Origin of the sequence: Kitasatospora albolonga (assembly GCF_039535905.1) — a bacterium.
In the GTDB taxonomy this organism is placed as follows: Bacteria; Actinomycetota; Actinomycetes; order Streptomycetales; family Streptomycetaceae; genus Kitasatospora; species Kitasatospora albolonga.
The window spans coordinates 1-57,671 of sequence record NZ_BAAAYB010000159.1; the positions used below are offsets into that span (position 1 = coordinate 1).

Consider the following 57,671-nt stretch of genomic DNA (forward strand, 5'->3'; position numbering starts at 1 on the left):
GTCTCGGGCCGGCTGGCGCGCCGGGCGAACCGGCCCGTGATCGTCATCCCCTGAGCGGGGACGCGGAGTCCGTGTGGACGGATGCCGATGGAGGGGGCGGCCCTGGCGGGCCGCCCCTTCCGGCCCGTGCCACGGGTCGGAGTTGATGCCCAACTCCCTTGCGATCAGCATCCGCTGGACCTCGGAGGTGCCCTCCCCGATCTCCAGGATCTTGCAGTCGCGCCACATGCGGGCGACCGGGTACTCGTTCATGAAGCCGTAGCCGCCGTGATCTGGTGGCCTCCCGGGCGTTGTCCACCGCCGCCTCGGACGAGTACAGCTTCGCGATGGCCGCCTCCTTCTTGAACGGCTCGGAGTGCAGCAGCCGGGAGGCGGCGTCGTCCCGCCAGCGCCAGGCGGGAGGTGTGCGCGCGCATCTCCATGTCGGCGAGCTTGACTGGATGACCTGGTTGGCGCCGATCGTCCGCCCGAAGGCGCGGCGGGTGCCGGCGTAAGCGATGGACTGGTCGACGCAGCCCTGGGCCAGGCCGGTGGCCAGGGCGGCGATGGCGATGCGCCCCTCGTCGAGGATGCGCAGGAACTGGGCGTAGCCGCGGCCGCGGGTGTCCGAGCAGGTTGGCCGCGGGGACCGGCAGTCGGTGAAGGACAGTTCACGGGTGTCGGATGCGTTTCCACCCGACCCTTGGAGTACTTGCGGGAGACGGTGAACCCAGGGGTACCGTGGGAACGATGATGGAGGAGATCTCGCGAGTTGACGAGGCGTCAGCCGAGTCTCACTCGAACGAGCGATCGGTTCCGTCAGTGCGGTCACGGTGACCAGGCCGGTCATCTCGGTGCCGGAGTTGGTGATGAAGCACTTGGTGCCGTTGATCACACACTCGTCCGTCTCCGCGTCGTAGCGGGGCCGTGTGTGCGGGTCGCCCCGGCGTCCGAGCCGCCCTCCGGCTCGGTCAGGCCGAAGGCGCCGAGCAGCTCACCCGACGTCAGCCGGGGCAGGCCACTCCCGCTTCTGCTCCTCGGTGCGAAGCGGTAGATCGGCATCGCGCCCCAGCGAGACCGCGGCTCCAGGGTGATCGCCACCGAGGAGTCGACCCGGCCATGCTCCTCCAGGGCCAGGCCGAGTGCGCGAAGTAGTCGCCGCCCATGCCGCCGTACTCATCCGGGAAGGGCAGGCCGAACAGCCCCATCTGGGCCATCTCGCGGACGATCTCGTACGGGAACTCGTTCTGCTCGTAGTAGTCCCCGATCTTCGGGGCCACCACGTCGTTGGCGAACTGCTCGACGGTGCGGCGCAGTTCCTCGTACTCGCGGTCCAAGCGGTGGTCGAGCATGGGTGATCCTCCTGGATCGGGGCCGCAGGGCCCGGGAGTTGGGGTCGGTCGGGGCCCGGGCGGCCCGGTGGCGCGCGCCGGGGAAGACGCCGGGCCGGTGCCGGGCCGCTGCCCGGGGTGGGGGAGCGGGAGGGGCCGGCCCCGGGGGAGGGGCCGGCCGTCGAGCGGGTCAGAGGGACCGCGGCTCAGGCGGAGGGGGGTGTCCGCGGAGCCCTCGTCCGTGGTGCCGGCCAGGGCCTGGACGGCCCGGGAGGGGCTCGGCCGGCCGAGCCGGCGCGCCATCCAGGCGCTGGTGGCGACCAGGGAGCGCAGGTCCACGCCGGTCTCGATGCCGAGGCCGTGCAGCATCCAGACCAGGTCCTCGGTCGCGAGGTTCCCGGTGGCGCTCTTGGCGTACGGGCAGCCGCCCAGGCCGCCGGCCGAGGCGTCGACCGTGGTGGACGCCGGAGCGCAGCGCGGCGAGGGTGTTGGCCAGGGCCTGGCCGTAGGTGTCGTGGAAGTGGACGGCCAGCCGGTCGGGGCCGACCCCGGCCCGGTCGAACGCCTCGAGCAGCGCGGTGACCTGGCCCGGGGTGGCCACGCCGATGGTGGTCGCCGAGGCTGAGCTCGGTGCAGCCGAGCTCCAGCAGCCGGACGCCGAACCCGACGACCTGCTCCTGCGGCACCGGGCCCTCCCAGGGGTCGCCGAAGCACATCGAGAGGTAGCCGCGGGTCGGCACCCCGGCCGCGGCGGCGCGCTCGACCACCGGCTTGAACATCTCCAGGGCCTCCGCCGCCGAACGGTTGAGGTTGCGCCGGGCGAAGGTCTCGGTGGCGCTGGCGAAGACCGCGACCTCGGTGGCGTGGTGGGCCAGCGCGCGGTCCAGGCCGCGCTCGTTCGGCACCAGCACGGGCAGCCGCAGGCCCGGGTGACGGTCGGTCAGCCCGGCCAGCCGGGGCATCAGTTCCTCGGCGTCGGCCAGCTGCGGAACCCACTTGGGGTGGACGAAGCTGGTGGCCTCGACCCGGCCGAGTCCGGCGGCCGCGAGCCGGGCGATGAACTCGGCCTTCACCGTCACCGGTACGAGTGAACTCTCGTTCTGGAGACCGTCGCGGGGCCCGACCTCGTGGATACTGACCCGACCGGGCAGGCCGGGGGCGGGGGCGACGGTGGGCAGGCCCAGGTCCAGCGCGTCGGGCTCGCGCCCACCCGTGGCGGGGGCGGCCGTCGAGGTGTCGGCGGTCGAGGTGTCGGCGGTGCGGCCGGGCTCCGTGGTCACGACGCCTCCCCGGTGGTTGAGGGCGTCCGCCGTGCCGGAGGGCTCGACCACGACCAGCAGTTCGTCCATCGCGACGGTGCTCCCGGCGGCGGCCCGCAGCTCGCTGACGGTGCCGTCGTGCGGAGCGGTGATCACGTGCTCCATCTTCATCGCCTCCAGGACGAGCAGGGGTTGGCCGCGGCGGACCTGCTCGCCCGGCGAGGTCTTCACCACGGTGACGGTGCCGGGCATGGGCGCGGTCAGACCGCCGTGGTGGGCGTCGCCGCCGCGGGCCTGGTCGGCCACCGGGTCGTACGGGTGCACGCCCCAGGCGTCGCCGTCCAGGCCGAGCCACTGGACCGTTCCGGCGGCGGTGCTGTCGGTGGTGTGTGCGAAGGTCGTCTGCAGACCGTCGACGGTGAGGTGGAGCCGCTCGGGTGCGAGGGCGGCGCGGACGGTCCGGATCGGGCCGCCGTCGAGAGTGGCGTCCCAGGCGGAGGGCGTGCCCGCGGCGGTGGCGGGGCCGGAGCCGCACGGTCACCGGGTCCTGGCCCGGCAGCCGGAGCCGGTGGGCGGTCCAGGCGGGGGTGCCGCCGAGCCGCCAGCCGGAGGCCTCGGCGAACGGGTCGGTCCAGCCCTCGTCGGAGACCGCCGGGGCGAGGCCCAACTGGCGTGCCAGCGCGGCCGCGTGGAAGAGGGGTTCGGCGGGGGAGCGGTCCGGCTGCGGGGCGGCCGGGGTGGTGACGCCGTCGGATCCGTCGGTGGTCTCGGAGGCGTCGGAGGCGTCCAAGCCTCCGAGAGGGCCTGAGCCGGCCGGAGCGGCCGAGAAGGAGGAGGCCAGCAGCTCCGGCGTCCGTTCCACCGTGCGCTCGACCAGCCCGGTGTCCAACCGTCCGGCCACCACGTCCGGGTGGGCCAGCAGCCGTCGCAGGAAGCCGGCGTTGGTGGTGACGCCGAGCACCCGGGTCTCGGCCAGGGCCGCCCGCAGACGGCGCAGGGCGGTCGCCCGGTCCGGCCCGTAGGCGATCACCTTGGCCAGCATCGGGTCGTACAGGCTGCCGACCTCGGTGCCCCGCTGGATGCCGGAGTCCACCCGGACGCCCTCGCCCTGCGGGTCCTCCAGCAGCAGGACCTGACCGCCCGTCGGCAGGAAGTCGCGCTCGGGGTCCTCGGCACAGATCCGGGCCTCGATCGCGTGGCCCAGGAAGGAGATGTCCAACTGATCGAACGTCAGCCGCTCACCGGAGGCGACCCGCACCTGCCACTCGACCAGGTCCAGCCGCGCCGGGGCCGGGGTGTCGGCCCCCACCGCGATCGCCAGCTCGGTGACGGGGTGCTCGACCTGGAGCCGGGTGTTCATCTCCATGAAGAAGAAGTCCATGACGCCCTCGGGCGCGGGCCCGTCGGGGTCCAGACCGGGGACGATGAACTCGACCGTGCCGGCCCCCGTGTAACCGCAGGCCTCGGCCGCGCGGACGGCCGCCAGGCCCATCGCCGCCCGGGTCTCCGGGTTCAGCAGGACGGAGGGAGCCTCCTCGATCAGCTTCTGGTGCCGGCGCTGCAGGCTGCACTCGCGCTCGCCCAGGTGCACCGTCCGGCCGTGGGTGTCGGCCAGGACCTGCACCTCGATGTGGCGCGGCCGGTCGACCCAGCGCTCCAGCAGCAGGGTGTCGTCGCCGAAGGCGGTCCGGGCGATCCGGCGGGCGGCTGCCAGCTCGGTGGCCAGGTCGGCCGGGTCGCGGACCAGCCGCATGCCCTTGCCGCCGCCGCCGGCCGAAGGCTTGAGCAGCACGGGGTAGCCGATCTCGGCTGCGGCGGCGGTGAGTTCGGCGTCGCTCGGGGCCCCGTCGCCGCGCCCGACGCTGCCGGGGACCACGGGCACCCCGGCGGCCCGGACGGCCTCCTTGGCGTTGATCTTGTCGCCCATCAGCTCCACCGCACCGGGCGGCGGGCCGATGAAGACGACACCGGCCTCGGAGCAGGCCCGGGCGAAGGCCGGGTTCTCCGCGAGGAAGCCGTAGCCGGGGTGGATCGCCTGGGCCCCGGTCCGGCGGGCGGCCGCCAGGATCAGGTCGCCCCGCAGGTAGGTCTCGGTGGCCGAGCTGTCGCTGTGCCCCTCCGGGCCGAGCCGGACGGCCAGGTCGGCCTCCCGGACGTGCGGCGCGTCGGCGTCCGCGTCGCTGAACACCGCCACCGAGCGCACGCCGAGGCGGCGGAGCGTGCGGATCACCCGGACCGCGATCTCGCCTCGGTTGGCGACCAGAACTGTGTCGAACATGGGAGGCGTTCCTCCGGGTCGTGAGCGGGGATCGTGAGCGGGGATCTGAGCGGGTCGGAAGAGCGGCGGTCCGGGGGCGCCGGACGGGGCCGGCGCCCCCGGACGGCGCGTCACATGCGGAAGACGCCGTACGGCCGGGCCGGGGCGAGCGGGGCGTTGGCGCAGGCGGTCAGGGCCAGGCCGAGCGCGGCCCGGGTGTCCATCGGGTCGATCACGCCGTCGTCCCAGAGCCGGGCGGTCGAGTAGTAGGCGTTGCCCTGCCGCTCGTACTGCTCGCGGACCGGCCGCTTGAACTCCTCCTCGGCGTCGCCGGGCCACTCCTCGCCCTGCGCCTCCAACTGGTCGCGGCGCACGGTGGCCAGCACCGAGGCGGCCTGCTCGCCGCCCATCACCGAGATCTTCGCGCCCGGCCACATCCACAGGAAGCGAGGGGAGTAGGCCCGCCCGCACATCGAGTAGTTCCCGGCGCCGTACGAGCCGCCGATCACCACGGTCAGCTTGGGCACCCGGGTGCAGGCCACGGCCGTGACCATCTTGGCGCCGTGCTTGGCGATGCCGCCGGCCTCGTACTGGCGCCCGACCATGAAGCCGGTGATGTTCTGCAGGAAGAGCAGCGGGATGCCGCGCTGGTCGCAGAGCTCGATGAAGTGCGCGCCCTTGAGGGCGGACTCGGCGAACAGCACGCCGTTGTTGGCGACGATGCCGACCGGGTGGCCGTGGATGTGGGCGAAGCCGGTGACCAGGGTGGTCCCGTACTCCGCCTTGAACTCGGCGAAGCGGCTGCCGTCCACCAGACGGGCGATCACCTCGCGGACGTCGTACGGCGTGCGCGGGTCCACCGGCACCGCGCCGTACAGCCCGGCCGGGTCGACGGCGGGGGGCTCGACCGGGGTGAGCGGCCAGGGCTTGGCGGCGCGCGGGCCGAGGCCCGAGACGATGGTCCGCACGACGGCCAGCGCGTGGGCGTCGTCCTCGGCCAGATGGTCCGTCACGCCCGAGGTGCGGGAGTGCAGTTCGCCGCCGCCCAGCTCCTCGGCGGTGACGACCTCGCCGGTCGCGGCCTTCACCAGGGGCGGGCCGCCGAGGAAGATGGTGCCCTGGTTCCGGACGATCACGGCCTGGTCGCTCATCGCCGGGACGTACGCGCCGCCGGCCGTGCAGGAGCCGAGCACCGCCGCGATCTGCGGGATGCCCGCGGCCGACAGCCGGGCCTGGTTGTAGAAGATCCGCCCGAAGTGGTCGCGGTCCGGGAAGACCTCGTCCTGCATCGGGAGGAAGGCGCCGCCGGAGTCCACCAGGTAGACGCAGGGGAGCTGGTTCTCCAGCGCCACCTCCTGCGCCCGCAGGTGCTTCTTCACCGTCATCGGGTAGTAGGTGCCGCCCTTGACGGTGGCGTCGTTGGCGACCACCACCACCTCGCGCCCGGCGACCCGGCCGATCCCGGCGATCACGCCGGCCGCCGGTGCGGCGCCGTCGTAGAGGCCGTCCGCCGCGAGCGGGGCGAGCTCCAGGAAGGGGGAGCCCGGGTCGAGCAGGGTGTCCACCCGCTCGCGCGGCAGCAGCTTGCCGCGCGCGGTGTGCCGGGCGCGGGCCTTGGCGCCACCGCCCTCGGCCGCCGCCGCGAGCTTCGTGCGCAGCTCGGCGACCAGCGCCTGGTGCGCGGCGGTGTTCGCCCGGTAGGCGGCCGAGCCCGGGTCGGCCGAGCTCTCCAGCCGTGGCGCGGGCGCGGCGGCCGGGTCGAACGCCGGCATCGGACTGCTGCCCCGGCCGGCCTGCGGTGCCCGCAGCCCCTGCGGTCCGTGCAGTCCGGCAGTCGAGAGGACCATCCCCAGAGCTCCCTTGCCCTCGGAGAGCGGACGGGCCGGGCCGACGGTGCGGGTGAGCCCGGGACCCGGAGCCGCCCCAAGTTAATGAGCGTTAACTCCTGGGCTCAGGTTAACCACGGATAACCCCACTGTCTACGATGGGTGTCATGTCGAAGGCCCCCGAAGCCCCCGTAGTCCCGCGCCGGGACCAGATCCGCCGCGAGGCGGCCCGGCTGTTCGCCGCCCGGGGCTTCCTCGGCGTCGGGGTGGACGAGATCGGCAAGGCGGTGGGCATCAGCGGCCCCGCGCTCTACCGCCACTTCTCCGGCAAGGACGCGATGCTCGCCGATCTCCTGATCGGCATCAGCGAGCGATTGCTGGAGGAGGGCCGCCGCCGGGCGGGTGAGGCCGCTACGCCGGACGGCGCCCTGGACGCCCTGATCGACGGCCACGTCGAGTTCGCCCTCGACGACCGCGACCTGATCACCCTGCACGACCGGGAGCTGCTGCACCTCAAGGAGGAGGACCGCCGCAAGGTCCGCCGCCTCCAGCGCTCCTACGTCGAGCTCTGGGTGGACACCGTCCGGCGCACCCATCCGGCGCTGGCCGAGCCGGCCGCCGAGCCGACCGCCCGCACCGTGGTGCACGCCGTCTTCGGCCTGCTCAACTCCACCCCGCACAGCGCCGACCGCACCGGCCTGTCCCGCACGGCCACGGCCGCGCTGCTGCACGGCCTGGCCCAGGGGGCCTTCACGGCCGCGGCCGAGCAGTCGGCCCACTGACCTAGGTCCAACGGCGGTCCGCACGGAGTACGTCAGACCGGTCCGCCGCGCCGGGCCGGGGGGCGATGCTGGTCGGGCCGGGCGTGTCGGGAAGCAGTCCGGGGTCCGGGCTGTTCGCATCGACGTGCCCGCCGGATAAGCACTGGGGGGCGAGCGATGAAATGGTTAGTATCCCTAAATATGCGTGAGACTCACGGATCTGCATCCGAAGACCAGGTGAACGACCCGGCGGCGCTCCGGTCGTCCGGCTGGCTGCGCCGCCTGTCGGGCTACAGCTGGCGCCACCGCCGCGGCGTGCTGCTCGCCTTCGGCGCCTCGCTGGTCGGCATGGCCGTCACCTCCACCGTCCCGCTGATCACCAAGGTGATCATCGACGACGTGATCACCGCGCACAGCCGCCCGCTCACCCCGTGGGCGGTCCTGCTGCTGGTGGCCGCCGCGGTGGTCTTCCTCTGCACCCAGGTCCGCCGGTACTTCGGCGGGCAGCTCGCCATCGACGTCCAGCACGACATGCGGGCCGACCTGTTCCGCTCGCTCACCCGGCTCGACGGGGACCGGCAGGACGAGCTCGACACCGGCCAGGTGGTCGGCCGGGCCACCTCCGACCTCCAGCTGGTCGTCGGCCTGCTCTTCATGCTGCCGATGATGACGGGGAACGTGCTGATGTTCGGCATGTCCCTGGGCGTCATGCTCTGGCTCTCCCCGCCGCTCACCCTGATCGCCCTGCTGATGGGGCCGGCCCTGTGGTGGACCGCCACCCTCAGCCGCAAGCGCCTCTTCCCCGCGACCTGGGCCGCGCAGCAGGAGGCGGCCGCCGTGGCCGGAGTGGTGGACGGCGCGGTCGGCGGCGTCCGGGTGGTCAAGGGCTTCGGACAGGAGGCCCAGGAGCGGGCCAAGTTGGAGGCCGCCTCCCGCAAGCTGTTCGCGGCCCGGCTCCGCTCGATCCGGCTGAGCAGCCGTTACAACCCGGCCATGCAGGCGGTCCCGGCCCTCGGCCAGGTCGCGGTGCTCGCGCTCGGCGGCTGGCTGGCCGTCAGGGGCGAGGTCAGCCTCGGCACCTTCGTCGCCTTCTCCACCTACCTGGCCCAGCTCACCGGCCCGGTCCGGATGCTCACCATGGTGATCACCGTCGGCCAGCAGGCCAGGGCCGGCGTCGAGCGGGTGCTCGAGCTGGTCGACCTGCGCCCGAAGGTCCAGGAGGCCCCGGACGCCCTCGACCTCACCGCGCTGCCCCGGACGGCGGGGACTCCCGCCATCGAGTTCGACCGCGTCGACTTCTCCTACGGCGGCCGGCCGGACGCGGACCAGGACCAGGGGCCGGACAGCGGGACCGGCCACGTGCTGCGCGGGCTGAGCTTCCGTCTGGCCGAGGGCGAGACGCTCGCCCTCGTCGGTGCCTCCGGCTCCGGCAAGTCCACCGTCGCGCAGTTGGTGCCGCGCTTCTACGACGCCGCGTCGGGCGCCGTCCGCCTCTACGGACACGACGTCCGCGAGCTGACGGTCGACTCCGTCCGTGCCACCGTCGGCATCGTCCCGGAGGACAGCTTCCTCTTCTCCGAGAGCGTCCGGGACAACATCGCCTACGGCCGCCCTGCCGCAACCGACGAGGAGATCGAGGCCGCCGCCCGGGCGGCGCAGGCGGACGGCTTCATCCGCGAGCTGCCCGAGGGCTACGCCACCAAGGTCGGCGAGCAGGGCCTGACCCTCTCCGGCGGCCAGCGCCAGCGGATCGCGCTCGCCCGGGCCATCCTCAGCGACCCGGCCGTGCTCCTCCTGGACGACGCCACCTCCGCGGTCGACCCGCAGGTCGAGGCCGAGATCCACCAGGCGCTGCACGGCGTCACGGCCGGCCGCACCACCCTCCTGATCGCGCACCGCCGCTCCACCCTCCAACTCGCCGACCGGATCGCCGTGATGGACGCCGGCGGCCTGGTCGACCTCGGCACGCACGAGGAACTCGAGGCCCGATGTCCCCTCTACCGGGCACTGATCAGCAACCCCGACGAGGTCCTGGACACCCCCCGACCGCCGGCGGCGGAGCCCACCCCGGCCATCCTCACGAAGGCCGTCGAGGCCGCCGGGGCCGATCCGAGGGAGAAGGCGGGGGCCAAGGCGGCCAAGGCGGAGAAGAAGCCCGGAGCCGACCCCGAGCTGCTCGCCAAGGTCGCCGCGCTGCCCCCCGCCACCGACACCCCCGCGATCCCGGTGGAGCAGGCCGAGGCCGGTGACCCGGACTTCAACCTGCGCCGGATGCTCGCCCCGTTCCGCCGCCCGCTCCTGCTGGCCCTGCTGCTGGTCGCGCTGGACGCGGCCGCCGGTCTCAGCCTGCCGGTCCTGATCCGGCACGGCATCGACGACGGCGTCAGCAAGGCCGCGATGTCCGGGGTGGCGGTCGCCTCGCTCGCCGCGCTGGCGATCGTGCTGCTCGACTGGCTGGTGCAGAGCACCGAGACCAAGGTCAGCGGCCGCACCGGCGAGCGGATGCTCTACAGCCTGCGGCTGAAGATCTTCACCCACCTCAACCGGCTCGGCCTGGACTACTACGAGCGCGAGCTGTCCGGCCGGATCATGACCAGGATGACCACCGACGTCGACTCGATCAGCTCCTTCCTGCAGACCGGCGTGGTCACCGCCGTGGTCAGCCTGCTGACCTTCTTCGGCATCTTCGCCGCGCTGCTGGTGATCGACGCCGGCCTGGCCCTGGTGGTGTTCGCCGTGCTGCCGCTGCTGGCGGTCGCGACCTGGATCTTCCGGCGCAAGTCCAGCACCCAGTACCAGCGCTCCCGCGAGCTGATCAGCACGGTCAACGCCGAGCTGCAGGAGAACGTCGCGGGCATGCGGATCGTCCAGGCGTTCCGCCGGCAGACCGTCAACACCGAGCGCTTCGAGGCCAGCGGTCTCGCCTACCGGGACTCGCGCAACCGCGCGCAGTTCTACATCTCGCTGTACTTCCCGTTCGTGCAGTTCCTCTCCGGCACCGCCGCCGCGCTGGTGCTGATCGTGGGTGCGGCCCGGGTCGAGTCGGGCACCCTGACCATCGGCGCGCTGGTCGCGTACCTGCTCTACATCGACCTCTTCTTCGCCCCGGTCAACCAGCTCTCGCAGATCTTCGACGGCTACCAGCAGGCCGCCGTCGGCCTCGGCCGGATCCGCGAGCTGCTGCGCACCCCGACCAGCACCCCGCCGGCCGAGCACCCGGTGCCGGTCGGCAAGCTGCGCGGCGAGATCACCTTCCAGGACGTCAGCTTCGCCTACAGCGGCGCCGCCGAGGGCCGGCCGGACGTGCTCAGCGGCATCGACCTGCACATCCCCGCCGGGCAGACCGTGGCGCTGGTGGGCGAGACCGGTGCGGGCAAGTCCACGCTGGTCAAGCTGGTGGCGCGGTTCTACGACGTGACCGGCGGCCGGGTGCTGGTGGACGGCACCGACGTGTCCGCGTACGACCTGGCCGAGTACCGGCACCGGCTCGGCGTGGTCCCGCAGGAGGCGTACCTGTTCGCCGGCACGGTGCGCGAGGCCATCGCGTACGGGCGGCCCGACGCCACCGCCGCCGAGGTGGAGGCGGCGGCCGAGGCGGTCGGCGCGCACCGGATGATCACCGCCCTCTCCGACGGCTACGACCACAAGGTCACCTCCCGGGGCCGCAACCTCTCGGCGGGCCAGCGCCAGCTGATAGCCCTGGCCCGCGCCGAACTGGTCGACCCGGACGTCCTGTTGCTGGACGAGGCCACCGCCGCGCTCGACCTGGCCACCGAGGCCGCGGTCAACCGCGCCGCCGACCGGCTGGCCGGCGGCCGCACCACCCTGGTCATCGCCCACCGCCTGACCACCGCCGAGCGGGCCGACCGCGTGGTCGTCCTGGACCGCGGCCGAGTGGTGGAGGACGGCACCCACGACTCCCTGCTGGCCCTCGACGGTGCCTACGCCCGGCTGTGGCGCGCCTTCGTCGCCGAGCACCACGGGCACGCGGAGCGCCTGGACGAGGAGCTGGACGAGCAGGAGAAGGAGCGGGTCTAGACAGGCTCTAGGGCGGGGAGCACGGGGCCGTTCGATCACGGAGGGATCTCGGGCGGGCCGCAACTGTGCAGCTCGGCGGTTGCGGGACGGTTCTGACGGGCCGTCATCCGGGTGCGGCCTGGTAGACAGGGCGGGCGACCGCGCGAGAGGCCGGGAGCACCACCCCGGTCCGCCCTGGTCGAGAGGCCACGCCCATGGTTCCGCGCGCCCGCGAGGCACGGTCCGCCGCCGCCCACCCCGCCTCCCGGGCGGCGACCACCGCGCTGGTGGTGCTGTTCTCGGCCGGGTACCTGCCCGCCTACCTGCTGCCGACCGTGGTCGGCCGGCTGGTCGGCTCCTTCGGACTGACCACCCCTCAGGCCGGGGCGGTGGGCAGCGCGCTGCTGCTCGCCTCCGCCTCGGCGGGACTGCTGCTGGCCGGTCGGGTGCGACGCCTCGGCCCGGTCCGGCTGGCCCGGGCCGGGACCGGCCTGCTGGCCGTCGGCGGCACCGCAGCCGCGCTCTCCGACCACCTGCCGCTGCTGATCGCCGGCTGCCTGCTCACCGGCCTCGGCGCGGGCACCGCGACGGCGGTGGCCTCCACGGGCATCGCCGCCACCGCCGACCCGCAGCGCGGTTCGGCGGTGGGGCTGCTGACCACCTCCGCCGTGGCCGCGGCGCTCTTCCTGGCGCTGCCCCGGCTCGGCGGCGGCCACGGGCTGCCGTTCGCGGCCGTCGCCGGGTGGGCACTGGTGGCCGCGCTGACCACGGGCGGTCTGACGGTCGGTCCGCTGACGGAGGGTCCGACCGCCTCGCGCAGGCCGGCCGGGGGCGCGCTGCCCCGGAAGGCGGTGGGCTGCGTACTGGCCGGCGGAATGCTGCTCTGGTCGATGGGGCAGAACGCCCTCTGGGGCGTGAGCGGTCAGATCGGCACCGCCCGGGTCGGTCTGGACGAGCGGACCCTCGGCCTGGTCTTCGCCGCCGCGCTCGGCGGCGGCCTGCTCGGGGTGACGGCGGCGAGCGCGGTGGGCTCCCGCTTCGGGCGGGCGCTGCCGATCGGAGCCGGCACCGCGGTGATCGCGCTCTGCATGGTGCTGGCGGGCGGCGCCGGATCGGTGCTGCCGTTCGCCGTCGGCGAGGTGCTCTGGAACACCTGCTACCCGCTGGTGCTCAGTCACCTGATCGCGCTGGCCGCCGGATTGGACCGGGCCGGCCGCTGGGCCGTGCTGGCCGGGGCGGGCTCCTCGCTCGGAGTGGCGGCCGGGCCGGTGGTCGGCGCCACCCTGGCCGCCGCCGCCGGGTACCCGGGCATGGGGCTGGCGCTCGGCGGCCTGCTCGCGGCGGTGGGCGTCCCGCTGGTGCTGGTCGCCCGGCGGAGCGCGGCGCCGACGGCCGCCCGGGTGTTCGTCCCGGCACAGCGGTCGGCAGACCGGCGGTCGGCACACCGGCCGTCGGCGGTCCGGGCGGAGACGGTCGCCGCCGGACACTGACCGGGTGCCCGGATTCCGTTGACGCAGACGGTAGTTCGTACCCCGGTGGCAGTGTCGCCGGTGCTAGCCTGGCCGGATGGCCAAGACCTCCTCGGGTGGGCGCCCGGACCTGGTCAGCACCCTGGTGCGGTCCGCCTTCCTGGTGAACGAGGTGTACGCCGAGTCTGCCCGCGGGCTCGGCCTGACCCCGCAGCAGGGGCAGTTGCTCTGCGTCCTCATGGCCCGGCCGCACGGGATGGGCGAACTGGGCGGGGTGCTCGGCCTGGCCCGGTCCAGCCTGACCGGGCTGGTGGACCGGACCTCGCAGCGCGGGCTGGTCCGCCGGGAGCCGGGCCCGGGCGACGCCCGGGCCGTCCGGGTCGCGCTCACGCCCGAGGGCACCGGACTCGCCGAGCTCTTCTACGCCGAGGCCCGCCGCCGGATCGACGCTCTGGCGGGCGGGATCGGCGAAGCCGGCCGGGAGGCGCTCGCGGAGCTCCTCGACCGCGTGGTGGAGCAGAACGGCGCGCCCGTGGTCTTCCTGGCCCGCGGCCACCGCCTGCCCGCGGACCGGACCCCCGCCATTCGGGCCCCTCAGCCCGGCTGAGCCACCGTCAGTACCTGGACACGCCTCGGCCCGCTCCCGCCCGGGGGCGTCCGCCGACGTTCCCGGTCGAAGCGTCCGCCGACATCACCGGTTCTGCCCGGCCCCGTCAGCCGCCGGTGCGGGACAGCAGTGCCGTCAGCAGCCGCCCCAGGTCCGCCCCGCGCGGCAGCTCGCTGACCTGCCCGTCACCCACCTCCACCACCCGCCAGGACCCGTCCGCCTCCGACTGGGCCAGGTCGGTGGTGACGAAGCGGCAGCCGAGCGAGCGCACCAGCGGCTGCACCCCACCGAGCTCGGGCCGGACCACCGCGTCCGGCCGGTCCGGATGCGGGCCGACCAGCACCGGATCGCCGTCCAGCCACCACACCCGGGCCTCCACCGCCCGGCCGTCCGCACCCCGCCGGTACTCCTCGAACCGCCGCAGCACCACGCCCCCGGCCAGGAACTCCCCCTGGAGCTCCTCGAACCGCCGCACCACCCGCAGCAGCCCGGCCGGGTCGGCCAGCTCCGGCACGTAGCAGGCCTCGTCCCACTCGTGCTTGCGCGACTTCACGTAGTCCTTCACCACGGCAGGCCCGCGCCCGCCCAACCGCCGCGCCGCCTCCGCCAGCGCGGCCTCGCCGACCGCGCCGCCACGGCCCGGCCCGCTCGGCAGCCAGACGCTCTCCGGCGTCGAGCCCTCGAAGACCGGGTACCAGCCCGGCAGTTCATGGGCGTCGGCGTACGAGGCGCCGCTGGTCATCAGCGGCCGCCCGCGTGCGGCGAGCGCCTCCGCGAGCTCGGCGTACCGGGCCGTCGGGACCATCCACCCCCGGTACCACAGCGGACCGCCGCCCGCCGGGACCGCTCGGACCGCCTCCCGGACGTCCCCCGCCAGCAGCGCGTCATGGTCCAACAGGACGGTGCCGCCGCCGAGTTCGGTGACCCGCCGGGCCTCCAGCAGGAAGTGCGGATCGGGGCGGCGGGGGGTCAGCGGATCGACGGGGAAGAGGATCATTCGCTCAGGTTAGGGCCGGAGGCGGGCGGCACAACGGAAATGCCCTGGTCGCCGTCGGAGCCGTCTGCCAGGGTGACCCGATGCGAACCCCACGACGAGCGGCACGGACCGCCGTACTGGAGCCGGGCGGCGCGGTCTTCCTGCTCCGCTCCGACAACAGCGAGGTCGGCGTGCACTGGACCATGCCGGGCGGCGGCATCGAGGCGGGTGAGTCCCCGGCCACCGGAGCCCGCCGCGAGCTCTGGGAGGAGACCGGCTGGACCGACCTGGCCCCGGGCCCGCTGCTCTGCACCTGGGAGCACGACTTCACCTGGCACGGCATCCCGGTCCGCCAGCACGAGCACGTCTACCTCAGCCGTGGCCCCCGGCGCGGGCTGGTCGGCGACGTCAGCGCGGTGCACGCGACCGACCGCATCCTCGACTCCCGCTGGTGGTCCCCGGAGGACCTGGCCGACCCGGCCGCCGACGCCCTCTGGCCCCCGCAACTGCCCGAGCTGCTGGCCGCGGTCCGCGAGGACTGGCTGGCCGGTCGGGGCACGGTGGTCCCGGTCGACCTCGGGTACGTGCCCAACGCGCGGTGAGGGCGGGCCGCGAGGAGAAAGTCCCTGTCCCGGGCAGGCGCCCGGCGGCTACCCTGGCGGACATGAAGCTTCAGCCGTGCCTCAACTGGTGGCCGTCCTAGGACGGCCACCCCGCACGCATGACCGCAGGGCCGTCCGCGAGGGCGGCCCTGCGGCGTGTCCGCGCACGGCGGCTCCCGGCGGACGGTCCGACCCACCGTCACCTCCCAGGAGCCACCCATGCAGACCACCACCTCCGCCACCCCGGCCGTCGGCCACACCACCCTCGACGAGGTCCTCCGCCACCCCGAGGGCCACCGCATCCTCACCGGCGACCGCCCCACCGGCCCGCTCCACCTCGGCCACTACTTCGGCACCCTCAAGAACCGCGTCGACCTCCAGGCCGCCGGCGTCGAACTCCTCCTGGTGGTCGCCGACTACCAGACCCTCACCGACCGGGACCGCGCCGACCGCCCCGCCGAGGCCGCCGAGGACCTGGTGCTCGACTACCTCGCCGCCGGTGTCGACCCGGCCCGGGCCACGGTCTTCACGCACAGCTCCGTCCCCGCCCTGAACCAGCTGATGCTCCCCTTCCTCAGCCTGGTCAGCGTCGCCGAGCTCAGCCGCAACCCCACCGTCAAGGACGAGATCGCGCACTCCAGCCAGGCCGCCGTCAGCGGGCTGATGTTCACCTATCCCGTGCACCAGGCCGCCGACATCCTCTTCTGCAAGGCCGACCTGGTCCCCGTCGGCCGCGACCAGCTCCCGCACCTGGAGGTCACCCGCACCATCGCCCGCCGCTTCAACGAGCGCTACGCCACCGAGCTCTTCCCCGTCCCCCGGCCACTGCTCTCCGACGCACCGCTGCTCCTCGGCACCGACGGCGGCAAGATGAGCAAGAGCCGCGGCAACGCCATCCCGCTCGGCGCCACCGAGGACCGCACCGCCAAGCTCATCCGCAGCGCCACCACCGACGCCTCACGGCACATCAGCTACGACCCCGAGGCCCGCCCCGGCGTCTCCGGCCTGCTCCGGCTCGCCGCCCTCTGCCAGGACCGCGACCCGGCCGCCGTGGCCGCCGAGATCGGTGACGGCGGAGCGGCCGCCCTCAAGAAGCACGTCACCGAGGCCGTCAACGAGTACCTCCGCCCCATCCGCGCCCGCCGCGCCGAACTCGCCGAGGACCGCACCCTGCTCCGCACCGTCCTCACCGAGGGCGCCGAACGGGCCAACGCCCTCGCCGACGCCACCCTGGCCGAGGTCCGCCACGCGATGGGCATGCGGTAGGACTGGAAGGGACCGCGCGGTGCCGGCCGGGCACCCGTCCGACCGGCACCGCGCCCATCCCGTCCTCCGTCCCTCCGAGGGGTACCTGACGATGTCTCAGACGACCACCGCCACCTCTGCCGTCGGCACGCTGCGCAGGGGGCGCCGCCTGGTGCCCGGCGACCGGGTCGCCCTGGTGGCCACCAGCGGACCCCTCGAGGCCGAACAGATCACGGCCGGCACCGCCGTCCTCCGGTCCTGGGGCCTGGAGGTCGTCCCCGGTGCCCACCACCGCGACAAGCACCTCGGCTACCTGGCGGGCACCGACGCCGACCGCGCGGCCGACTTCCAGCAGGCCTGGCTCGACCCCACCGTCGCCGCCGTCATCTGCGCCCGCGGCGGCTACGGCGTCCAGCGGATGGTCGACCTGCTCGACTGGGACGCGCTGCGCGCCGCGCCGCCCAAGGCCCTGGTCGGCTTCAGCGACATCACCGTCCTGCACGAGGCCGTCGCCCAGCGCCTCGGCGTCCCCACGCTCTACGGCCCGCTCGGCACCGGCGCCACCTTCATCGCCGACCCGCCCACCGCCGAACACCTGCGCCGCACCCTCTTCGAGCCCGAGACCACCCTGGTCGTCGGCTCCACCGGCACCCCCCTCTTCCCCGGCACCGCCCGCGGCACCACGGCCGGCGGCTGCGCCGCCCTGCTCGCCGCCGAACGCGGCACCCCCACCGCCCGCCCCTCCTTCGCCGGCACCCTCCTCCTGCTGGAGGACGTCGGCGAGCAGCCCTACCAGCTCGACCGCATCCTCACCCAGCTGATCCGCTCCGGTGCCCTGGAGGGCGTGGCCGGGATCGCCCTCGGCTCCTGGGAGGACTGCGGCCCGCTCGACCAGGTCAGGGAGACCATGCGCGACCGGCTCGCCCCGCTGGGCGTCCCGGTGATCTGGGAGTTCGGCTTCGGCCACTGCCCTTCCACCCTCACCGTCCCGCTCGGCCTGCCCGCCACCCTGGACGCCGGAGCCGGCACCCTCACCTTCGACGTGCCGGTCCTCACCGCGCACCCGGCTGCGTAGGGTGCGCCCCATGCCGCTGGACAGCAACGCCGCCTCGACCTCCGCCTCCTCCCCGGCGACCCCCGAGAACCTGGTCGCCCTCGCCACCCGCCTCCTCGACGGCCACACCGTCCACAAGGGCCGCTCCGTCCTCGGCCTCACCGGTCCGCCCGGCACCGGGAAGTCCACCCTGGCCCTGCACCTGATCACCGAGATCAACCGCACCCACGGCCCCGGTACCGCGGCCTACCTCCCCCTCGACGGCTTCCACCTCGCCAACGCCCAACTCGACCGCCTCGGCCTGCGCCACCGCAAGGGCTCCCCGCCCAGCTTCGACGCCCACGGCTACGTCGCCCTCCTCCGCCGTGTCCACACCGAACGCTTCACCGAGGTCTACGCCCCCGGCTTCGACCGCACCCTCGACGAGGCGGTCGCCGGCCGCCACGCCATCCACCCCCACACCCGCTTGGTCGTCACCGAGGGCAACTACCTCGCCAGCACCGAGCCCCCCTGGTCCGCCGTCCGCCCCCTCCTCCACGAGCTCTGGTACCTCGCGACGCCGGACTCCGTCCGGGACGCACGCCTGATGCACCGTCATGTCAGCGGCGGCCGCACCCCGGAGGCGGCTCGGGAGTGGATCGAGCGCAACGACGCCCCCAACGGCGCGTACGTGGAGGGGTCACTGGCCGCCTGCACGCGGGTCCTCGAAGTGGGATGTTTGCCTTCGGAGGGTGACGGGGGTAGTGTTCTCTAGTCGCTCGGCAGGGAGCACCGGACACGCGTTCTGTGTGGACGGTCCCGGGGCGGCCAATCCTTGGAACACCACTTCTGCTCGGAACTGGTCTGTGCTTTTTGCGGGCCGGGTCTATTTGTTGTGTGCGTTTATATGGATTGCGGCTGGATTCGCTTTTCGGAGCGGGGATCGGCTAGAGTTTGAAACGTCGGACGGGCCGTCAGGTCGCAGAAGACGGAAGCGAGTCGGACGAAAACGTCTGATAAGCTCGAAATACGAACGAAGCGCCCGGAGGGCCCGCTGGAAGGCGGACCGAAGGAAGCCACCGTTCCTTGAGAACTCAACAGCGTGCCAAAAGTCAACGCCAGATATGTTGACATCCCCGGCCTCACCGTTCGGTGGGGTTGGAGATTCCTTTATGAAGTAAACACTAGCGAGGACGCAGTGCGCGGGACCGCCCTATTCCGGTGGTTGCCGTGCCGCTCAACGCGGGTGCTTGCCGGATTACCGGTAGACATTCACGGAGAGTTTGATCCTGGCTCAGGACGAACGCTGGCGGCGTGCTTAACACATGCAAGTCGAACGGTGAAGCCCTTCGGGGTGGATCAGTGGCGAACGGGTGAGTAACACGTGGGAAATCTGCCCTGCACTCTGGGACAAGCCCGGGAAACTGGGTCTAATACCGGATATGACCTTCTTCCGCATGGTTGAAGGTGGAAAGCTCCGGCGGTGCAGGATGATCCCGCGGCCTATCAGCTTGTTGGTGGGGTAATGGCCTACCAAGGCGACGACGGGTAGCCGGCCTGAGAGGGCGACCGGCCACACTGGGACTGAGACACGGCCCAGACTCCTACGGGAGGCAGCAGTGGGGAATATTGCACAATGGGCGAAAGCCTGATGCAGCGACGCCGCGTGAGGGATGACGGCCTTCGGGTTGTAAACCTCTTTCAGCAGGGAAGAAGCGCAAGTGACGGTACCTGCAGAAGAAGCACCGGCTAACTACGTGCCAGCAGCCGCGGTAATACGTAGGGTGCGAGCGTTGTCCGGAATTATTGGGCGTAAAGAGCTCGTAGGCGGCTTGTCACGTCGGGTGTGAAAGCCCGGGGCTTAACCCCGGGTCTGCATTCGATACGGGCAGGCTTGAGTGTGGTAGGGGAGATCGGAATTCCTGGTGTAGCGGTGAAATGCGCAGATATCAGGAGGAACACCGGTGGCGAAGGCGGATCTCTGGGCCATTACTGACGCTGAGGAGCGAAAGCGTGGGGAGCGAACAGGATTAGATACCCTGGTAGTCCACGCCGTAAAACGTTGGGAACTAGGTGTTGGCGACATTCCACGTCGTCGGTGCCGCAGCTAACGCATTAAGTTCCCCGCCTGGGGAGTACGGCCGCAAGGCTAAAACTCAAAGGAATTGACGGGGGCCCGCACAAGCAGCGGAGCATGTGGCTTAATTCGACGCAACGCGAAGAACCTTACCAAGGCTTGACATATGCCGGAACGTCCAGAGATGGGCGCCCCCTTGTGGTCGGTATACAGGTGGTGCATGGTTGTCGTCAGCTCGTGTCGTGAGATGTTGGGTTAAGTCCCGCAACGAGCGCAACCCTTGTTCTGTGTTGCCAGCATGCCTTTCGGGGTGATGGGGACTCACAGGAGACTGCCGGGGTCAACTCGGAGGAAGGTGGGGACGACGTCAAATCATCATGCCCCTTATGTCTTGGGCTGCACACGTGCTACAATGGTCGGTACACAAAGGGCTGCGATGCCGCGAGGCGGAGCGAATCCCAAAAAGCCGGCCTCAGTTCGGATTGGGGTCTGCAACTCGACCCCATGAAGTTGGAGTTGCTAGTAATCGCAGATCAGCATGCTGCGGTGAATACGTTCCCGGGCCTTGTACACACCGCCCGTCACGTCACGAAAGTCGGTAACACCCGAAGCCGGTGGCCTAACCCTTGGGAGGGAGCCGTCGAAGGTGGGACCAGCGATTGGGACGAAGTCGTAACAAGGTAGCCGTACCGGAAGGTGCGGCTGGATCACCTCCTTTCTAAGGAGCACATAGCCGGATGTGAGCGAATGTCTCACACGGTTGCTCATGGGTGGAACGTTGACTATTCGGCACACAGGGTTGATGGACGCAAGTACTGCTTCGGCGTGGAACGTGTCTGTGAGATCTGGTGTGTCGGGCACGTTGTTGGGTCCTGAGGGAACGGAAGTTGCCTCGAGGATGCCAGCCTCATGCGAGGCGTTCGGAGACGAGCGTTGAGTTTGGGTGTCTGGTCGTTGTTTGAGAACTGCACAGTGGACGCGAGCATCTGTGGCCAAGTTTTTAAGGGCGCACGGTGGATGCCTTGGCACTAGGAACCGATGAAGGACGTGGGAGGCCACGATAGTCCCCCGGGGAGCCGTCAACCAGGCTTTGATCCGGGGGTTTCCGAATGGGGAAACCCGGCAGTCGTCATGGGCTGTCACCCGCACCTGAACACATAGGGTGTGTGGAGGGAACGAGGGGAAGTGAAACATCTCAGTACCCTCAGGAAGAGAAAACAACCGTGATTCCGGGAGTAGTGGCGAGCGAAACCGGATGAGGCTAAACCGCGTTGGTGTGAGACCCGGCAGGGGTTGCCATCGTGGGGTCGTGGGAAAGTTCTTCAGTCGCCTGCCGGCGGCTGGGCGAGTCAGAAACCGTATGGATAGTCGAAGGACATGCGAAAGGTCCGGCGTAGAGGGTAAGACCCCCGTAGACGAAGTCTGTGCGGCTCGCTTGAGCTTCTCCCAAGTAGCACGGGGCCCGAGAAATCCCGTGTGAATCTGGCGGGACCACCCGCTAAGCCTAAATATTCCCTAGTGACCGATAGCGGATAGTACCGTGAGGGAATGGTGAAAAGTACCGCGGGAGCGGAGTGAAATAGTACCTGAAACCGTGTGCCTACAAGCCGTGGGAGCGTCGGATGTGCAGCTTGCTGTGCATCTCGTGACTGCGTGCCTTTTGAAGAATGAGCCTGCGAGTTTGCGGTGTGTAGCGAGGTTAACCCGTGTGGGGTAGCCGTAGCGAAAGCGAGTCCGAATAGGGCGGTTGAGTTGCATGCCCAAGACCCGAAGCGGAGTGATCTAGCCATGGGCAGGTTGAAGCGGAGGTAAGACTTCGTGGAGGACCGAACCCACCAGGGTTGAAAACCTGGGGGATGACCTGTGGTTAGGGGTGAAAGGCCAATCAAACTCCGTGATAGCTGGTTCTCCCCGAAATGCATTTAGGTGCAGCGTCACGTGTTTCTTGCCGGAGGTAGAGCACTGGATAGGCGATGGGCCTCACCGGGTTACTGACCTTAGCCAAACTCCGAATGCCGGTAAGTGAGAGCGTGGCAGTGAGACTGTGGGGGATAAGCTCCATGGTCGAGAGGGAAACAGCCCAGAACACCGACTAAGGCCCCTAAGCGTGTGCTAAGTGGGAAAGGATGTGGAGTCGCAGAGACAACCAGGAGGTTGGCTTAGAAGCAGCCACCCTTGAAAGAGTGCGTAATAGCTCACTGGTCAAGTGATTCCGCGCCGACAATGTAGCGGGGCTCAAGTACACCGCCGAAGTCGTGTCATTGCAGCAATACCCCCAACGGGGGCTGTGATGGGTAGGGGAGCGTCGTGTGCCGGGTGAAGCAGCGGAGGAATCCAGTTGTGGACGGTTCACGAGTGAGAATGCAGGCATGAGTAGCGATACAAGAGTGGGAAACTCTTGCGCCGATTGACCAAGGGTTCCTGGGTCAAGCTGATCTGCCCAGGGTAAGTCGGGACCTAAGGCGAGGCCGACAGGCGTAGTCGATGGACAACGGGTTGATATTCCCGTACCCGCTTTGAAGCGCCAACGCTGAACCAGGTAATGCTAAGACCGTGAAGCCGCCCCGGAGCCTTCGGGCAAAGGGGAGTGGTGGAGCCGTCGGACCAAGTCTGTAGTAGGTGAGCGATGGGGTGACGCAGGAAGGTAGTCCAGCCCGGGCGGTGGTTGTCCCGGGGTAAGGGTGTAGGACGTGAGGTAGGCAAATCCGCCTCACACATAGTCTGAGACCTGATGCCGAGCCGATTGTGGTGAAGTGGATGATCCTATGCTGTCGAGAAAAGCCTCTAGCGAGTTTCATGGCGGCCCGTACCCCAAACCGACTCAGGTGGTCAGGTAGAGAATACCGAGGCGTTCGGGTGAACTATGGTTAAGGAACTCGGCAAAATGCCCCCGTAACTTCGGGAGAAGGGGGGCCGGAACTGGTGATGGGATTTACTCCTTGAGCTGGGGCCGGCCGCAGAGACCAGCGAGAAGCGACTGTTTACTAAAAACACAGGTCCGTGCGAAGCCGTAAGGCGATGTATACGGACTGACGCCTGCCCGGTGCTGGAACGTTAAGGGGACCGGTTAGTCTAGTTTCGGCTAGGCGAAGCTGAGAACTTAAGCGCCAGTAAACGGCGGTGGTAACTATAACCATCCTAAGGTAGCGAAATTCCTTGTCGGGTAAGTTCCGACCTGCACGAATGGCGTAACGACTTCTCGACTGTCTCAACCATAGGCCCGGTGAAATTGCATTACGAGTAAAGATGCTCGTTTCGCGCAGCAGGACGGAAAGACCCCGGGACCTTTACTATAGCTTGATATTGGTGTTCGGTTCGGCTTGTGTAGGATAGGTGGGAGACTTTGAAACCCAAACGCCAGTTTGGGTGGAGTCGTCGTTGAAATACCACTCTGGTCGTGCTGGATGTCTAACCTGGGTCCGTGATCCGGATCAGGGACAGTGTCTGGTGGGTAGTTTAACTGGGGCGGTTGCCTCCTAAAGAGTAACGGAGGCGCCCAAAGGTTCCCTCAGCCTGGTTGGCAATCAGGTGTTGAGTGTAAGTGCACAAGGGAGCTTGACTGTGAGACCGACGGGTCGAGCAGGGACGAAAGTCGGGACTAGTGATCCGGCGGTGGCTTGTGGAAGCGCCGTCGCTCAACGGATAAAAGGTACCCCGGGGATAACAGGCTGATCTTCCCCAAGAGTCCATATCGACGGGATGGTTTGGCACCTCGATGTCGGCTCGTCGCATCCTGGGGCTGGAGTAGGTCCCAAGGGTTGGGCTGTTCGCCCATTAAAGCGGTACGCGAGCTGGGTTTAGAACGTCGTGAGACAGTTCGGTCCCTATCCGCTGTGCGCGTAGGAGTGTTGAGAAGGGCTGTCCCTAGTACGAGAGGACCGGGACGGACGAACCTCTGGTGTGCCAGTTGTCCTGCCAAGGGCATGGCTGGTTGGCTACGTTCGGGAGGGATAACCGCTGAAAGCATCTAAGCGGGAAGCCTGCTTCGAGATGAGCACTCCCACCTCCTTGAGAGGGTAAGGCTCCCAGTAGACGACTGGGTTGATAGGCCGGATGTGGAAGCCCTGTAAGGGGTGGAGCTGACCGGTACTAATAGGCCGAGGGCTTGTCCTCAGTTGCTCGCGTCCACTGTGTTGTTCTGAAACAACGACCCCACGTCATGAGAAGACGACGTGGTGCGGTTGACAGTTTCATAGTGTTTCGGTGGTCATAGCGTGAGGGAAACGCCCGGTTACATTCCGAACCCGGAAGCTAAGCCTCACAGCGCCGATGGTACTGCAGGGGGGACCCTGTGGGAGAGTAGGACGCCGCCGAACAATCATTCAAGAGAAGCCCCCTGACGATTCGTCAGGGGGCTTCTCTGCGTTTCCGGGAGTACGGGCCGGCTGGTTGCCGACCCCCACCGGTGCACGGCACACTGACCGGTCATGGGTGGTGACCGGGAGCACGGGGCGGAGGACGACTTCAGGTCGTTCTACCAAGGTGCGTACGGTCAGTTGGTGGCCCATCTGTACGCGCTGGCGGGGGATCTGGGTGAGGCCCAGGACGCCGCGCAGGAGGCGTTCGTCCGGGCGTGGAGCCACTGGGGCCGGCTGAGTGCGTACGAGAACCCGGTGGCCTGGGTCCGGCTGACGGGGCAGCGGATCGCGATCAGTCGGTGGCGCAGGGCGCGGACGGCGCTGCGGAGTTGGGTCCGGCACGGTGAGGGGCCGCCGGTTCCGGGGCCGGGGCCGGAGTCGGTCGCGTTGGTGGAGGCGTTGCGGCGGCTGCCGGAGGCGCAGCGGTCGGCGTTGGTGCTGCATCACATGGGGGGCCGGGCGGTGGCGGAGATCGCGGCGGACGAGGGGGTGCCGGTCGGGACGGTGAAGGCCCGGCTGCACCGCGGGCGGCAGGCGCTGGCGGAGCTGTTGGGCGAGGAGGAGGGGGACGGCGGTTCGCCGTTGCCCCTTCAGCGTTCGGGGGGTCCGAAGCCGAAGCCGGGGGTACCGGTGGCCGGTCCGGTGGTGGGCCCGGTGGGGGCTCCCGAGGTTGGGCGGGGGGACGAGGCGGAGCCGGGCGGCCGGGAACTGACGGGCCGCCAGGAGCAGGAGGTGGTGCAGGAGGAGCGGCCGGGGCCGTCCGTCTCCGATTCGGTGGTGCCGGCTCAACGGGCCTACGAGGGGCGTACGTTGGACGGGAAGCTGAGCTGCCGTGGCTGAGAGGGCGGAGAGGAGGGCGGTCGCCGTGGAGGAGCAGGATCGTCCGGCCGTCTCGACGGTCAGGCTGGAGCGGATGTTCGACGGGCTGCGGTCCGAGGTGACCGCGCTGCGGATGCCGCCGTCGGAGGAGCTGCTCGGCCGGGCGGTGCGGCGTCGGAGGCGTCGGCGGGTCGGGATCGTGGCGGTGACGGGGGCGGTGACGGGGGCGGTGACCTCGGCGGGGGTGTGGGGGCTGGCCACCTTCTGCGGGACGGGTTCGATGGGTGGGCAGGTGGCGGGGTTGGCCGGGTTGCCGGTCGAGCGGACCATCTCGCCGACCTTGCTGCTGCCGGGGCCGGTGGAGTTGGCGGGTGGGGCCGATGCGGTGATGCCGGTGTCGGATGCGGGGGCCGAACTCCTGTTGAAACCGGCCGGGTTGCCGGTGGCGGAGGGTCGGTACGGGCCGTGGGGCCCGTTGTTGACGGGGGCTTCGACGTTCGGGCTGCCCGCGGTGCAGGGGTGCGTGCCGCGGCTCGTCGAGCTGGTGGGCGCTGGGCGGCGGTGGCAGCTGGTGCGGACGGACGGGGAGCGGGGGCTGGCGGTGCAGTTCCTGCTGGAGTTCGACGCGGCGGCCGAGGCGGCGGGTGCGGAGCAGCGGCTGTTGGAGGCCGCCGACTGCACGGAGCCGGGGGGCGGCTGGGTGGAGGGGGAGCGGACCTTCCGGTCGGTGGCGCTGCGGACCTTCGAGGCGGGTGGCACGGGGGCGGAGCAGGTGGAGGAGGTCACGACGCGGCTGACCGGGCGTCAGTTGGCCGTACTGCTGGTGCAGTACACGACGGACGCGACGCCGACCGGGGTGTCGGGGGCGGTCCTGGACCCGGAGTTCCGGGCGGCCGCGGAGGAGTTCGCCGCGCTGCCGTCGCCCTCGCCGGTGCCGTCGGTGAGCGCGGGCCGGAGCGGTGGCGCCGGGAACTGAGTTCCCGGGAGCGGCCGGCCGGGTGCCTTCCTGGGCGTCGGCTGGGGATGCCGCGAAATTTCTCGGAATCCCGTGCAACCCGTGTCCTGCTTGCGGCGTGTCCAGTACGAGCCCGGACCGGAGGCGCGTGCGCCCCGGTGTCCGTGTTCGGGGTGCTGTGGGGAACAGGGGACTCCACAGCACCCCCTGCCCAGCGCGGGGGCGTGGGCGTCAAGAGACCGCTAAAACTACCGTTCGGCTCACCTGATCAGCGGATTTACGGGTAAATCACCGTAGGCTCGGGGGGTCGGACGGGTGTCCGGGGCTGGCCCCCGGCAGAGCGGGAACTGGTACGGATGGCGCGCGGCAGGCTGCGGATCTACCTCGGGGCGGCGCCCGGGGTCGGCAAGACGTACGCCATGCTCGCGGAGGCGCACCGCAGGGCCGAGCGCGGCACGGACGTGGTGGCGGCCTTCGTGGAGGACCACGGGCGGCGGCGGACGGCCGAGCTGACGGAGGGTCTGGAGCTGCTGCCGCGGCGGGAACTGACGTACCGGGGGGCGGTCTTCGGAGAGCTCGACCTGGACGCGGTGCTGCGCAGGCGTCCGGCGGTGGCGCTGGTGGACGAGCTGGCCCACACCAATGTGCCGGGCAGCCGCAACGCCAAGCGCTGGCAGGACGTCGAGGAGCTGCTGGAGGCCGGGATCGACGTGGTCTCCACCGTGAACATCCAGCACCTGGAGTCGCTGGGCGACGTGGTGGAGGGCATCACGGGGGTGCGGCAGCGGGAGACGGTGCCGGACGAGGTGGTGCGCCGGGCGGACCAGGTCGAGCTGGTGGACATGGATCCGGAGGCGCTGCGCCGCCGGCTGGCGCACGGGAACGTGTACGCGCCGGAGAAGGTCGACGCCTCGCTGGCCAACTGGTTCCGGCCGGGGAACCTGACCGCGCTGCGGGAGCTGGCGCTGCTCTGGACGGCCGACCGGGTGGACGAGTACCTCCAGCGCTACCGGGCCGAGCACGGGATCGAGGGGACCTGGCAGGCCCGGGAGCGGATCGTGGTCGGGCTGACCGGTGGTCCGGAGGGCGCCACCCTGATCCGCCGGGCGGCCAGGATCGCCGACCGGGCGTCCGGCGGTGAGCTGCTGGCCGTGCACATCGCCCGGTCCGACGGCCTGTCGGCGCCGGTGGGCGCCTCGCGGACGCTGATCGAGCAGCGCGCCCTGGTGGAGAGCCTGGGCGGCTCCTTCCACACGGTGCTGGGCGACGACCCGGCGCCGGCCCTGCTGGACTTCGCGCGCGGGGTGAACGCCACCCAGATCGTGCTGGGCTCCAGCCGCCGACCGGCCTGGCAGTACCTGTGGGGGCCCGGGGTGGGCGCCACCGTCACCCGGGACAGCGGCGACATCGACGTGCACACCGTCACCCACGAGCAGGCGGCCGTGGGCCGCGGCACGCTGCCGGTGCGGCGGGTCATGGACCTGGGCCGGACCAGGACGCTGCTGGGCTGGCTGATCGGGGTCGGCGGTCCTCCGCTGCTCACCCTGCTGCTGGTCCACGTGGACGGCCTGGGGCTCTCCACCGACATGCTGCTCTTCCTCTGCCTGACCGTCTGCGCGGCGCTGGTCGGCGGCCTCTACCCGGCCGTCGCCTCGGCGCTGGTGGCCTCCTCCTCGCTGAACTACTACTTCACGCCGCCGGTCCACACCTTCACCATCTCGGAACCGCGGAACATCCTGGCGGTGGCGATCTTCACCGCCGTCGGCATCGCGGTCGCCTCGGTGGTGGACCTGGCCGCCAGACGGACCCAGCAGGCCGCGCTCAGCCAGACCGAGGCGCAGTCACTGAGCGCGCTGGCCGGAACGGTCCTGCGCGGCACGCCGAACGGGAACGGGATGCTGGACGCCCTGCTGGACCAGGTCCGGGAGACCTTCCAGCAGGAGTCGGCCGCGCTGCTGGAGCGTCCTGACGACCACTCACCCTGGCGTCCGGCGGCGGCCCGCGGCACCGATCCGCCCGCGCGGCCCGAGGACGGCGACGTGGACGTGCCGGTCGGGGACCACCTGGCGCTGGTGCTGCGCGGCCGGGTGCTGCCCGCCGCCGACCGCCGGCTGCTCGGGGCGTACGCGGCCCAGGGGGCGGCCCTGCTGGAGCGCCGCCGGCTGCTCGGCGAGGCCGCCGCGGCCCGCCGGGAGGCCGAGGGCAACCGCATCCGCACGGCACTGCTGGCTGCCGTCTCGCACGACCTGCGCACCCCGCTGGCCGGGATCAAGGCCAACGTCTCCTCGCTGCGCACCGAGGACGTGGAGTGGAGCGCCGAGGACGAGGCGGAGCTGCTGGCCGGGATCGAGACCGGCGCCGACCGGCTGGACCACCTGATCAACAACCTGCTCGACATGAGCCGCCTGCAGACCGGCACCGTCGCCCCGCTGATCCGCGACACCGACCTGGACGAGGTGGTCCCGTACGCGCTCGGCGGCGTGCCGACCGGGGCGGTGCGGCTGGACGTGCCCGAGTCGCTGCCGATGGTGCGGGCCGACGGCGGGCTGCTGGAGCGGGCGCTGGCCAACCTGGTGGAGAACGCCGTGAAGTACAGCGGCGACGTGCTGGTGCGGGCCTCGGTGCTGGACCGGCCGGGGGCCGGACGGCGGGTCGAGGTGCGGATCGTGGACCGCGGGCCGGGGGTGCCGGTGGAGGCCCGGGAACGGATCTTCGCGCCGTTCCAGCGGTACGGCGACGCCCCGCGCGGGGCCGGCGTGGGGCTGGGGCTGGCGGTGGCCCGGGGCTTCGTGGAGGCGATGGACGGCACCGTCACCGCCGAGGACACCCCCGGGGGAGGACTGACCATGGTGGTCGCGCTGCCTGCGGCGGACCTGGACGACAACGACGAACGGAAGGTGGAGCCGGAATGACCCGGGTCCTCGTGGTGGACGACGAACCGCAGATCGTCCGCGCGCTGGTGATCAACCTCAAGGCCCGGAAGTACGAGGTGGACGCCGCCCATGACGGTGCGTCGGCCCTCGAGCTGGCCGCGGCCAAGCACCCGGACGTGGTGCTGCTCGACCTCGGGCTGCCGGACATGGAGGGCGTGGAGGTGATCCGCGGGCTGCGGGGCTGGACCAGGGTGCCGATCATCGTGCTCTCGGCCCGGCACGCCTCGGACGAGAAGGTGGAGGCGCTGGACGCGGGGGCGGACGACTACGTCACCAAGCCGTTCGGGATGGACGAGCTGCTGGCCCGGATGCGGGCCGCCGTGCGGCGGGCCGAGCCGGTGGCGGGGGAGGACGACGCGGTGGTGGTCACCGAGGGGTTCACGGTGGACCTGGCGGCGAAGAAGGTCAACCGGGACGGTGCGGACATCCGGCTGACGCCGACCGAGTGGCACCTGCTGGAGGTGCTGGTGCGCAACGCCGGGCGGCTGGTCAGCCAGACCCAGCTGCTGCAGGAGGTGTGGGGGCCGGCCTACCGGACCGAGACCAACTACCTCCGGGTGTACCTGGCCCAGCTGCGGCGGAAGTTGGAGACCGACCCGAGCCATCCGCGGCACTTCATCACCGAGCCGGGCATGGGCTACCGCTTCGAGCCCTGACGGGCGCCCGGAGCTCCCCGTCCTCCCTGCCGGAGGCGCCTCTCGCCCTGCCGTTCGGGGTCGTGAAACCGGTACCCTTCGGGCATGAGTGGTGACAACAGCAGCGAGCAGCCCCAGGGCCGTTTCCGCCGCATGCTCAGCCGCCTGACCTCCTCCGCCGAGGAGCTGGACGCGGCCGAGCTCCGGCAGGACACGGTGGAGGCCGGGTGCACCCCGATCGCGAGCGCGGGGGACCGCGAGGTGGTCACCGTGGCCGGGACCCTGCGCACCGTGACGCTCCGCCCGCGGGCCGGGGTGCCCGCGCTGGAGGCGGAGCTGTTCGACGGGACGGACGCCCTCGACGTGGTCTGGCTGGGCCGTCGTTCGATCATCGGGATAGAACCGGGCCGTCGCCTGATCGCGACCGGCCGGCTCAGCCACGCACGCGGGCGCCGCGTGCTCTTCAACCCCCGCTACGAACTGCGTCCGGCCGGACACGGGAGCGAGTGAGAGTGACCAACCTGCCCGGCGGCGAGCCCGCCACCCAGCTCGACCTGGCCAAGCCCGCCGATCCGGCGGCGGAGCCGGAGCGGGACGCCTCGAAGGAGGCGGCCGACACGGTGCTGCAGGCCTTCGGCGGCGTCCGCGGCATGGTCGACATGACCCTGCCCGGCCTGGTCTTCATCATCACCTTCAACGTCACCCACCAGGTGGCCCCGGCGGCCTGGGCCGCGCTCGGGCTGAGCCTGCTGTTCGTGGTGATCCGGCTGTTCCGCCGGGAGACGGTGCAGCACGCCTTCAGCGGCGTCTTCGGGGTCGCGCTCGGTGCGTGGATCTCGATGAAGACCGGCAAGGCGGAGAACTTCTACCTGCCCGGCCTGCTGTGGAACGTCGGCTACTGCGTGGCGCTGGCGATCTCGGCGCTGGTGCGCTGGCCGATGATCGGCGTGATGCTCGGCCCGATCACCGGCGAGATGTTCACCTGGCGGACCAAGAACCCGGGGCGGCTGGCCGCGTACACCAGGGCGACCTGGGCCTGGGTGGTGATCATGGGCATCAAGCCGCTGATCCTCTTCCCGCTGTACTTCACCGGGAACGTCAACCTGCTGGGCTGGCTGAAGGTCGCGCTCGGCATCCCGCCGCTGCTGCTGGCGATGTACGTGACCTGGCAGATCCTGCTCAAGGCGCCGCCGCCGATCAAGGCGGAGGTCGAGGAGGAGCAGGAGCAGAGCTGAGAAAAGGGCCCCCGAGGGGGCCCTTTTCCTTGTCCGGTACGGGAGTTACTGCTGGGCGGAGCCCGCCGAGAGGAGCTCCTCGAGCTCCTCCTCGCGCTCCTGGGCGGCCACGAACAGCAGCTCGTCGCCGCCGTCCAGGGTGTCGTCCTTGCCCGGCACCAGGACCCGGCCCTCGCGGATGATGGTGACCAGCGCGGTGTCGGCGGGCCAGGCGACGTCGCCGACCCGGGTGCCGACCAGCGCGGCGTCGCCGGCCAGGGTGAGCTCTACCAGGTTGGCGTTGCCCTGGCTGAAGCGCATCAGGCGGACCAGGTCGCCGACGCTGACGGCCTCCTCGACCAGCGCGGACATCAGGCGCGGGGTGGAGACGGCGACGTCCACGCCCCAGGACTCGTTGAAGAGCCACTCGTTCTTGGGGTTGTTGACCCGGGCGACCACCCGCGGCACGCCGTACTCGGTCTTGGCGAGCAGCGAGACCACCAGGTTGACCTTGTCGTCACCGGTGGCGGCGATCACCACGTGGCAGCGCTGGAGGGCGGCCTCGTCCAGCGAGGTGATCTCGCAGGCGTCGGCCAGCAGCCACTCGGCCATCGGGACGCGCTCGACCGAGATGGAGCCCGGGTTCTTGTCGATCAGGAGGACGTCGTGGCCGTTCTCCAGCAGCTCGCCCGCGATCGAGCGGCCGACCGCGCCGGCCCCGGCAATGGCGACTCGCATCAGTGCTCATCCTCCTGCGGACCCTGCGCGAACGCGGCCTCGACGGTGGTCAGGTCGGCGCGGCGCAGCATCACGTGCACCAGGTCGCCCTCCTGGACGACCAGTTGAGGGGTCGGCAGGACGCCCTCGCCCAGGCGGGTCAGGAAGGCGATCCGGGCGCCGGAGGCCTCCTCCAGCTCGGAGAGCCGGTGGCCGACCCAGGAGGGGGCGTAGGCGACCTCGGCGAGCTGGACGCTGCCGCTGGGGTCCTGCCAGAGCGGCTCGCCGCCGCTGGGGAGCAGGCGGCGCAGCATCTGGTCGGCGGTCCACCGGACGGTGGCGACGGTGGGGATGCCCAGGCGCTGGTAGACCTCGGCGCGGCGGGGGTCGTAGATCCGGGCCGCGACGTTCTCGACGCCGAAGTTCTCCCGGGCGACCCGGGCCGCGATGATGTTGGAGTTGTCACCGCTGGAGACGGCGGCGAAGGCGCCCGCCTCCTCGATGCCGGCCTCGCGCAGGGTGTCCTGGTCGAAGCCGACGCCGGTCACCCGGCGGCCGTTGAAGCCGGCGCCGAGCCGGCGGAAGGCGGTCGGGTCCTGGTCGACGACGGCCACCGAGTGACCCTGTTTCTCCAGGGCGCGGGCGAGTGCCGAGCCCACCCGGCCGCAGCCCATGATGACGATGTGCACGGGACGCCTACCTCACCTGGTCCGTGGGGAACATGACCTGCGCAGACACCGATCGTCATCCTTCCGCCCCCGTTCCGGGGGTCCTTCGGCCGAGTCGTTCGGCCCCGTGTGTGGCGGGTGAACCGGATGGTTCCCGCGTCCTCATCATGCGACACGCTAGCCGGTCCTCCGAACACAGTCCCGAGGAAGGGGGCCACCGGAGCGCACCTCCGCGGGGGGGAGCCCCTACGATTCCTCTGTGCCTATGCCTGCTGATCTACCGAAACGCATCCTGCTCGGTCGCGCCCTGCGCAGCGACAAGCTGGGCGAGACCCTGCTGCCCAAGCGCATCGCGCTGCCCGTGTTCGCCTCCGACGCGCTGTCCTCGGTGGCCTACGCCCCCGAGGAGATCCTGCTCACCCTGTCGGTGGCGGGCGTCTCGGCGATCCACTTCTCGTGGCAGATCGGCCTCGTGGTCGCGGTCGTGATGCTCGCGGTGGTGGCCTCGTACCGGCAGAACGTGCACGCCTACCCGAGCGGTGGCGGTGACTACGAGGTGGCGACCGTCAACCACGGGCCGAACTCCGGTCTGGTGGTGGCGAGCGCGCTGCTGGTCGACTACATCCTGACGGTGGCGGTGTCCACGACCTCGGGCGTGGCGAACGTGGTCTCGGCGGTGCCGGCGCTGCGGGGCCACGAGATGGCGATCTCGATCACGCTGGTCGTGGTGCTGATGGGGATGAACCTGCGCGGGGTGCGGGAGTCGGGGACGGCGTTCGCGATCCCGACCTACGCGTTCATGATCGGCATCATGGGCATGATCGGCTACGGCATGGTCCGGAGCGTGTTCTTCGGTACGGACATGCCGGCCGAGAGCGCCGGCTTCCAGCTCCAGGCGCTGCCCGGGGACGAGAACCTGGCCGGCTTCGCGCTGGTCTTCCTGCTGCTCAAGGCGTTCTCCTCGGGCTGTGCGGCGCTGACCGGCGTGGAGGCGATCTCCAACGGCGTGCCGGCCTTCCGCAAGCCGAAGAGCAGGAACGCGGCGACCACGCTGCTGATGATGGCGCTGTTCGCGGTCGTGATGTTCATGGGCATCATCTACCTGGCCCGGCTGACGGGGGCCCAGATGGCGGAGGACCCGAGCCAGTTGGTGGGCGCCCCGGCGGACTACCACCAGAAGACGGCGCTGGCGCAGATCAGCGAGGCGGTGTTCTCCAACTTCACGCCGGGCTTCTACTTCATCGCCGCCGTGACCGGCCTGATCCTGGTGCTGGCCGCCAACACGGCCTTCAACGGCTTCCCGGTGCTCGGCTCGATCCTGGCCCAGGACCGCTACCTGCCCCGGCAGCTGCACACCCGCGGCGACCGGCTGGCCTTCTCCAACGGCATCATCCTGCTGGCGGGCGCGGCGATCCTGTTCATCGTCGCCTTCGACGCGGATCCGACCCGGCTGATCCAGCTGTACATCGTCGGCGTCTTCGTCTCCTTCAACATGAGCCAGTCGGGCATGATCCGGCACTGGACCAGGCTGCTGCGGGTCGAGAAGGACCCGAAGAAGCGCTCGCACATGCAGCGCAGCCGGGCGATCAACGCCTTCGGCCTGGTGATGACGATGGCCGTGCTGATCGTGGTGCTGGCCACCAAGATCAGCCACGCCTGGATCGCGATCGCCGCGATGGTCGTGCTGTTCGTGATGATGAAGGCGATCCGCCGCCACTACGACCGGGTCTCCCGCGAGCTGGTCGCCGCCGAGGTGCCGGACGACGTGGTGCTGCCGACCCGGGTGCACGCCATCGTGCTGGTCTCCAAGCTGCACAAGCCGGCGCTGCGCGCGCTGGCGTACGCCCGGCTGGCGCGCTCGCACACCCTGGAGGCGGTCACGGTCAACGTGGACCCCAAGGACACCGAGGCGCTGCGGCGGGACTGGGACGAGCGCGGGATCGAGATCCCGCTGAAGGTGCTGGACTCGCCGTTCCGCGAGATCACCGGCCCGGTGCTGGACTACGTGAAGAACCTGCGCCGCTCCAGCCCGCGCGACGTGGTGATGGTCTACATCCCCGAGTACGTGGTCGGCCACTGGTACGAGCACCTGCTGCACAACCAGAGCGCGCTGCGCCTGAAGGGCCGTCTGCTGTTCAAGCCGGGCGTCATGGTGACCTCGGTGCCGTGGCAGCTGGAGTCCTCCGAGCGGCGCCGCCCGCAGAAGGCGTGGTCCGCTCCCGGTTCGGTGCGGCGCGGTGAACCGCGTCCGCAGCGCGTAGAGTCGAAGGCTTCCAGCAACGCCGCCAGCAACTCCACCAAGGACGCCGATTCGTGACCCGCAACAACCCGCCCCGTTCCTCCGGCGCCGGACGCTCCGGCGGTTCCGGCAAGGGCTCCGGAAAGGCCAAGTCCACCGGCGGCAAGCCGGGGCAGGTGGCCCGTCCGCGCTGGAGCTCCAAGCCGGCCCGGCCGACGGCGACCGACCGTGACGGCTACACCGCGCAGACCGCGCCGCGGGTGCGCGACGAGGAGCAGCCGCAGGGCCAGGCCGCGCCGACCGCGGCGGCGGCCTCCGCGCTGTGGAAGAAGGGCAAGCTGCCCGGGGCCAAGGCCGCCGCCAAGGTCACCGCCGAGTCCGTTCCGGGGGCCGGGAAGACCGCGAAGAAGCAGACGGTGCGCCCGCCGAAGGCGCTGCGCACGGCGCAGCCGGCCGCGAAGGCGGCCCGTCCGGCGAAGGCGCTCAAGGCCCCGGCGGCGCCGCGGGTCCCGTCCGGCGACCCGCTGGTCGGCGAGCGGTACGAGGTCGAGGTCGGCCCGGTGGCGCACGGCGGCGGGCACTGCGTGGCGCGGCACGAGGGCCGGGTGCTGTTCGTCCGGCACGCGCTGCCGGGCGAGCGGGTGGTCGCCGAGGTGACCGAGGGCACCACCACCTCGCGCTTCCTGCGGGCCGACGCGGTGGAGGTGCTGGAGGCGGCCAAGGAGCGGATCGCCGCGCCGTGCCCGTTCGCCGGCCCCGGCAAGTGCGGCGGCTGCGACTGGCAGCACGTCACCCCGGGCGGGCAGCGCAAGCTGAAGGCCGCGGTGCTGACCGAGCAGCTGGCGAAGCTGGCCGGTCTGACGCCGGAGCAGGCGGGCTGGGACGGCAGCGTCGAGCCGGTCGGCGGGAAGCTGGCGGCCGGTGAGGTCCCGGCCTGGCGGACCCGGATGCAGTACGCGGTGGACCCGGAGAGCGGCAAGGTCGGTCTGCGGCGCCACCGTTCGCACGACGTCGAGCCGGTGGACCGCTGCCTGATCGCGGCCGAGGGCGTCACCGAGCTCGGCGTGGAGTCCCGCGACTGGCCCGGCGTCACCTCGGTCGAGGTGATCGCGGCGAGCGGCTCCTCGGACCGTCAGGTGATCCTGACCCCGGCTCCGGGCGCGCAGCTGCCGCTGGTGGAGCTGGACCGGCCGGTGTCGATCTCCCGGATCGACGAGCAGGAGCTGTTCCACCGGGTGCACGGCCGGACCTTCGTCCGGGAGCGGGCGGCCGGGCGGACCTGGCGGGTCTCCAACGGCGGTTTCTGGCAGATCCACCCGGAGGCGCCGGAGACCCTGGTGAACGCGGTGCTGGACGGCCTGGACCCGCAGTGGGGCGAGAGCGCGCTGGACCTGTACTGCGGCGTGGGCCTGTTCGCGGGCGCGCTGGCCGACCGGGTGGGCGAGGACGGGGCGGTGCTCGGCATCGAGTCGAGCAAGCAGGCCGTGGTCGACGCCCGGCACAACCTGGCCGAGCTGGACAACGTCCGGATCGAGTGCGACCGGGTGGAGAGCCTGCTGCCGCGCACCGGCATCACCTCGACCGACCTGATCGTGCTGGACCCGCCGCGCGCGGGCGCCGGGCGGGAGACGGTCCGTCACCTGGCCGGCCTGGAGGCCCGCCGGATCGCGTACGTGGCCTGCGACCCGGCCGCGCTCGCCCGTGACCTGGCCTTCTTCCGCGAGGGCGGTTACCGGCCGGTCGCGCTGCGGGCCTTCGACCTGTTCCCGATGACCCACCACTTCGAGTGCGTGGCGATCCTGGAGCCGGTGGAGCCCGTCGAGGACGAGCGGCCCGCCTGGGACCGCTGACGTCCCGTCATCCCTGAGTGCTGCTGACGCCCCGTCGGACCACGGTCCGGTGGGGCGTCGGCGTGTGGTGGTGTGTTCGGTAGCGCGAGCCGGAGGCGTGCGCCGGTCGGATCCGGCGCACGCCCCGTTCGTAGGCCTTTTGCTCCTGGGGGTGGAAGGGTGTCCGCCGGGCGGGTGAAGCTCACCCGTGCGGAGGTGAGGGAGCGGGGGGCGAACCACTAGGCATGGGTTCCAGGTCAAGTTCCGACTTGAGGGGGAATCACCCATGTCGTCCGTCCGCCACGCCGTCCTGGACGTGCTGCGCGCCCGCGGGATCACCACCGTCTTCGGCAACCCGGGCTCCACCGAGCTGCCGATGCTGCGGGACTTCCCGGCCGACTTCCGCTACGTGCTCGGCCTCCAGGAGGCCGTGGTGGTCGGGATGGCGGACGGCTACGCGCAGGCGGGCGGCCGCACGGCGCTGGTCAACCTGCACACCGGGCCCGGGACCGGCAACGCGATGGGCGCGATCCTCAACGCCCGCGCCAACCGCACCCCGATGGTGGTCACCGCGGGGCAGCAGGTGCGGGCGATGCTCACCATGGAGGCACTGCTCAGCAACCCGCAGGCCACCCTGCTGCCGCAGCCCGCGGTGAAGTGGGCGTACGAGCCGCCGCGCCCGGCCGACGTGGCGCCCGCGCTGGCCCGGGCGGTGCAGCTGGCCGAGACCCCGCCGTGCGGGCCGGTCTTCCTCTCGCTGCCGATGGACGACTTCGACGCCGAGCTGACCCCGGGTGAGCTGCGCGCGGCACGGGCCGCCGCCGAGCGCCGGGTGGTGCACGCGGGGGCGCCCGACGCCGAAACGATCCGCTCGCTGGCCGGTCGGATCGCCGGGGCGCGCAGCGCCGTCCTGGTGGTGGGCGACGACGTGGACGCGGCCGGGCCGGGGACCTGGGACGCGGTACTGGCGCTGGCGGAGCACACCGGGCTGCCGGTCTGGGCCGCGCCGGTGGCCGGGCGGGTCTCCTTCCCGCGCAGCCACCCGCAGTACCGGGGCGAACTGCCGCCCGCCATCGCCCCGTTGGCGCGCTGCCTGGAGGGGCACGACCTGGTGGTGGTGATCGGGGCGCCGGTGTTCCGCTACTACCCGTACGTGCCGGGGGAGTACCTGCCCGAGGGGGCCGGCCTGGTGCTGCTCACCCGGGATGCGGAGGAGGCGGCGCGGGCGCCGGTCGGTGACGCGGTGGTGGCCGATCTGGCGCTCACCGCACGGGCGTTGACGGAGCGGCTGGCGGCGGGTGCCCCGGTGGGCGGCACGGTCGCGGAGGAGCCGCGGGACGGGCTGGGCGAGGACGGCCGGCTGAGCCCGTACGGCGCGCTGCGGGCGGTGGCCGAGGGCGCGCCGGCCGGGACGCTCTGGGTGAACGAGTCGCCCTCCAACGTCCCGCAGTTCCACCGGGCGACCAGGATCAGCGCGCCCGGCTCGTACCTGTTCTCGGCCGGCGGCGGCCTCGGGTACGGGGCGGCCGCCGCCGTCGGGGCCCAACTCGCCGTCCCGGAGCGGCCGGTGGTCGCGGTGCTGGGGGACGGCTCGGTGCACTACGCCGTCCAGGCGCTGTGGACGGCGGCCCGCTACGACCTGCCGGTCACCTTCGTGGTGCTGAGCAACGCCCGCTACGCCATCCTCGAGTGGTTCGCCCAGGTGGAGCGCACCCCCGGCGTGCCCGGGCTGGAGATCCCCGGGCTGGACATCACCGCCATCGCCACCGGCTACGGGGTGCGCGCGCACCGGGCCGTGGACGCGGCCGAAGTCACCAAGCTGGTGCGGGAGTCCACCGCGCGCAGGGACGGGCCGGTGCTGATCGACGTCCCGGTCGCCACCGAACTCCCCACCCTCTAGCGCCACTTCCGGAAGGCAGCGCCATGTCCGTCATCACCGAATCCACGCCGGCCAGGCCGGTCGCCCGGCCGGCCGGCCCGCTGGTCACCCGGCTGGGCGAAGGCCTCCCGGCCGACGCGCTCTCCACCGACCCGGAGGTGCTCGCCGCCCACGCGCACGACGCCGCGCCGTTCTCCGAGCACGGCAGGCCCGCGGTCGTGGTCCACCCGGAGACCGCCGAGCAGGTGCAGCACGTGCTGCGCACCGCCTACGAGCTCGACGTCCCGGTGGTCCCGCAGGGGGCCAGGACCGGCCTGGCCGGAGCGGCCAACGCCGAGGACGGCTGCGTCGTGCTCTCCACCACCCGGATGGACCGGATCCTGGAGATCGACCCGGCCAACCGGCTGGTGCGCTGCGAACCGGGCGTCGTGACACGGGACCTGGACCGCGCGGTGGCCGCCTATGGTCTGACCTACCCGCCGGACCCGGCCTCCTGGGCGGTCTGCACCATCGGCGGGAACATCGCCACCGGCGCGGGCGGCATCTGCTGCGTCAAGTACGGCGTCACCGCCGACTACGTGCTCGGCCTGGACGTGGTGCTGCCCGACGGGCGCCGGATGCGCACCGGCCGGGACACCGTGAAGGGCGTCGCCGGGTACGACCTGACCAGGCTGCTGGTCGGGTCCGAGGGCACGCTCGCGGTGGTGGTCGGGGCGACCCTGGCGCTGCGGCCCGCCCGGCCGCCGGCCCTGGCCATGCTGGCCCAGTTCGGGACCCTGCCCGCCGCGGGCGCCGCCGTCGCCGCGATCACCGCCGCCGGCCACCTGCCCTCGGCGCTGGAACTGCTTGACCGCACCACCACCAGGGCGGTCGCCGGACTCGGCCACCCGATGCTCGACGGGGACCGGGCCGCCACCCTGATCGTGGAGAGCGACGCCGCCGACCCGGCCGCCGAACTCGCCGCGATGGCCGCGCTCTGCCGGGCCGCCGGCGCGATCGAACTCACGGTGGCCGCCGACCCGGACCAGAGCCGCCGGGTGATCGAGGCCCGGCGGATGGTCACCCCGGGCCTGCAGGCCATGGTCGCCCGGCTGCCCGGCGAGCCGACCGCCTTCATCGAGGACGTCGCGGTGCCGCGCTCCCGGCTGGCGGAGCTGGTCGGCCTGATCGAGGGCATCGCCCGCCGCCACGACCTGACCGTCGCCACCCTGGGCCACGCCGGCGACGGCAACCTGCACCCCACCGTGCTCTTCGACCGCACCGACCCGGACGCCACCCGGCGGGCCCGGGTCGCGTACGACGACATCATGGCCGCCGCACTGGCCCTCGGCGGCACCAGCACCGGCGAGCACGGCATCGGCACCCTCAAGCGGGACTGGCTGGCCCGGGAGCTCGACCCCGTCGCGCTGGAGCTGCACCGCGGGCTCAAGCGGCTGTTCGACCCGAAGAACCTGCTCAACCCGGGGAAGGTCGTGAGCGCGTGAGCACCTCGGTGCAGGCCCCGGGCGAACCGCGGGTGGCCGCGCCCCGCGCCGGGGAGCCCGTGCGGGCCGGACGGGCGCAGACGCTGCGGTTCGTCTCCACCCACACCCTGCCCGCCTTCGTCCGGGGCGTGGCCTCCGCCCGGCCCGGGGTGGTCAGGGCCTACGCGGCGCTCGGCCAGTCCGCCTGGTCCTTCGCCACGCTGCGGGCGATGAAGCGCCGCCACGGCGGCGCGCCGGTACTGGTCCGGGGGCTCTCCGGACCGGTGCTGGTGCTGCTCGACCGCCCCGAGCTGGAGCAGTTCTACGCCGAGCCGGTGCGGACCCTGGCGATGGACGCGCCGGACAAGCACCGCAGTCTGTCGGTCTTCGAACCCACCGGCGTGATCTGCTCGCACGGCGAGCTGCGCGAGCGGCGGCGGGAGGTCAACGACCGGGTGCTGGCGGCCGGTTCGCCGTCGCACCCGTCCTGCGAGCCGTTCCTGGCCGTGGTCGCGGAGGAGGTCCGGACCCTGACCGCCGGACGGGCGCTGGACACCGCCGCGCTCCAGCGGGCAGCGAGCCGGATCGGGCGGCGGACGGTGCTCGGGGACGCCGCGGCGGACGACCAGCCGCTCACCGACCTGCTCCTCGCGCTGCGCCGCGAGGCCAACTGGATGGGCCTGCGCAAGGGCCCGGCCCGGGAGGCCGCCGCCCGGTACGCCAGGGCCGACGCCCGGCTGGCCGCGTACGCCGCCGACGCCCCCGGCCACACGCTGCTCGGCCGGGTGCGCGCGCACCCCGACCCGACCGGGGAGCTCGACCCGGTCGGCCAGGCCCACCACTGGCTGCTGGCACTCGACCTGCTCGGCACCATGCTCGCCCGCACCCTGCTGCTGCTCGCCGCCCACCCGGCGGAGCAGCACGCGGCGTGGGCGGAGGTGGAGGCGGGCGGCCCGGCCGGGGGCTCGGCCGGGGCCGGGCTGCCGAGGGTGCGGGCCTGCGTGCGGGAGGCGCTGCGGCTGTTCCCGCTGGTGCCGGACCTGGTGCGGGTGACGCGGGCCGAGACCACCTGGCGGGGCGTCAGGCACCCGGCCGGGACGACGCTGCTGCTGCCCGCGGCCTTCCACCAGCGCGACCCGGAGCAGGTGCGGGGGGCGGACCTGTTCGTCCCGGCGCGGTGGCTGGTGCCCGGGGCCGAACTCGACCCGGTGATGGCCCCGTTCAGCCACGGCGGGGGGCGCTGCCCGGGGGAGGACCTGGGGCTGCTGGTGCTCACCGCCCTGGTCGCCGAGGTCCTGCGCGGCCACCGCGTCACCGCCCGCCGCCCCCTCCTCGACGCCCACCGCCCCCTGCCCGGCTCGGTCGACCTCACCACTCTCCGGCTCGGCCTCGTCCCGCGCTAGTGGTGATCCCGGGGACGCGGGGGAACTGCGCGCATCGGAAGGCGGCTCACCTGCACCTCATGCACCGTCAGCCAGTTGCACGTGCTGCCGTTCCCCTGCGCGCAGTTCCCCGCGCCCCCGGTGCAGCCACTCACGTCCCCCGCGCACCGTCCCTGTCCCTTGTCGGGAGGATCCGATCCCCATGCCCCACACGCTGGCCACCGAGCCGGACGTCGCCACCCTGCACCACCTGTGCCGCGAACTCGCCGAGGCCGCCGAGGCGGTGGGCGAGGCCGCCGCGTACGTCTCCGAGCTGACGCTGGGCGCCCGTGCGCCTGAGGCCGTGCGCCGGGGTGCCTGGCGCGGTCTGCTGCGGACCCTCACCGATCCGGCCGGCCTCGGCTGGGCGCCGCGCGGGCGCGGCCCGCTGCCGCGGGCGGCCTGGCTGGCCGGGGTGTTCACCAGCCGGGAGAGCCTGGCGGTCAGTCTGGCGGTGGCCGGGCTGAAGGCGCGGATCCGGGCGGCCGCCGTCACCCACCCGGAGCTGCTGGAGAACCCGTCCACCAGCCGCATCCTGGCCGCGATCGAGCAGGACCGGCAGCGCGACGCCGTCCGGATCTTCAGGTCCCTGCTGGAGAGCGACGGCGCCGAGCACGCCTTCGCGATGCTGGCGCCCTCCTTCGCCGACATCCTGGCCTGGAACGCGCTCACCGACGAGAACCCGCTCAACGACGGGGCCGGCTGGCAGGTCGCGACCGGGAAGGCGATGACCGCCGAACCGCTGCTCGGACTCGGCGCCGGCTTCTGGGAGTTCTTCGACCGGGGGCCCGGCCGGGCCGAGCCGCTGGTGCCGGACGCCGCGCTGGCCGCCGGCCTGGACACCACCGGCACCATCACCGGCTACGTGCGCAACATCGACCTGATCGGCACCGGCGGCACCCTGCTGGTGCAGCGGGTGACCGGGCCGGACGGGGTGCTCCGCTACGTGGTCCAACTCGCGGGCATGGCACGGAGCTTCAACGCCGACAGCCCGCAGGACCTGGTGGGTGCCTTCAACGCCGTGGGCCGCCCCGACTCGCCGTACGCGCGGGCGGTGGCGAAGGCGCTGCGCTCGTTCATCCCGTCCGGCGCCGAACTCGCCCTGGTCGGCCACAGCCAGGGCGGCGTCACCGCGATGAACCTGGCCGGGAACCGGGACCTGACCGCCGTCTACACCGTCACCCACGTGGTGGCGATCGGCTCCCCGATCGACGCCAAGCGCCCGGCCGACCCCAGGACCAAGGTCTTCTCGCTGGTCAACGAGCACGACATCGTGCCCAGCCTGGAAGGCCGTTCGGCCCTGTCGCCGTACGCGCTGCCGGCCGGGTTCACCGAGTACACCTGGGTCGACGACACCCGGGCCTTCCCGCTCTGCCACGCCGCCGAGCGCTACGCGCACAACCTGGAGTTCGAGGCCACGGAGGCCGCCTCCCACGTGGACGCCGAACTGGCGCCGTACCGGGGCCGGGTGACCGGCAACCGCCTCTTCTCGCTCTACGACCGCTGAGGGACCGCGATGACCGAGACCAGTACGCCCCGCAGCGAGCCCGCCGCTGCCGTCCTCCCCGCGGCCCGCCAGGTGCCGCCGACCGCGCCGCCGCCCGCGCCGCGGGCACCCTCGGCCGCAGGCCCCGCCTACGGCCCGCCCGGCGTCCTGGAGCGCCTGGGATCGGCCGTCTTCGCCCGGGTCAACCGGAGTCGGGAGTGGCATCAACTGCCGACCCCCATCGGCCTGTTGAACCTCAAGGTGATCCGCGACGAGCTGCGCCGGCACAACCTGCACGACACCTACGGCGCGGGCGGCGAGCGGCCGCGCCGCCCGAGCGCGACCCTGGCGCCGTACCGCTCCTACGACGGCTCCGGCTACGACCCGTACGACGAGGACATGGGACGGGCCGGCACCCGGCTGGACCGCAACGCCCCGCTGGAGCTCTGCCACCCGGGCAGCGAGCGGGAGTTGATGACCCCCAGCCCGCGCGAGGTCAGCCTGCAGCTGCTGGCCCGCCGCTCCTTCGTCCCGGCCCGCAGCCTCAACCTGCTGGCGGCCGCCTGGATCCAGTTCGAGAACCACGGCTGGGCCAACCACGGCGACAACGCGGAGGCCGAGCCGTTCACCGTCCCGCTGGCGGACGACGACGACTGGGCCGCCTGCCCGATGCGGGTCAAGCGCACCCGCCCGGACTCGCTGGCGCACACCACGCCCGGCGCGCCGCCCACCTACGAGAACACCCTCACCCACTGGTGGGACGGCTCGCAGGTCTACGGCTCCGACGAGGCCACCTGCCGCTCGCTGCGCACCGGTGAGGACGGCCGGATGGCGCTGCCCGGGGGCCGGCTGCCGGTCGACCCGCGGCCGGGGATGGGCTGCCTGGACGCCACCGGGATGAACGGCGACTACTGGGCGGGGCTGTCGCTGCTGCACACCCTGTTCGCCAAGGAGCACAACGCGATCTGCGACCACCTGCGCTCGCACCATCCGGCCTGGGACGACGAACGCCTGTTCCACACCGCCCGCTTGGTGAACACCGCGCTGATGGCGAAGATCCACACGGTGGAGTGGACCCCGGGCATCCTCGACACCCCGGTGCTGCACCGGGCGATGAACGCCAACTGGTACGGCGTGCTGCCCCGTTGGGTGAGCCGGCGGTTCGGCCGGATCGGCAAGGGGGAGATGCTCAGCGGCATCCTCGGATCGCCGACCGAGCACCACGCGGCGCCGTTCTCGATGACCGAGGAGTTCGTCTCGGCCTACCGGCTGCACCCGCTGATCCCCGACGAGCTGACCGTCCGCGACCACCGCGGCGGCGGCGTCCGGCACCGCATCGGCCTCGACGACATGCAGGGCGCCACCACCCGCAGCTCGGTGGACCAGTTCGGGATGAGCGACCTGTTCTACTCCTTCGGCACGGCCCACCCCGGCGCCCTGGTGCTCCACAACCACCCCGACGGGCTGCGCGACCTCGCCCGGCTCACCGGGGAGCACCTGGACCTCGGCACGGTGGACGTGCTCCGCGACCGCGAGCGCGGCATCCCCCGCTACAACGCCTACCGGCAGATGCTCCGCAAGCGCCCCGTCACCTCCTTCGAGGAGCTGACGGGCGGTCACCGGGCGGACAGCAAGCTGCTGGAGGAGGTCTACCAGGGCCGGCTGGACCTGGTGGACACCCTGGTCGGGAACCTCGCCGAGCCGCGCCCGGCCGGATTCGGCTTCAGCGACTCGCTGTTCCGGATCTTCGTGCTGATGGCCAGCCGGCGGCTGAAGAGCGACCGCTTCTTCACCACCGACTACCGCCCCGAGGTCTACACCCCCGAGGGCCTGCGCTGGATCGACCGCAGCACCATGGTGACGGTCCTGCTCCGGCACCACCCCGAACTCGCCGACGCCCTCGACGGCGTGACCAACGCCTTCGCCCCCTGGAGCCGACCGTGACCGAGTTCCCCGCCGCACGCCGTCCGCAGCCGTCCGCGCCGGTCGCCGGGCTGCGCCTGCACGCCACCGCCCTGCGCGAGCACGAGGAGCGGCTGCTGAAGGCCGTCGCCGCACTGGGCTGGGAGGGCCCGCAGGCGGAGGCGTTCCGGGAGCGGATCACCGAACTGGCCGCCCGCTGCGGCGCGGCGGCCGACGGTCTGGCCCGGTCCGCGGGGCGGATGGAACGGTGACCGGCGAGCCGCCGCCCGTGGTGCCCTTGTCCTCGGGGCCGTCCGCGGGGCCGTCCTCGGTGCCGTCCGCGCGGCCGCCTTCGGTGCGCACCACCGCGCTGCGGCTCGGGGCGGCCTGCCTCGGGGCCGCCCCCGCGGTGGTGCTGCGGCTGGCCGGGGTGCACCTGGATCCGGTGCCCGGGATGGTGCTGTTCGGGCTCGGGGTGCTCTCGGCCGCGCTGCTGCTGATGTGGGCGGCGGAGACCGCCCGGGCCGACATCGCGGGGCCGCTGGCGCTGGCGCTGCTGGCGTTCATCGCGGTCCTGCCCGAGTACGCCGTGGACCTCTGGTTCGCGTACACGGCGGGCTCCAAGCCGGAGTACGCCGCCTACGCCGCAGCCAACATGACCGGCGCGAACCGGCTGCTGGTCGGCGTGGGGTGGCCGATGGTGGCGCTCGCCGCGTACTTCGCGGCCCGGCGGGCGGGCGTGCGCCCCGGCGTGAGCCTGCGCGAACACCGCCGGATCGATGTCGCGTTCCTCGGTGCGGCCGCCGTCTTCGCCTTCCTGATGCCGCTGACCAGGGAGATCTCCTGGCTGGTCGGCGTCGTTCTGATCGTCTGGTACGCCTGCTACCTCTATCGGATCGGCCGCTGCAGCGAGACGGACGAGGAGGAACTGATCGGCGTCCCGGCCCGGTTGGCCGCCCTCCCGGCCCGGCGCAGGCGTCCCACCACGGTGCTGGTGTTCGCGGTCGCGGCCGCCGTGGTCTTCGCCTGCGCCGAGCCCTTCGCCACCTCGCTGGTCGACGCCGGCGCCTCGCTCGGCATCGACCGCTTCCTGCTGGTGCAGTGGCTGGCCCCGCTGGCCTCGGAGGCCCCCGAGCTGATCGTCGCGGTGGTCTTCGCCTGGCGGCTGCGCGGCGACGACGGGCTCGGCGCCCTGCTCTCCAGCAAGGTCAACCAGTGGACCCTGCTGATCGCCTGCCTCCCGCTCGCCTACGCGGCGGGCGGCGGCAGCTGGGCGCTCCCGCTGGTGGAGCGTCAGGTGGACGAGGTGCTGCTGACGGCGGCCCAGACCGTGCTGGCCGTCGTCCTGCTGCTGGACCTGCGCTTCCTGCCGTGGAAGGCGGGCCTGCTCTTCGCGCTGTTCGTGGTGCAGTTCGTCCTCCCCGGCGAGAACGACCGGCTGGTCCTCAGCTACGTCTACCTGGCCCTCGCTCTCGCCCTGCTCACCCGGCAGTGGCGCCAACTCGCTCCCACGGCCCGGGCCCTGGCCGGGAAAATCGAGGGCGACCCGCACTGACCCCCGTTAGCGTTGCCCGGCGTGACGACGAGCGGGAACGACCCCTTCCACACCTGGCTGGCGGTGCTCGCCGGGGAACCCGAGCTGGACCTGGACCCGGCCCGGCTGTCCGACGACGCGCTGGCCTGGCTGCGCGCCGTCCGGGACGCGCACGGCGAGGTCGCTCCGCCGTACCTGCCCGAACTGATGCTGGAGCGCCGCGCCGCGCTGGCCGAAACCGCCCTGGCGGCACTGCGCGCGGCGGCCGAGCGGGACCTCGGGCTCCCGCTCGACGACCTGCGGCCGGAGGTCGAGGCGGAGTGCGAGTTCGACCCGATCGGCTCGGTCGGCCTGTTCGGCGAGCAGGTCCGCGCGCTGGGCCTGGAGGAGGCGAAGGTGACCGTCGCGGACGCCGTCCAGACCTTCGTCGCCCACGTCCACCTGAGGGTCTGGCCGGTCTGCCGGGACCACGGGGCGGGCCTGCACCCGGGGCTGACGGACGGTCAGGCGGTGTGGTGCTGCCGGGTCGGCGGACACGACCTGCCGATGCCCTGAGCGGAGCGGCCGGTCCGTCGGAGGGGGTAAGCGCCCCGCGCGCGGGTACAGGAGTGAGGCGGCCGGAATGCGCCCTTGTTGTGCTAGCACATCGGCGCTAGCTTGAAGCATGACCAAGAAGCAGCTGAACGTCAGGGTGGATGCCACGACCGCCGAGATCGCCCGCGAGCGGGCCGAGCAGCAGGGGATCAGCATGAACCAGTACATCGAACGGCTCGTGCGCCAGGACATGGGCGAGGCCGGTCGGCTGTTCGTCGACACCGCGGCCCAGTTCATGAAGGAGTACGAGAGCGCCTTCCTCGCCGAGTTCGCCGGCTCCGAGCTCCAGGACGTGCGCCGTTGAAACTTGAGGTAGACCTGTCCTGGCTGCTCATGACCGCCGAGCAGTACACCCCGGGCGACCCCCAGGTGACCGACTACGGATCCCTGCTCGCCGCCGTCGCCCGGCACCAGGCCGAGATATTCGACATCACCGTCTACCCCGAACCGCAGGACCGCGCCGCGGCCCTGATGCACCAGCTGATCCGCGTCCCCGCGCTGGAGCGGACCAACGAACTGTTCGCGACCGCCGTCGCGTACTCCTACCTGGTGGCCAGCGGCTGCAACGTGGCCACCACCGCGCGCGAGGTGCGCAGCCTGGCCCGGGCGATCCGGGAGGGCAAGCTGAGCGTCAGCGGCGTCTCCGAGCGGCTGGCCGGCTGGATCGTCGAGGACCCCGAGGACGAAGAGGTCAGCGGCGACGACGACGGCGAGGGCGAAGCCGACTGAGCCCTCAGTAAGCTGGTGGCCCACCCCCGGACCGGCGAGGACCACCGACGTTGCTGCAGGACATCGAGCAGTACCTGGCCTGCCCGCACTGTGCCCGGCCGCTCGCCCTGGACGGGCGGACCCTGCGCTGTGCGTCGGGCCACGGCTTCGACCAGGCCAAGCAGGGCTACGTCAGCCTGCTGGCCGGTGACGCGCACACCGGGACGGGCGACACCGCCGAGATGGTCGCCGCCCGGAGCGGGTTCCTGTCGGCCGGGCACTACCGGCCGATCGCGGACGCGCTGGCGGTGGCCGCCGCCGGGGAGGGGCCGGTCGACGGCCTGATCGCCGACCTCGGCGCGGGCACCGGGCACTACCTGGCGCACGTGCTGGAGCGGGCCGGCGGGGTGGGCGCGGCGCTCGACATCTCCAAGTACGCCCTGCGGCGCGCGGCCAAGGTGCACCCGCGGATCGGCGCGCTGGTCTGCGATGCCTGGCGCCCCCTTCCGCTCCAGGACCGGTCCGCCGAGCTGCTGCTCAACGTCTTCGCGCCGCGCAACGGCCCCGAGATGCGCCGGGTGCTCCGGCCAGGCGGCCGGCTGCTGCTGGTCACCCCGACCTCCCGTCACCTCGGGGAGCTGGTGGCCGCGTTGGGCCTGCTCTCGGTGGACGAGGAGAAGGAGCGCCGCACCGAGGAGAAGCTCAGCCCCTGGTTCACCCGCACCGACCGCACCGAGGTCGAGTTCACCCTCCGGCTCGGGCGGGCGGAGGCGGAGGCCGTGGTGGCGATGGGCCCGAACGCCTGGCACACCGACCGGGAGGAGCTCGCCGCCGCCCTGGCCGGGCTGCCGGACCCGGTCGAGGTGACCGGCTCGGTGCTCCTCACCACCTACCGCTGACGGCTTCCGCCGCTTCCGCTCCTGACGGCCCGTCACTGCTGTCACTGCTGTCACGTCGGCACCCCCTCCGGCCTGCGCATATCACGGACCGACGCCCGTCCCGCGCGGCGGACCCGTTGGGATGAACCTCCGGAGCAGGCACGTTTCTGTGCGCCGGCCGACGGCTAACGTCCCCCGGGTGACCAGCGACGTTCTCCCGACACCCGCCGTCCGCCCCGTGCTCCGCCCCACGGTGGAGGAGCTGCGCCTCACCTCCTTCAAGTCGTACCGCCGCACCACCCTGCCGCTCGCCCCGCTGACGGTGCTGCACGGCCCGTCCGGGGTCGGCAAGTCGAACGCGCTGGACGCGCTGGCCACCCTCTCCCGGCTCGCCCTCGGCGAACCGATCGGCCCCTCGCTGGACGGCACCGGCTGCGCCTCCGGCCCGCTCGCGCTGCCGATCAGGGGCGGCATGCTGGGCTGCGTCCCGCACGGCCGGAACGCGATCATCCTGGGCTGCACCGTCCGCTCCGCCGACGGCCCGATCCGCCTGGAGCTGGTGGTCCGCACCGACGGGCCGGTCCGGGTCGCCCGGGAGTGGCTGACCTGCGCGGGGCGGACCCTGGTGGAGACCGGGGAGCAGGACGTGGCGCACGGCAAGGTCAACGTCACCTGGCACAACGACACCCGGCAGGGCGACATCCGGGCGCCGTTCCCCAGCGAGAGCCTGATCACCGCTCAGATCCCGCTCCGGGTGGCCGGGTCCTCGGCCGGCGAGCGCAGGGTGCTGGCCGCCGCCGAGCAGCTGCTCACCGCCCTGCGCGAGGTGTTCCCGATGCACCCGGTGCCCGCGCTGATGCGGGACTGGTCCGGGTACGAGCCCGAAGCACGGCTGCTCGGCACGGCCGCCAACGTCTCCGCCGTCCTGGCGCGGATCCGGCAGGAGTGCACCCGCCGGTACGGGCGGCTGCTGAAGGCCGTCCAGCAGGCCGCCCCGCACCCGCTGCTGGGCCTGGACGTCAGCCGCCGCGGCCCGGACTCCCGGGAGGAGCTGATGGCCGTCTTCGACGAGGGGGTGCTCGGCCGGACCAGCGCCGACCAGGCCTCCGACGGCATGCTGCGGCTGCTGGCCTTCGCCGCCGTGCTGCTCACCGGCGCCGGGGTGCTGGACGTGGACCCGGCGGGCGAGGTGCCGTCGGCGCACCGTCAGCTCACCGTGCTGGCGGAGGACCTGTCGGCGGGTCTGGCGCCCGAGCAGGTGGTCGCGCTGCTGCGGCTGGCCAAGGAGGTGTGTGCCAAGGAGGACCTCAGGCTGCTCGCCGCGGTGCAGGACCCGGGCCCGGCCCGGGAGGCGGGCGAGGAGGTGTCGCTCGTCGAGTGCCGGCGGGATCCGGCCAGCGGACACAGCGTGCTCCGGCCGGAGGCGGCCCGGGTGCCCGCGCAGTCGGCCCGCGGCGGCGCCGACGCGGCGGCGATGGGGTAGACCTGTTCGCATGACGACCGACAACACCCTGGACGAGCTCCAGCAGCGGCTCGCCGACTTCGCGGCGGCGCGGGGCTGGGGGCCCTTCCACACCCCGAAGAACCTGGCCGCCGCGCTCACCGTGGAGGCGGGCGAACTGCTGGAGATCTTCCAGTGGTTGACGCCCGAACAGGCCGAGACGGTGATGGCCGAGCCGGAGCGCGCGCACCGGGTCCGGGACGAGGTGGCCGACGTGCTCGCCTACCTGCTCCAGTTCTGCAGCGCCGTCGGCGTGGATCCGGCGGCCGCCCTCGCGGCGAAGATCGAGCGCAACGAGGTCCGCTTCCCGGTCTGAGCGCGGGGCCCGAGGCCGCCCGTGGTCGTCCGTGGTCGCCCGTGCGGGTGACACGCGTTGTCCACAGGGGGCGGTTGTCCACAGGGCGGGGCGACTTCCGGCCGTCCGGCCGCCGCCCGTCGCAGTCTTGCCGCGTGACGCACCGTCAGCCACGGCGGTGCGGTCCCACGCGAGCGAGGGGAGCGGCCGGGATGGACGCGCTGCGATTGATCAAGACCACTCGGCACGCCCTGGCGGAGGCCAGGAGCGTGCCGGACGTGCTGGCGGAGGCCTGGCAGGCGGCCCTGCTCACCGAGGCGGTCGGGGCCGGCATCGCCGGCCAGGGGGACGGCGAGCTGGCCCCGCTCGGGCAGCTGCTCTGCGACGCCGGCGCGCACGCGGTCGGCTGCCTGGAGCTGCCGGGGCCGGCCGAGGGCGGTGCCCGGGCCGGCGGGGACCGTTCGGGAGGGGACCGTTCGGGCGGGGACCAGTCGGGAGGGGACCAGGAGTGGCACCGGGCGGACTGGGGAGGGAACGGGCGGGCCTCCCGGCTGGACGAGCTGGGCGAGGCGGGGCCGGTGCTCACCGAGCTGGCGCTGCTGCTCCACGAGATGGCCGAGGCGCTGGTGGTGCTGGCCTGCGGGGCGGACGAGGAGGGCCTCTACTGGCGCTGCATCGACGGGGTGGACGCCGGGGCCGAGTGCAAGGACACGGTGGCCGAGCTGCTCCGGGCGGTCCGTCGCCGGATGCCGGAGACCTCGGGCCCGGTGGGGGTGGGTGCGGCCGGTCCGGTGGATGCGGTGGCCACGGGCGCGGTGCCCCCGGGAGAGATGCCGGAGCCAGGGCCGGCGTCGGAGCCGGAGCCGGCGTCGGAGTCGGAGCCCGGCCCGGTGCGGGCGATCGGCGGTCAGGCGGGGGACGGCGGGGCCGGACCGACGGGGAGCCAGGGGGTGCCGACCTTGGTCGTACCGCTGGGGCCGCCGGTCGCGGCGCGCGACGGTCAGCCCCGGGCGGCGGCGTCCGTCGAGAGGTCGTCCGGTCGGCGGCGGGCCTCGGCGCGGTCGGCGGAGGACTGCAGATCGGCGTCCAGTCCGGCGAGGTCGGCGTTCAGGTCGGCCAGCAGCCGCTGCATCTGCTCCAGCAGGCTCATCGGCGCTGCGGCCGGGGCGGGCGTGGTCTGCTGTGGTGCGGTGGGTGCCTCGGACCAGGGCTCGGACATGAGCGGACCCCTTCAGCTCGGTAGTGCGGTGTGACCCGACGGATGTCGGTGGCGGGGCCACCGCTCGGGCAAGCGGCCCCGCGGGTCCAACGAACCCGGCCGGAGCCCGGTCACCGCAGACCACTCGTAGAGGTCCAACACCCGCCCGCGGTCAGCCCCAGGGGTGATCCCGGTTTGCGGCCGGGCCCGCCGCTCGGCTACCGGGGGCCGGCTGCCGGGGTCGGGGACGACGCGCTCGGGAACGACGCGCTCGGGAACGACGCGGGCGCGGCACCGGGAGTCCCGGTGCCGCGCCCGTCGGCGGCCGATCCTGACCGGAGGTCAGTTGTGCGCGTGCAGCTCGGCGTTGAGGCCGCCCCACGAGCCGGACCGCGCGATCACCTCGACCGCACCGGTCTGCGAGTTGCGACGGAACAGCAGGTTGTCCTGGCCGGAGAGCTCGACCGCCTTGGCGACCTTGCCGTCCGGGGTGGTGACGCGGGTGCCGGCGGTCACGTACAGACCGGCCTCCACCACGCAGTCGCTGCCCAGCGAGATGCCGATGCCGGCGTTGGCGCCGAGCAGGCAGCGCTCGCCGACCGAGACGACCTGCTTGCCGCCGCCCGACAGGGTGCCCATGATCGAGGCGCCGCCGCCGATGTCGCTGTGGTCGCCGACCACGACGCCCGCGCTGATCCGGCCCTCCACCATCGAGGTGCCCAGGGTGCCGGCGTTGAAGTTGACGAAGCCCTCGTGCATCACGGTGGTACCGACGGCCAGGTGCGCGCCGAGGCGGACACGGTCCGCGTGGGCGATCCGGACGCCGCTCGGCGCCACGTAGTCGGTCATCCGGGGGAACTTGTCGATCCCGTACACGGCCAGCTGCCCGCCCTGCGCGCGGACGGCGAGCCGGGCGCGCTCGACCAGGTCCACCGGCACCGGGCCGATGCTGGTCCAGGCGACGTTGGCCAGCAGGCCGAAGATGCCGTCCAGGTTCTGGCCGTGCGGCTTGACCAGACGGTGGCTCAGCAGGTGCAGGCGCAGGTAGGCGTCGTGCGCGTCCACCGGCTTCTCGTCCAGCGAGGAGATGGTGGTGCGCACCGCGATCACCTCGACGCCGCGGCGGGCGTCGGTGCGCAGCGCCTCGGCCGCGCCCTGGCCGAGGGCGGCGTCGGCCTCCTCGGCGGTCAGCCGGACGGTCCCGGACGGGCCGGGGGCGTCGGCCAGCTCCGGGGCCGGGTACCAGGTGTCGAGGATGGTGCCGTCCTCGGCGACGGTCGCCAGACCGACGGCGAGGGCACCGCTTGCGAGGGTGGAGGTTTCAGCAGTCACATCGAGCACGTTAACGAATCGCCCCCCGCCCTGACGAACACGCTCACCGACCGGACAGGTCGTGCGTCCCCGCTGGTCACCCGGGGAAAACCCGGTGTCGGCCCGGCCGGGCCTCGGCGATACTCGGACGGGTGTTCATCTCGATCTCCACCACAGGAACGGCCGAACGCCCGGCTTCCGACCTGGGCTTTCTGCTCCACAAGCACCCCGACAAGGTGCAGCAGTTCTCGACGTCGCACGGCGAGGCCCACGTCTTCTACCCAGAAGCGGGCGAGCGGTCGTGCACGGCGGTGATGCTGCTGGACGTCGACCCGGTCGCGCTGGTCCGCAAGGGCCGCGGCAAGGGCCGCTCGGGGTCGCCCGACTTCGCCCTGGCCCAGTACGTCAACGACCGCCCCTACGCCGCCTCCTCGCTGCTCGCGGTCGCGTTGCGCACGGTCTTCCGGACGGCGATGAAGGGCGTCTGCGAGCTGCGCCCCGGCCTGGCCGAGCAGCCCCGGCCGCTGCGGATCGCGCTGCCCGCCGTGCCGGCCAACGGCGCTGGCGAGGGCGGTGGCCCGGCCATGGTGCGCCGCCTGTTCGAGCCGCTCGGCTGGCAGGTCGAGGCGGAGGCGATCCCGCTGGACGAGGCCTTCCCGGAGTGGGGCGCGTCCCGCTACGTCCGGGTGGAGCTGACGGCGGAGCTGCGGCTGGCCGACGCGCTCCAGCAGCTGTACGTGCTGCTGCCGGTGCTGGACGGCTCGAAGCACTACTGGGTCGCTCCCGACGAGGTGGACAAGCTGCTCGCGGCGGGCGAGGGCTGGCTCGGGGCCCACCCGGAGCTCGGCCTGATCACCCGTCGGTACCTGGCCCGCCGCTGGTCGCTGACCAGGGTGGCGATGGAGCGCCTGGAGCTGGCCCGGCTGGCCGAGGCGGACGACCGAGAGGCGGAGGAGCTCGACAACGCGGTGGACGACGGCCCGGAGGGGGCCGGCACCGCGGACGCCTCCGAGGCTCCGGGCTCGCCGGAGGAGAGCGCCAAGCCGGTCGGCCTGGCGGTACTGCGCCGGGAGGCGATCCTGGCCGCCCTGCGCGAGACCGGTGCGGCCCGGGTGCTCGACCTCGGCTGCGGCCAGGGCGAGTTGGTGGCCGAGCTGCTCAAGGACCCGGCGGTCACCGAGGTGCTCGGGGTGGACGTGTCCTCCCGCGCCCTGTCGGCGGCGGCCCGCAAGCTCCGGCTGGACCGGATGTCGGAGCGTCAGGCCGCCCGGGTCGGGCTGGTCCAGGGCGCGCTCACCTACACCGACGCCCGGCTGAAGGGCTACGACGCGGCGGTCCTCTCCGAGGTGATCGAGCACCTCGACCTGCCCCGGCTGCCCGCGCTGGAGTACGCGGTGTTCGGCGCGGCCCGCCCCGGCGCGGTCGTGGTGACCACGCCGAACGTCGAGTACAACGTCCGCTGGGAGACGCTGCCGGCCGGCCACGTCCGGCACGCCGACCACCGCTTCGAGTGGGACAGGGCGGAGTTCCTGGCCTGGGCCGGGAAGGTGGCCGCCGACTACGGGTACACCGTCACCGTCCGTCCGGTGGGTCCGCTGGACGAGGAGGTCGGCGCGCCGACCCAGCTCGCCCTGTTCCGCCGCGACGACACCGCACCGACCACCACCGACTCCCACGAGAGGAGCGCTGCCTGATGACCACCCAGAACCGCACCGACACCCCCGATGACGAGCAGCCGCGCGTCCGCTCCCTCCCGGTCACCGACGTCTCGCTGGTAGTCCTGATCGGCTCCAGCGGCTCCGGCAAGTCGACCTTCGCCCGCCGTCACTTCCGCCCGACCGAGGTGGTCTCCTCGGACTTCTGCCGGGGTCTGGTCGCCGACGACGAGAACGACCAGTCCGCCTCGGCCGACGCCTTCGACGTGCTCCACTACATCGTCGGCAAGCGGCTGGCGGCCGGCCGCCGCACCGTGGTGGACGCCACCAACGTCCAGGCCGAGGCGCGCCGCCAGCTGATCAAGATCGCCCGGGACCACGACGTCCTGCCGATCGCCATCGTGCTGGACGTGCCGGAGGGCGTCTGCGCCGAGCGCAACCGCACCCGCCCGGACCGGCAGCTGCCCGCGCACGTGATCCCCCGTCAGCAGCGCGAGCTGCGCCGCTCGCTGCGCGGGCTGGAGCGCGAGGGCTTCCGCAAGGTGCACGTCCTGCGCGGCGAGGCGGAGGTCGAGGCGGCCGAGATCCGCACCGAGAAGCGCTACAACGACCTGCGGCACCTCAGCGGCCCGTTCGACGTCATCGGTGACGTCCACGGCTGCCGCTCCGAGCTGGAGACCCTGCTCACCACCCTCGGCTACCGGCTCACCCGGGACGGGCAGGGCCGCCCGGTGGACGCCGTCCACCCCGAGGGCCGCACCGCCGTCTTCGTCGGTGACCTGGTCGACCGCGGCCCGGACAGCCCGGGCGTGCTCCGCCTGGTGATGGGCATGGTCGGCGCGGGCCACGCGCTCTGCGTGCCCGGCAACCACGAGAACAAGCTCGGCCGCTGGATGGACGGCCGCAAGGTCACCGTCTCCTACGGCCTCCAGGAGAGCATCGACCAGCTGGCGGAGGAGACCGAGGAGTTCCGCGCCGAGGCGCGGGCCTTCATGCGCGGCCTGGTCAGCCACTACCTGCTGGACGAGGGCCGGCTGGTGGTCTGCCACGCCGGTCTGCCGGAGAAGTACCACGGCCGCAACTCCGGCCGGGTCCGCTCGCACGCCCTGTACGGCGACACCACCGGCGAGACCGACGAGTACGGCCTGCCGGTCCGCTACCCGTGGGCGGAGGAGTACCGGGGCAAGGCCCTGGTGGTCTACGGCCACACCCCGGTGCCGACCGCGAGCTTCCTCAACAACACCATCTGCCTGGACACCGGCTGCGTCTTCGGCGGCAGCCTGACCGCGCTGCGCTACCCGGAGCGGGAGGTCGTCTCCGTCCCGGCCGAGCAGGAGTGGTACGCCCCGGTGCGCCCGATGCGCACCGACGCCCCGGGCGCCCGGGAGGGACGCCCGCTCGACCTGGCGGACGTGACGGGCCGTCGGGTGGTGGAGACCGCCCACCACGGCCGGGTCTCGGTCCGGGAGGAGAACGCGGCCGCTGCGCTGGAGGTGATGAGCCGCTTCGCGCTCGACCCGCGGCTGCTCGCCTACCTGCCGCCGACCATGGCACCGGTCGCCACCTCCCGCCGGGAGGGCTACCTGGAGCACCCCGACGAGGCCTTCGCCGCCTACCGCTCGGCCGGCGTCCGGCAGGTGGTCTGCGAGGAGAAGCACATGGGCTCGCGGGCCGTGGTGCTGCTCGCCAGGGACGGGGCGGCGCTGGAGAAGCGCTTCGGGGTCGAGGGCCCCGGCGCGATCTGGACCAGGACGGGCCGGGCCTTCCTGGCCGACGAGGAGCTGACCGGCGCGGTGCTCGACCGCCTGCGCACGGCGGCCGAGCGGGCCGGGCTGTTCGAGGAGCTGGCGACCGACTGGCTGCTGCTGGACGCCGAGCTGATGCCCTGGTCGCTCAAGGCCGTCGAGCTGCTGCGCCGTCAGTACGCGGCGGTCGGCGCGGCCGCCGGTTCGGCGCTGCCGCAGGTGATCGCCGCCCTGGAGGCGGGGGAGGCCCGTGGCCTGCCGCTGGCCGGGCTGACCGCCCGTCAGCGCCGGCGCGCGGCGGACGCCGAGGCCTTCGTCGAGTCCTACCGCCGCTACTGCTGGCCGACGGAGGGGCTCACCGGTCTGCGGCTGGCCCCCTTCCAGGTGCTGGCGGCGGAGGGGGCCAACCTCGCCACCCTCCCGCACGACCGGCACCTGGCCTGGATCGACCGCCTGGTCGAGGCGGACGACCAGGACGCCCCGGTCCTGCGGCACACCGGCCGTCTGCTGGTGGACACCGCCGACGAGGCCTCGGTCGCGGCCGGCACCGCCTGGTGGGAGGAGCTGACCGCCGCCGGCGGCGAGGGCATGGTGGTGAAGCCGCTGGCCTCCCTGGTCCGCGGCGACGGTCGCCCCCGCGCGGGCGAGGACGAGGACGGGCAGCGGGCCGAGGACGGGCAGCGGACCGAGGACGCCGGGGCCGGCCCGGGGGAGACCGCCGGTGGCGGCCGCCTGGTCCAGCCCGGCGTCAAGGTCCGCGGCCGGGAGTACCTGCGGATCATCTACGGCCCGGACTACACCGAGCACCTCGACCAGCTGCGTCAGCGCTCGCTCGGCCACAAGCGCTCGCTGGCCCTGCGCGAGTACGCGCTCGGTCTGGAGGCGCTGGACCGCCTGGCGGCGGGGGAGCCGCTCTGGCGGGTGCACGAGGCGGTCTTCGCCGTCCTCGCGCTGGAGTCGGAGCCGGTCGACCCCCGGCTCTGACGGTCCGTCGGGGCCACCGCCGTCACGGGTGGTGGCCCCGGCCCGGACTCACCTCTCCATCGATGCATAGAAATTCAGGGAGTCGTATACACTTCCCATCTCACTGTCCCCGCAGCAACCCAGGAGCCCGGCATGGCCTTCAACCTCCGTAACCGGCACTTCCTCAAGGAGCTGGACTTCACCGCTCAGGAGTTCCGCTTCCTGATCGACCTGTCCGCCCAGCTCAAGGCCGCCAAGTACGCGGGGACGGAGCAGCGCCGCCTGGTCGGCAAGAACATCGCGCTGGTCTTCGAGAAGACCTCCACCCGCACCCGCTGCGCCTTCGAGGTGGCCGCCCACGACCAGGGCGCCACCACCACCTACCTCGACCCCTCCGGCTCGCAGCTCGGCCACAAGGAGTCGATCAAGGACACCGCCCGGGTGCTGGGCCGGATGTTCGACGGCATCCAGTACCGGGGCCACGGCCAGGTGCTGGTCGAGGAGCTGGCCGAGTTCGCCGGCGTCCCGGTGTGGAACGGCCTGACCGACGAGTGGCACCCGACCCAGGCGCTGGCCGACGTGCTGACCATCACCGAGCACACCACCGAGCCGCTGGAGCGGACCACCCTGGTCTACCTCGGTGACGCCCGCTTCAACATGGGGAACTCACTGCTCGTCACCGGTGCCCTGCTCGGGATGGACATCCGGATCGTCGCGCCCAAGCAGCTCTGGCCGAGCGAGGAGGTGCAGCAGGCGGCCCGGGAGCTGGCCGGGGCCAGCGGGGCCCGGATCACCCTCACCGAGGACGTGGCGGCGGGCGTGGCCGGGGCCGACTTCCTCTACACCGACGTCTGGGTCTCGATGGGCGAGCCCAAGGAGGTCTGGGCCGAGCGGGTCGAGCTGCTGAAGCCGTACCAGGTCTCGATGGACACCATCAAGGCCACCGGGAACCCGAAGGTCAAGTTCCTGCACTGCCTCCCGGCCTTCCATGACCTGGGCACCGAGGTCGGCCGGCAGATCCACGCGGCCACCGGCATGTCCGAGCTGGAGGTCACCGACGAGGTCTTCGAGTCCCACCACTCGGTGGTCTTCGACCAGTCGGAGAACCGCCTCCACACCATCAAGGCCGTCCTGGTGGCCACCCTCGGCTCCTGACGCCCCTTCGGGACGGGCGGCAGGACTGGCGGCAGGGCAGAAGGGCGGGCGGGCAGAAGCGCAGGCGGGTGGGGAGCGTCAGAAGTCCACGTTGACGCAGCCCACCCGCTGCGCCAGCGAGTGCCCCTGCCCGTCCTGCCCGGCGTGCAGCACCAGCGACCCGGCCCCGCCCGGGCG

Annotated in this window: 41 protein-coding genes, 3 rRNA genes and 3 pseudogenes (1 of these 47 running past the window's edge); 36 read left to right on the plus strand and 11 right to left on the minus strand. The window is 72.4% G+C overall.

The genetic code is table 11. The features are described from left to right. The 6 genes and pseudogenes from ABD946_RS43265 to ABD946_RS41265 all read right to left on the minus strand — a co-directional run. The coding region (locus ABD946_RS43265; protein WP_425558823.1) for an acyl-CoA dehydrogenase family protein at positions 1–252 on the minus strand (252 nt) is incomplete at its 3' end. Between the two features lie 82 nt (positions 253–334). Next, positions 335–829, minus strand: a pseudogene (locus ABD946_RS43270) (acyl-CoA dehydrogenase family protein); the annotation flags it as partial. A gap of 154 nt (positions 830–983) precedes the next feature. Further along, complete coding sequence (locus ABD946_RS43275) at positions 984–1,331, minus strand: acyl-CoA dehydrogenase family protein (RefSeq protein WP_425558824.1); 348 nt, start codon at positions 1,329–1,331, stop codon at positions 984–986. Between the two features lie 228 nt (positions 1,332–1,559). After that, positions 1,560–2,500 (minus strand): annotated as a pseudogene (locus ABD946_RS41255) (hydroxymethylglutaryl-CoA lyase); the annotation flags it as partial. 117 nt (positions 2,501–2,617) lie between these two features. Beyond that, positions 2,618–4,847, minus strand: a pseudogene (locus tag ABD946_RS41260) (acetyl/propionyl/methylcrotonyl-CoA carboxylase subunit alpha); the annotation flags it as partial. A gap of 110 nt (positions 4,848–4,957) precedes the next feature. After that, positions 4,958–6,598 (minus strand): carboxyl transferase domain-containing protein, encoded by a 1,641-nt coding sequence (locus tag ABD946_RS41265; RefSeq protein WP_345290905.1) that lies wholly within the window; start codon positions 6,596–6,598, stop codon positions 4,958–4,960. 221 nt (positions 6,599–6,819) lie between these two features. On the opposite strand from ABD946_RS41265, the gene ABD946_RS41270 reads away from it, so the two are divergent. The 4 genes from ABD946_RS41270 (at position 6,820) to ABD946_RS41285 (ending at position 13,506) form a co-directional block, all read left to right on the plus strand. Further along, the gene (locus tag ABD946_RS41270) at positions 6,820–7,434 is read left to right on the plus strand and encodes an SACE_7040 family transcriptional regulator (RefSeq protein WP_345290860.1); all 615 of its coding nucleotides are present in this window, start codon (positions 6,820–6,822) and stop codon (positions 7,432–7,434) included. Positions 7,435–7,614: 180 nt separating this feature from the next. Further along, positions 7,615–11,451 (plus strand): ABC transporter ATP-binding protein, encoded by a 3,837-nt coding sequence (locus ABD946_RS41275; protein WP_380149295.1) that lies wholly within the window; start codon positions 7,615–7,617, stop codon positions 11,449–11,451. A gap of 194 nt (positions 11,452–11,645) precedes the next feature. Next, the gene (locus tag ABD946_RS41280; RefSeq protein WP_345290862.1) at positions 11,646–12,920 is read left to right on the plus strand and encodes an MFS transporter; all 1,275 of its coding nucleotides are present in this window, start codon (positions 11,646–11,648) and stop codon (positions 12,918–12,920) included. Positions 12,921–12,996: 76 nt separating this feature from the next. Then, positions 12,997–13,506, plus strand: coding sequence for a MarR family winged helix-turn-helix transcriptional regulator (locus ABD946_RS41285; RefSeq protein ID WP_345290863.1), 510 nt, complete (start codon positions 12,997–12,999; stop codon positions 13,504–13,506). A gap of 106 nt (positions 13,507–13,612) precedes the next feature. Here ABD946_RS41285 and ABD946_RS41290 read toward each other — a convergent pair whose 3' ends face one another. Continuing rightward, positions 13,613–14,503: an ATP-grasp domain-containing protein gene (locus ABD946_RS41290; RefSeq protein WP_345290864.1), complete on the minus strand. Its 891-nt coding sequence runs from the start codon at positions 14,501–14,503 to the stop codon at positions 13,613–13,615. Between the two features lie 80 nt (positions 14,504–14,583). Here ABD946_RS41290 and ABD946_RS41295 point away from each other — a divergent pair, with 80 nt between their 5' ends. From ABD946_RS41295 to ABD946_RS41355, 13 genes are all read left to right on the plus strand, one after another. Then, on the plus strand, positions 14,584–15,084 hold the full coding sequence (locus tag ABD946_RS41295) for an NUDIX hydrolase (protein ID WP_345290865.1): 501 nt from the start codon (positions 14,584–14,586) through the stop codon (positions 15,082–15,084). Between the two features lie 219 nt (positions 15,085–15,303). Beyond that, a complete protein-coding gene (gene trpS, locus ABD946_RS41300; protein WP_345290866.1) occupies positions 15,304–16,350 on the plus strand; it encodes a tryptophan--tRNA ligase in 1,047 nt (348 codons plus the stop codon). Between the two features lie 91 nt (positions 16,351–16,441). Beyond that, a complete protein-coding gene (locus ABD946_RS41305; protein WP_345290867.1) occupies positions 16,442–17,404 on the plus strand; it encodes a S66 peptidase family protein in 963 nt (320 codons plus the stop codon). Positions 17,405–17,414: 10 nt separating this feature from the next. Continuing rightward, positions 17,415–18,137 carry a nucleoside/nucleotide kinase family protein gene (locus ABD946_RS41310; RefSeq protein ID WP_345290868.1) on the plus strand — a complete coding sequence of 241 codons (723 nt, stop codon included), beginning with the start codon at positions 17,415–17,417 and terminating at the stop codon, positions 18,135–18,137. 496 nt (positions 18,138–18,633) lie between these two features. Beyond that, positions 18,634–20,157, plus strand: a 16S ribosomal RNA gene (locus ABD946_RS41315). A gap of 272 nt (positions 20,158–20,429) precedes the next feature. Next, positions 20,430–23,552 (plus strand): 23S ribosomal RNA (locus ABD946_RS41320). Between the two features lie 86 nt (positions 23,553–23,638). Next, positions 23,639–23,755, plus strand: a 5S ribosomal RNA gene (rrf, locus tag ABD946_RS41325). Together the 16S, 23S and 5S rRNA genes form the textbook arrangement of a ribosomal RNA operon. A 111-nt stretch (positions 23,756–23,866) precedes the next feature. After that, on the plus strand, positions 23,867–24,637 hold the full coding sequence (locus tag ABD946_RS41330; RefSeq protein ID WP_345290869.1) for a SigE family RNA polymerase sigma factor: 771 nt from the start codon (positions 23,867–23,869) through the stop codon (positions 24,635–24,637). Positions 24,638–24,662: 25 nt separating this feature from the next. After that, entirely contained in the window at positions 24,663–25,592 is a 930-nt protein-coding gene (locus ABD946_RS41335; protein ID WP_345290870.1) for a hypothetical protein, read from the plus strand. A 335-nt stretch (positions 25,593–25,927) separates the two neighbouring features. After that, positions 25,928–28,483, plus strand: a complete 2,556-nt coding sequence (locus ABD946_RS41340) for a DUF4118 domain-containing protein (protein WP_345290871.1) — start codon at positions 25,928–25,930, stop codon at positions 28,481–28,483. Next, positions 28,480–29,160, plus strand: coding sequence for a response regulator (locus ABD946_RS41345; RefSeq protein WP_345290872.1), 681 nt, complete (start codon positions 28,480–28,482; stop codon positions 29,158–29,160). Before ABD946_RS41340 ends, ABD946_RS41345 begins: the two co-directional genes overlap by 4 nt. Positions 29,161–29,244: 84 nt before the next feature. Then, on the plus strand, positions 29,245–29,649 hold the full coding sequence (locus ABD946_RS41350) for an OB-fold nucleic acid binding domain-containing protein (RefSeq protein WP_345290873.1): 405 nt from the start codon (positions 29,245–29,247) through the stop codon (positions 29,647–29,649). 2 nt (positions 29,650–29,651) lie between these two features. After that, complete coding sequence (locus tag ABD946_RS41355; RefSeq protein WP_345290874.1) at positions 29,652–30,374, plus strand: DUF3159 domain-containing protein; 723 nt, start codon at positions 29,652–29,654, stop codon at positions 30,372–30,374. Positions 30,375–30,419: 45 nt separating this feature from the next. Here ABD946_RS41355 and ABD946_RS41360 read toward each other — a convergent pair whose 3' ends face one another. Together ABD946_RS41360 and ABD946_RS41365 are read right to left on the minus strand one after the other, a co-directional pair. Then, positions 30,420–31,091 (minus strand): potassium channel family protein, encoded by a 672-nt coding sequence (locus ABD946_RS41360; protein WP_345290875.1) that lies wholly within the window; start codon positions 31,089–31,091, stop codon positions 30,420–30,422. Continuing rightward, positions 31,091–31,759, minus strand: coding sequence for a potassium channel family protein (locus tag ABD946_RS41365; protein WP_345290876.1), 669 nt, complete (start codon positions 31,757–31,759; stop codon positions 31,091–31,093). The genes ABD946_RS41360 and ABD946_RS41365 overlap by 1 nt, the downstream gene beginning before the upstream one ends. 238 nt (positions 31,760–31,997) lie before the next feature. Here ABD946_RS41365 and ABD946_RS41370 point away from each other — a divergent pair, with 238 nt between their 5' ends. The 16 genes from ABD946_RS41370 (at position 31,998) to ABD946_RS41445 (ending at position 50,720) form a co-directional block, all read left to right on the plus strand. Next, complete coding sequence (locus ABD946_RS41370) at positions 31,998–34,055, plus strand: APC family permease (RefSeq protein WP_380149969.1); 2,058 nt, start codon at positions 31,998–32,000, stop codon at positions 34,053–34,055. 446 nt (positions 34,056–34,501) lie between these two features. Beyond that, positions 34,502–35,827: a class I SAM-dependent RNA methyltransferase gene (locus ABD946_RS41375; RefSeq protein ID WP_345290906.1), complete on the plus strand. Its 1,326-nt coding sequence runs from the start codon at positions 34,502–34,504 to the stop codon at positions 35,825–35,827. A 265-nt stretch (positions 35,828–36,092) separates the two neighbouring features. Then, positions 36,093–37,706: a benzoylformate decarboxylase gene (mdlC, locus tag ABD946_RS41380; RefSeq protein WP_345290878.1), complete on the plus strand. Its 1,614-nt coding sequence runs from the start codon at positions 36,093–36,095 to the stop codon at positions 37,704–37,706. A 23-nt stretch (positions 37,707–37,729) separates the two neighbouring features. After that, positions 37,730–39,169 (plus strand): FAD-binding oxidoreductase, encoded by a 1,440-nt coding sequence (locus ABD946_RS41385; protein ID WP_345290879.1) that lies wholly within the window; start codon positions 37,730–37,732, stop codon positions 39,167–39,169. Then, positions 39,166–40,551, plus strand: coding sequence for a cytochrome P450 (locus tag ABD946_RS41390; RefSeq protein ID WP_345290880.1), 1,386 nt, complete (start codon positions 39,166–39,168; stop codon positions 40,549–40,551). Before ABD946_RS41385 ends, ABD946_RS41390 begins: the two co-directional genes overlap by 4 nt. A gap of 181 nt (positions 40,552–40,732) precedes the next feature. After that, positions 40,733–42,076: an alpha/beta hydrolase family protein gene (locus tag ABD946_RS41395; RefSeq protein ID WP_345290881.1), complete on the plus strand. Its 1,344-nt coding sequence runs from the start codon at positions 40,733–40,735 to the stop codon at positions 42,074–42,076. A 9-nt stretch (positions 42,077–42,085) separates the two neighbouring features. Next, positions 42,086–43,999 (plus strand): peroxidase family protein, encoded by a 1,914-nt coding sequence (locus tag ABD946_RS41400; protein WP_345290882.1) that lies wholly within the window; start codon positions 42,086–42,088, stop codon positions 43,997–43,999. Then, a complete protein-coding gene (locus ABD946_RS41405) occupies positions 43,996–44,229 on the plus strand; it encodes a hypothetical protein (protein WP_345290883.1) in 234 nt (77 codons plus the stop codon). The genes ABD946_RS41400 and ABD946_RS41405 overlap by 4 nt, the downstream gene beginning before the upstream one ends. A gap of 83 nt (positions 44,230–44,312) precedes the next feature. Next, entirely contained in the window at positions 44,313–45,512 is a 1,200-nt protein-coding gene (locus ABD946_RS41410; protein ID WP_345290884.1) for a hypothetical protein, read from the plus strand. A gap of 21 nt (positions 45,513–45,533) precedes the next feature. Next, positions 45,534–46,046: a hypothetical protein gene (locus ABD946_RS41415; protein ID WP_345290885.1), complete on the plus strand. Its 513-nt coding sequence runs from the start codon at positions 45,534–45,536 to the stop codon at positions 46,044–46,046. Between the two features lie 109 nt (positions 46,047–46,155). Further along, the gene (locus tag ABD946_RS41420; protein ID WP_345290886.1) at positions 46,156–46,389 is read left to right on the plus strand and encodes a toxin-antitoxin system HicB family antitoxin; all 234 of its coding nucleotides are present in this window, start codon (positions 46,156–46,158) and stop codon (positions 46,387–46,389) included. Continuing rightward, positions 46,386–46,814 carry a fic family toxin-antitoxin system, toxin component gene (locus tag ABD946_RS41425; RefSeq protein ID WP_345290887.1) on the plus strand — a complete coding sequence of 143 codons (429 nt, stop codon included), beginning with the start codon at positions 46,386–46,388 and terminating at the stop codon, positions 46,812–46,814. Before ABD946_RS41420 ends, ABD946_RS41425 begins: the two co-directional genes overlap by 4 nt. 50 nt (positions 46,815–46,864) lie before the next feature. Next, entirely contained in the window at positions 46,865–47,692 is an 828-nt protein-coding gene (locus ABD946_RS41430; protein WP_345290888.1) for a putative RNA methyltransferase, read from the plus strand. Positions 47,693–47,870: 178 nt separating this feature from the next. Further along, the gene (locus ABD946_RS41435; protein WP_345290889.1) at positions 47,871–49,154 is read left to right on the plus strand and encodes an AAA family ATPase; all 1,284 of its coding nucleotides are present in this window, start codon (positions 47,871–47,873) and stop codon (positions 49,152–49,154) included. Between the two features lie 10 nt (positions 49,155–49,164). After that, complete coding sequence (locus ABD946_RS41440; RefSeq protein ID WP_345290890.1) at positions 49,165–49,488, plus strand: nucleotide pyrophosphohydrolase; 324 nt, start codon at positions 49,165–49,167, stop codon at positions 49,486–49,488. 191 nt (positions 49,489–49,679) lie between these two features. Continuing rightward, positions 49,680–50,720: a DUF6099 family protein gene (locus tag ABD946_RS41445; RefSeq protein WP_345290891.1), complete on the plus strand. Its 1,041-nt coding sequence runs from the start codon at positions 49,680–49,682 to the stop codon at positions 50,718–50,720. 287 nt (positions 50,721–51,007) lie between these two features. On the opposite strand, the gene dapD is transcribed toward ABD946_RS41445, so the two are convergent. Further along, positions 51,008–51,997, minus strand: a complete 990-nt coding sequence (gene dapD, locus ABD946_RS41450) for a 2,3,4,5-tetrahydropyridine-2,6-dicarboxylate N-succinyltransferase (protein ID WP_380149970.1) — start codon at positions 51,995–51,997, stop codon at positions 51,008–51,010. A 131-nt stretch (positions 51,998–52,128) separates the two neighbouring features. Between dapD and ABD946_RS41455 the strand changes: the two genes are divergently transcribed. The 3 genes from ABD946_RS41455 (at position 52,129) to argF (ending at position 57,494) form a co-directional block, all read left to right on the plus strand. Next, the gene (locus tag ABD946_RS41455) at positions 52,129–53,670 is read left to right on the plus strand and encodes a 3' terminal RNA ribose 2'-O-methyltransferase Hen1 (protein WP_345290893.1); all 1,542 of its coding nucleotides are present in this window, start codon (positions 52,129–52,131) and stop codon (positions 53,668–53,670) included. Further along, on the plus strand, positions 53,670–56,360 hold the full coding sequence (locus ABD946_RS41460) for a polynucleotide kinase-phosphatase (protein ID WP_345290894.1): 2,691 nt from the start codon (positions 53,670–53,672) through the stop codon (positions 56,358–56,360). The genes ABD946_RS41455 and ABD946_RS41460 overlap by 1 nt, the downstream gene beginning before the upstream one ends. A gap of 132 nt (positions 56,361–56,492) precedes the next feature. Further along, the gene (gene argF / locus ABD946_RS41465; protein ID WP_345290895.1) at positions 56,493–57,494 is read left to right on the plus strand and encodes an ornithine carbamoyltransferase; all 1,002 of its coding nucleotides are present in this window, start codon (positions 56,493–56,495) and stop codon (positions 57,492–57,494) included. Positions 57,495–57,572: 78 nt separating this feature from the next. On the opposite strand, the gene ABD946_RS41470 is transcribed toward argF, so the two are convergent. Beyond that, positions 57,573–57,671, minus strand: the final stretch of a protein-coding gene (locus ABD946_RS41470; RefSeq protein WP_345290896.1) for a superoxide dismutase family protein. 426 nt of this gene lie beyond the right edge of the window; the window shows 99 of its 525 coding nt (coding positions 427–525); the start codon falls outside the window, past its right edge; the stop codon is at positions 57,573–57,575.

Excerpts from the sequence above, each read along its gene's own strand:
- ABD946_RS41350 (WP_345290873.1), top strand. The coding sequence starts at position 29,245 with ATGAGTGGTGACAACAGCAGCGAGCAGCCCCAGGGCCGTTTCCGCCGC.
- ABD946_RS41345 (WP_345290872.1), top strand. The coding sequence starts at position 28,480 with ATGACCCGGGTCCTCGTGGTGGACGACGAACCGCAGATCGTCCGCGCG.
- ABD946_RS41305 (WP_345290867.1), top strand. The coding sequence starts at position 16,442 with ATGTCTCAGACGACCACCGCCACCTCTGCCGTCGGCACGCTGCGCAGG.
- ABD946_RS43275 (WP_425558824.1), bottom strand. The coding sequence starts at position 1,331 with ATGCTCGACCACCGCTTGGACCGCGAGTACGAGGAACTGCGCCGCACC.
- ABD946_RS41280 (WP_345290862.1), top strand. The coding sequence starts at position 11,646 with ATGGTTCCGCGCGCCCGCGAGGCACGGTCCGCCGCCGCCCACCCCGCC.
- ABD946_RS41420 (WP_345290886.1), top strand. The coding sequence starts at position 46,156 with ATGACCAAGAAGCAGCTGAACGTCAGGGTGGATGCCACGACCGCCGAG.
- ABD946_RS41460 (WP_345290894.1), top strand. The coding sequence starts at position 53,670 with ATGACCACCCAGAACCGCACCGACACCCCCGATGACGAGCAGCCGCGC.
- ABD946_RS41295 (WP_345290865.1), top strand. The coding sequence starts at position 14,584 with ATGCGAACCCCACGACGAGCGGCACGGACCGCCGTACTGGAGCCGGGC.
- argF (WP_345290895.1), top strand. The coding sequence starts at position 56,493 with ATGGCCTTCAACCTCCGTAACCGGCACTTCCTCAAGGAGCTGGACTTC.
- mdlC (WP_345290878.1), top strand. The coding sequence starts at position 36,093 with ATGTCGTCCGTCCGCCACGCCGTCCTGGACGTGCTGCGCGCCCGCGGG.
- ABD946_RS41385 (WP_345290879.1), top strand. The coding sequence starts at position 37,730 with ATGTCCGTCATCACCGAATCCACGCCGGCCAGGCCGGTCGCCCGGCCG.
- trpS (WP_345290866.1), top strand. The coding sequence starts at position 15,304 with ATGCAGACCACCACCTCCGCCACCCCGGCCGTCGGCCACACCACCCTC.
- ABD946_RS41440 (WP_345290890.1), top strand. The coding sequence starts at position 49,165 with ATGACGACCGACAACACCCTGGACGAGCTCCAGCAGCGGCTCGCCGAC.
- ABD946_RS41290 (WP_345290864.1), bottom strand. The coding sequence starts at position 14,503 with ATGATCCTCTTCCCCGTCGATCCGCTGACCCCCCGCCGCCCCGATCCG.
- ABD946_RS41395 (WP_345290881.1), top strand. The coding sequence starts at position 40,733 with ATGCCCCACACGCTGGCCACCGAGCCGGACGTCGCCACCCTGCACCAC.
- ABD946_RS41340 (WP_345290871.1), top strand. The coding sequence starts at position 25,928 with ATGGCGCGCGGCAGGCTGCGGATCTACCTCGGGGCGGCGCCCGGGGTC.
- ABD946_RS41330 (WP_345290869.1), top strand. The coding sequence starts at position 23,867 with ATGGGTGGTGACCGGGAGCACGGGGCGGAGGACGACTTCAGGTCGTTC.
- ABD946_RS41445 (WP_345290891.1), top strand. The coding sequence starts at position 49,680 with ATGGACGCGCTGCGATTGATCAAGACCACTCGGCACGCCCTGGCGGAG.
- ABD946_RS41285 (WP_345290863.1), top strand. The coding sequence starts at position 12,997 with ATGGCCAAGACCTCCTCGGGTGGGCGCCCGGACCTGGTCAGCACCCTG.
- ABD946_RS41400 (WP_345290882.1), top strand. The coding sequence starts at position 42,086 with ATGACCGAGACCAGTACGCCCCGCAGCGAGCCCGCCGCTGCCGTCCTC.
- ABD946_RS41275 (WP_380149295.1), top strand. The coding sequence starts at position 7,615 with ATGCGTGAGACTCACGGATCTGCATCCGAAGACCAGGTGAACGACCCG.
- ABD946_RS41270 (WP_345290860.1), top strand. The coding sequence starts at position 6,820 with ATGTCGAAGGCCCCCGAAGCCCCCGTAGTCCCGCGCCGGGACCAGATC.
- ABD946_RS41310 (WP_345290868.1), top strand. The coding sequence starts at position 17,415 with ATGCCGCTGGACAGCAACGCCGCCTCGACCTCCGCCTCCTCCCCGGCG.
- ABD946_RS41265 (WP_345290905.1), bottom strand. The coding sequence starts at position 6,598 with ATGCCGGCGTTCGACCCGGCCGCCGCGCCCGCGCCACGGCTGGAGAGC.
- ABD946_RS41360 (WP_345290875.1), bottom strand. The coding sequence starts at position 31,091 with ATGCGAGTCGCCATTGCCGGGGCCGGCGCGGTCGGCCGCTCGATCGCG.